Raw genomic sequence first — 57,671 nt, forward strand, 5'->3', positions numbered from 1 at the left:
CTAAACTATTTTATTAATAGAAGTACAAATGCTTCTGCAGAATCCTTTAATGCCAAAATTAAAGCTTTTAGAACGCAGTTCAGAGGCGTGAGAAACGTAAAATTCTTCCTCTATAGATTAACTACTATTTTTGCTTAATTCTAAAATCCCACAACTTTTGCTCTTGATCCTTTAGAGGGTATAAAAGGGAGCAAGTCTAAAAGTTGTGTGTGAATTAAAATAAGATTGCGATTTGCGACAAAAAAAGACATTTTGAACAACTATCTAGACCTCTTATAATTAATTCTCCCCGAATTTTTTAATTAGCCATCCTAACAAACCCCTTCAAAAGAAGCACAAGATGACTTTAATTCAATTTGCCAAAAATCTAATTCAACGCCATCAAAAAGACGTTTCTAACACCACCTCATTTTTAATCGATTTACAATCATTAAGCAAAAATTTAACTTCGGAAAACAAAAAACCATCCAATCTCTTTCAAGAAATAAATACTGAGTTTTCTAAAAATCTTGATTTAACTTTCGTTCTAGAAAACGAGACAGGAAACCTTTGCTATTCTAATAATACTGCCGAATTACAAGATAACTACAAACAAATCTTCACTGCAACCGACCTTCTAAATTATATTTACGCCATTTTATACAGCCCAGAATACAAGACACAAAAAACAAAGCTTTTAAAAACAGATGCTCCTAAATTCCCATACCCCAAAAGCGCTAACACATTTTGGGAGTTTGTTAAAATTGAAAAAGAAATTAGCAAAAAGCATACGTACAATAAGTAACATTCAACCAAAAGCAGGATCATTTATACTTAAAAACCAGATAACCCCATAAATTACGATACCTGTTTAGTTATTGTCTAGTCTAGTTTGTTTTGTATTTAAAATGAAGGGAGTAATATTAAACTCCAAATTATTTTAAACACATTATGAACAAAAAACAACTCTTAACTTACTTTTTATTACTTTCAATCTTTAACATTTTCGCACAAGATTGGGCTAATATCCCCGTTCCGGCTGATGCTGGCACCGACAAAAACTGGGAGCTTCAAACAACACTGTCAGACGACTTTAACTACACATTTAATCCAGCCACAACAAAATCAAATTTTGGCAACAATAAATGGTATAACTTTTACCACAATGCCTGGGATGGTCCAGGAACAACCTATTGGAAATACAACCATGTTTGGGTAGATGGATCGGATTTAATAATTACCTCATCACGATGGAATCAAACCGGTGAAGATATGCCAATTACCAATTCACCTAACAAAATGAATAAGCCTAATGACGGCATAAGCGCAGGCTGCATAACCTCCAACAACAAAGTGCTTTACCCTGTTTTTGTTGAAGCTAGCGTAAGCGTTGCCAACATCGCTTTAGCATCCGATGTTTGGTTATTAAGCCCAGACGACACTCAAGAAATTGATATTATAGAATGCTATGGTGGTGCCGACAGCAACAACGGTTTTTTCGCTAAAGACATTCATTTAAGTCATCATTCATTTGTTCGCCAACCTTTTCAAGATTATCAACCTAGAGGAAAAAACACTTGGTACACGCGTAGCGACATCACGACCTCTTGGGGAGATTATTGTTGGAATAACGGCGCAAGAAAATATGTAGAAATTGGCGTGAACTGGATAAGCCCTGTTCATTTTGAATACTACATAGACGGCGAACTGGTTCGCGTACTTTACGATAAAGCAAGCGCCACAAAAAAAGGCAGCACTTGGTATTACACCTACCCTAGTATGACTAATGGCACTCTAGATTTTGATTCTAATGGTTACCAAACCGAAAATCCATTTGCTACATCATCAAGCTATTCTTTTAGCACATTACAAAATGCTAGCAACACCTCATCAGTAAGTATAATAGACCCTTATAATTACCAAAACGGTCAAGGTTTTTCAAAAGAATTAGACATTATTATTAATGTAGAATCTCAAAACTGGCATGTTGCTGCAGGCAGAACACCTAACGATGCACTACTAAGTGACCCTAGCAAAAACACCATGAAGGTAGATTGGATACGTGTTTACAAACCAACTAGCAGCTTAAGCACAGAAACACCAACTCAATCTAATTCCATTCACATTTACCCAGTTCCAGCAAACCAAACATTACATATTAAAAGTGAACAAAAAATAGATGATATAAAAATATATAACACTTTAGGAGTCATAGTTTATCAGCAAACTACATCGGTAGAAACAATCCCTCTTGATCAATTAAATAATGGGGTTTATTTTATAAGCATAAACGCTAACAACAAAACAACCACCAAGCGTTTTGTTGTTCAACATTAAACGTATTTGATCAAAAAAGAATCGGCACCTCATCCTATTATAGGTGCCGATTTATAAAAAATATCAAACCCCTAAAACAGCATTAATTGAAGCTGCTGTTTTTTGTAATTGCTGAATAAAAAAGTCTCTAGATTTATTGTTTTCTGAAAGCGCTGTTAAACTAGAAACCGCTATTGAAGCATAAATCCCAGAGTGCACATTACCAATGGTAATTGCAATATCGGTAACTCCTAGAGTAAGCTCACTTTCTTTAAGATCGTAGCCCTGTTTTTCTATCTGTTGAAGTGTTTGTAATAATTCTGTTTGTTGTTTAACAGTTAATGCGTTAAAATCTTCCGATTTTTTTAAAATCGCATCACGTTCTTTCTCATCAATATTTGCAAGTAAAACACGCCCAGAAGTCGTTTTAATTAAAGGAAACAAACTCCCTTCTTCCACCGAAAGTGATACTGGTCCCGGACTTTTTGTTTGAGACACGACCATAAGTTTATCATACTGTATAATACTCATATGACAAGCTTGATGGGTCGCATTCGATAGATCTTCCATAAACGGTTTTGCCACACGCAGCAAACCATCAATAGGACTGTGAGTATGGGATAAATGATACAGCTTAAGTGTTAAACTGTATTTTCCAGAAGTACTCTTACTTATATATCCTCGATCTTCAAGACAGGCCAACATGCGATAAATCTCATTAGCTGTTTTGTCTAAACCTAAAGAAATTTCCATTTGAGACTGTGGTACAGACTTCTCGGATAAATATTCAATAATATCCAAGCCTTTTTCTAATGCGGGTGCTTTGTATTTACTCATAAAGCAAAAATAAACATTTATATATAAAAATTTACTTCATATTTAAAATTCAAATATAAATACATATATTTGTATATGAAAAATTAAAGTAATATCAACATGACTAAATTAAATCTCAAATTAATAGCCTTAACAGCCCTAGTGTTATCCGTAACATCTAGCGTGTTTGCTCAACCCAACACCACACTTGCACTTGAAGACTCAAACCAACAAGTTATTGATTTAAGCGGTATGCGTTGGCGTTTTAAAATGATGGCGCCAGGAGAAGGCGTTAAAAAAGGCCTGCATAAGTTACCTGCGGAAGACATTGAAACCTTAGTATGGAACAACGCCAAAGTACCTGGCGATGTGTACACCGATCTTTGGAAAGTAGGCATTATTGAAGACCCTCATTTTGGAAGAAACAGTGTAAAAGCACAATGGGTACAACAATACGAATGGTGGTACGCATTACAATTTAGCGTTACCGAAGATGTAGAAAACCAATTAGTAGACCTTGTTTTTGAAGGCGTAGATTATGCCTGCGAGGTATGGCTTAACGGTCATTATTTAGGAAAACATGAAGGGGTATTTTCTAAATTTTCTTTTGATGTTGCCAATTTTCTTCGCATCCATAAATACGATTTCCTTAAAGGCCGAAACATGCTCGTGGTTAAATTAGACACACCGCCGCAAGTAAACGCTTTTGTTGCCGGAAAAAAAACACCTTGGTTTGGCGATTATTGGAGAGACATCACCCCTATTGGTATTGTACGCCCTGTTAAATTAGTACGTACCGGAAAAATCCGCTTTAAAGATGTGTATGCTAACAATACCATTAATAAAGATGGATCGGCGGATGTAAATCTTGAAATCACCGTAGAAAACACCAATAAAGTTGCTAAAGAATTTTCATTTGAAGCGGCCCTTAACGGGAAAAACTTTAAGATGAAAGAGCAAAAAGTAAGCTTTAAGAAAACCATTCAACCGGGAACTCATAAAGTCATTCAGAAAATACATTTAAAAGAAGCTAAATTATGGTGGCCATGGGATTTAGGTGACCAAAACTTATACACAGCAAAAATTGCGGTTAAAGATGGTAAATTAAACCAAGATGTTAACGAAACCACATTTGGTATTCGCGAAGTCACTTCTAAATGGAATCCTGGTTTTGTTAAAGATGTCGATGTTACCTTCCCGAGATCTACTTATATAAACGGTAAGTTTCACTTCATCCGTTCGGCATGTTGGGGTGGTCCTCCAAATATTTTTGTAGGACGTACCGAAACAAGCGATTATAAAGAGTTAATTCGTTTGGCAAAAGAAATGAATATGAACAATATTAGAATCTTCGGATGGCACCCACCAGAAGTTCCAGAATTTTACCAGTACTGTGATGAAATGGGTATGACTGTTTGGCAAGACATGATTCCTTTAGGAACTGGAAATATTCCTTCAGACGAGAAAAACCTAGCTGAAATATTTAACGAAGGCGTTAAAGTAGTTGTAGAACGCAGAAATCATCCGTCGTTAATCATGATGGAAGGTGGTGAAGAAATGATGTTCCGTACCCGTGACCCTAAATTTGGTCGTGAATTCTTAGAGCGTTTAGGCGATTCACTTCAAGCTTATGTCGATTTACCATATGTTCCAGATTCTCCTATGACCGATCATGTTGGGCAACAAGCAGGTTTCAAACCGAAAGAAGCCGTTCATGCCTTACGTTACTTTTATGATATGGGTAAATGGTTGCACGAAGATTGGTACCAAACCAAAGCAGATGGCTACCCTATTGTTCCAGAATTTGCAATTACCTCAGTGCCTTCCGTAGAAAGTTTAAAGAAATTTATTCCTGAAGAAGAATTATGGACTCCTGGTTTAAGTTGGGGACACCATTGGGCAGATTTAACCCGTTTACGCATGCAAAACTGGGATGTTTTTGGTAGTGAAATGAAAGGTTCTTTAGAAGAATTTGTAAATGCTACCCAAGATGCACAAGGGATTATTTTCCAAAATGGTATTGAGCATTTCCGTCGTGATAAACCAAGTTTAAGTGGTATTGCGCTTTGTCATTACATCACTTACGGACCCGATATGAAATGGGCTATTGTTGATAATTACAGAAAACCTAAAAATTCATACTACTTTGTTCAAAAAGCGTATCAGCCGCTTTTAGTGAATTTTGAATTTAAAAAACGCCGTTGGGATACTAAGGAGCCTTTTGTTGGAAATATTTGGGTGATTAATGATTACTATAAATCATACGAAGATTGTACGGTGAAGTTTGAAATGAAAGACGACTCTGGAAAAGTGATTGCTAACAAAACCTTCTCCATTGACAAGATTGAAGAAAACAGTGCGAAATCATTCTTCCCAATTAATGAAAAGGTTTTAAAATCGGTGAAATCTAAGTTTTTTGTGAACCTAGAATTAACCGACAAAAGCGGAAAAGTAATCTCTAAAAACGATTATTTCTTCCTAATTGGCGATCAAAAAGAGGCCACAAAACATTTTAACGCTTGGAAAGAGGAACGTTTGAAAAACGAAAACGAAAATGGCGGATATGGTTCATACTACCACTTCTTCAAAGATTTTACAGGAGAAGACGGACAACGTTACGAGAGTCAAACCCAAATTCCAAGAGCATCAGGATTTTAACAACGACTAACTATTATTACTAATTGCAGAGACTGTCTAAAAACAACACCCAAATCGAAACAACTACTTAGAAACTACCAATAAATTGGGTTTTTAGATGGTCTCTTTTTTACTAGACTACGAATTATGTCAGAAAAACATATAAAATTAAAAGGAATAACCTGGGACCACAGTCGTGGTTTCACATCGGCCGTTGCTACAGCACAACGTTTCCATGAATTAAATCCGAATATAGAAATCACCTGGGAAAAACGCTCGTTACAAGCTTTTGCAGACGAACCGATTGATACCCTAGCAAAACGGTATGATTTACTAATCATAGATCATCCATGGGCAGGTTTTGCAGCTCGAACAGGGGTTATCATTCCGTTAAACGAACATTTACCGAAATCATTTTTAGACGATCAAGCCGCGAACTCGGTTGGGAAATCACACGAAAGTTATTGTTTCGACGGGTATCAAAGTGCTTTAGCCATCGATGCCGCAACGCCCGTGGCAGCAAGCAGACCAGATTTATTAAACAAATTAGGAAAAACGCTACCAAAAACTTGGGCCGATTTAATCGCCTTAGCAAAGGACGGTTTGGTTGCTATTCCTGGGATTCCTCAGGATACTCTAATGAGTTTTTATATGATTTGTTGCACGCATGGTGAAGATGTAGCCCTAACAAAAGACTATTTTGTTTCGGAAGACATCGGGCTACAAGCCTTAGATATTTTAAGAGATTTAGGACAATATATTGATGCTTCTTGCTACGACATGAACCCCATTAAGGTTTACGAAGCCATGACACGCAGCGATAAATTTGCCTACTCCCCTTTTGCTTACGGCTACACCAACTACTCAAAACGCGGCTATGCTACTCATGTTTTAAAATTCCATGACACCGTTACTCTAGAAGGTCAGCATTTAATTACCACTTTAGGTGGAACAGGTTTAGCCATTTCATCAAATTCAAAACATAAAGAAACCGCTTTAGCTTACGCCGAATATGTAGCATCTCCTAAAACCCAAAAAACCGTGTTCTTTGATTATGGCGGACAACCAGGACACAGAGAGGCTTGGTTAGATACCACAAATAATTTCAATGCTTTAGATTATTTTAAAGACACGCTACCCACTTTAGATAGAGCCTTTTTAAGACCACGTTACCACGGACACATGTATTTTCAGGATAATGCAGGCGCTCCAATTCGTGAGTTTATGAAAAACGGTGGCCATGCCAAATCGCTTTTAGATAGCTTGAATACATTGTATCTTAAATCATTAAAGAAAACAACCTAATCATTTATAAATGTTACCATTAGAAGGCATTACCGTATTAGAGTTTGCGCAATTCATGGCAGGGCCATCGGCTGGATTAAAAATGGCCGATTTAGGTGCGCGCGTGATTAAAATTGAACGTCCAGGATCTGGTGAAGCGGGCCGACAAATTGCCCTTAAAAATATTTTTATTGATGAAAGCTCTATGGTGTTTCATACGGCCAATCGAAATAAACAATCGTATGCAGCCAATTTAAAAGACCCAGACGATTTAGAAAAGGTAAAAAAACTCATTGCGCAAGCCGATGTAATGACCCATAATTTCCGACCAGGTGTTATGGAAAAAATTGGTTTAGATTATGAAACTGTAGCTGCTATAAATCCTAAAATGGTGTACGGTGTGGTTTCTGGATATGGTCCCGTTGGCCCTTGGGCTACCAAACCTGGCCAAGATTTACTTATTCAGTCCTTGTCGGGCTTTGTTAATTTATCGGGAAACGAAGCCGATGAACCCACAGCAACAGGACTAGCCACTTCTGATATTTTTACAGGAGTACATTTAGTTCAAGGTATTTTGGCTGCACTTATTGCCAGAAACCGCACTGGTAAAGGCTCTAAAGTTGAAGTGAGTTTATTGGAATCCACTTTAGACATCCAATTTGAACTGTTAACTACTTTCTTAAATGATGGCGAAATGCTACCAAAAAGAGCAAAAAAAGGCAATGCCCACGTGTATCTAGAGGCGCCTTATGGCATTTATCAAACCAAAGATGGTTACATCAGTATTGCGTTAACACCTTTAGATGCTCTGGCAAAAGCGATGAACTTGCATCTTCCTGATGCTTTTCAAAATCCGAAAGTATGGTATGAAAAACGCGATGACATTATGGCTTTTTTACAAGAACAACTCATTAAAGAAAGCTCAGCACATTGGTTATCTATTTTTGAAGCATTAGATTTTAGAGTTTCAGAAGTATTTGATTATAAAACATTATTGAATCATGAAGGCTACAAAATCCTTCAAATGGATCAAGAGGTTGAAACTTCCGATGGTATTTCAATGAAAACCACGCGCTGCCCCATCCGAATTGATGGTAACCGAATTTTCAATAAAAAATCGGCACCAAAAGTGGGTGAAAATAATGCCTTAATAGAAAAAGAATTTAATCTAAGTTAATCATGAAAAAACCATTAGAAGGCATCTTAGTTGTAGACTTTAGTCAGTATTTATCTGGCCCTTCAGCGAGTTTAAGATTGGCTGATTTAGGTGCTAGAGTCATTAAAATTGAAAAACCCGAAACGGGAGATTTAGGTCGTGGTTTGTATTTTTCAAATGTGGTGATGAACGGCGCTTCATCGATGTTTCATGCCATCAACAGAAATAAACAAAGTTATGCGGCCAATATGAAAGCGACCGATGAACGTGAAAAAGTCTATCAATTAATCAGCAAGGCCGATGTTTTAATTCATAATTTCAGACCAGGCGTTGTAGATAAACTAGGCATTGATTTCGAAACCATAAAATCTATTAATCCTAAAATCGTTTATGCTGAATTATCAGGTTATGGCAAAGAAGGCATTTGGAAAGATAAACCAGGACTGGATTTATTATTGCAATCGCTTTCAGGATTAACACAGCTAAATGGAAACGATGGCGCAGGCCCTATCCCTATTGGTTTGGCTGTAGTTGATATTTTATCTGGTGCCCATTTAGCACAAGGTATTTTAGCCTGTTTGTACAGAAAAGAAACCACGGGTGAAGGCGGTCACGTGGAAGTAAGCATGCTTGAATCGGCTTTAGAATACCAGTTTGAATCCATTACCTGTTATTTTAGAGACGGCGGGCAACCAACCATCCGACCAAAAAGCAATTCCGCACATGCCTATTTAGGCGCACCTTACGGGGTTTACGCGACTAAAAATGGCGCTATGGCGTTGGCCATGGGATCTATTCCTTTTATTGGCGGTTTAATAGGTTGTGAAGCTTTATCAAAATATGAAACGCCCGAAAGTTGGTTTAATCAAAGGGATGAGATTAAAGACATCCTTGCCAAACACCTAGCTACGAAAGACACGAAAACGTGGTTAGCCGTTTTAGAGCCTGCCGATATTTGGTGTGCCGAAATCATGGATTGGAAAACACTCATGGATCAAGACGCCTTTAAAATTTTAGAGATGATTCAGGAAGTTAACATGGCTGACGGCTACACCTACAAAACGACACGTTGCCCGATTCAAATTAATGGTGCCTGGTTAACCTCGGAAATTGGCAGTCCCGTTTTAGGCGAACACAATGAGAAAATCAATACAGAACTAACATCGTAATAACAGAATTTTATGAGTGATTTATCAACCAACATACTAGTCAAAAAAGCAGCAGGCGTTGCTACCATTAGCTTAAACAGGCCTAAAGCGAATAGTTATTACAAAGACTTTTTAGAATTAATTAGTCAAGCTGTAAAAGAAGCTAGCGCAGACGATGCTATCAAAGTTATTTTAATCAATAGCACTTCCGAAAAGTTTTTCTGCGCTGGAGCTGATATTAAAATCTTCAGTAGCAATACCACCGAGCAAAATGCCGAAATGGTAAAAGCGGCTCGCGAAGTTTCCGAAGCCATTACCTCAAGCAGTAAAATTGTTATTGCAGCCGTTAGCGGTCATGTTTTAGGCGGCGGATTAGAAATGATTATGGCTTGCGACATCCGTCTTGCTTCCGAAGGCAACTATTTAATTGGCTTACCCGAAGTGAAATTAGGCTTAATGCCTGGAAACGGCGGCACACCAAGACTCATCGATTTAATTGGAGCGAGCCGAGCCATGGAATTGTTGGTAACGGGAAATAACATATCACCACAAAAAGCTTATGATTATGGCCTATTTAATCAATTATTCCCTGCCGATGCCTTTGAATTAAGCGTAACGCATTATGTAAATGAATTAGCTCAAGGCGCAGGACAAGCCATGGCGGCCATTAAACATTATGTGCAAAAACATAAAGGCATGAACTTACAAGAATCGTTAGATTACGAAACCACATCGGTTAACGCCTTGTACGATACGCATGATGCCAAAGAAGGTTTTTTAGCCTTTGTAGAAAAGCGTACACCAAAATTTAATTAACTAATAAAACATACTAATAATGGCAAAAGAAATTAAACATTACCCCTGTTTCATCAATGGTGAGTGGTTAGATTCCTCAAAAAGAGCACTTATTGAAGTAGAAAACCCAGCAAACAATGACGTTTTTGCAACGGTTACCGCATGTACCAAAGAAGACGTGCAATATGCCTTAGAAACCTCAGAAAAAGCGCAATTTGGATGGCATTTAACACCTGCTCAAACGAGAGCCAATTACATTTATGCCATTTGTGATCGTTTGAAAGCAGAACGGGAACATTTCGCCAAATTATTAGTTATGGAGCAAGGAAAAACTTATGCTGAAGCACTTGGTGAAGTTGATGACACGATTCGATATATGACCTATTCCGCGGAAGCGGGACGACGTATTCAAGGGGCTATTTTTCCAACTGAAAATGCTAACGAGCGTTTGGAAATCCATAAAGTTCCTTATGGCGTTACCGTGGCGTTGTGTGCCTTTAATTATCCTTTAGCTTTAATCGGACGAAAATTGGGTCCGGCTTTGGTTACAGGAAATACCATTATTTTAAAACCACATGAGTTAACACCTGTTACCGCTTCAGAATTTTGCCGATTGGTAGAAGACGCAGGCCTTCCTAAAGGCGTTGTTAATATGGTAGCGACACAAAATGCACAAACCGCTTCTTTATTAGTTGAAAGTCCGATTACCAAATTAATCAGTTTAACCGGAAGCACCAATGCGGGACGCGCCATGTATCGCGCTGCTGCGGATAACATTACAGGTTTAATCTTAGAACTAGGTGGTAAAGCCCCATTTATTGTTTTAGATGATGCGGATATCGATAAGGCTGTTGAAGCTGCTGCCATTTCTAGATATGCCAACTGCGGACAAGTATGTATTTGCAATGAAATGGTGATGGTTGACGAAAAAATAGCTGATGAATTCACCGAAAAACTCATTAAACGTGTAGCACAAATTAAAACGGGTAACCCTTTTGATGCATCGGTAAATATGGGTCCCAATGTAAGCTCGCAAGGTTTAGCCCGTGTGCAAGATTTAGTAAATCAAGATATTGCCAATGGTGCCGAACTGGTTATGGGAGGCGGCCGACCAAATGGTGCTGAATTTGAAAAAGGCAATTGGTTTGCTCCAACCATTCTTACCAATGTTAAAAACGGCGATGCCACAACAAAACACGAATTATTCGCGCCTGTCCTGCCCATCATTAAAGTAAATGGTTTTGATGAAGCTATGGCTTATTCGAATGCCAGAGAAGAAGGTTTATCGGCATACTTATTTACCAATAACTATAAGATTCATCAAAAGGCCATTGATCAATTACAGGTGGGAACAATTTTCATCAACAAACAAATTGTTGGCTATATTCAAGGCTATCATTCGGGGCATAAAACCTCGGGAATTGGTGGCGAAGATGGTATTTATGGTATAGAACATCATTTACAAAAACGCACGGTTTATTTGGAGTATTAAAACCGTTTTCAATACCTCACGCTGAGAAATATAATTCAATAAAAAACCTTATAGCATTTGTTACTATAAGGTTTTTTTATTGACCTGCAAAAGTCACTCAAAACTTTTAGCAAGGCAAAAACATTAAAAACAAAAGCGCGTTTTTGCTCTGAAACTTTTATGGTTTAATATTTAAAGGATAAACCTGATCATTATACATGATGCCATCGCTGGATGTAAAGGTTGCACGCAACATATAGAATTGACCTTCTGGCAAATCTTTTGTTGGTGTTAAACCTTTAAGAGAAAAGGTTTTCACAGCTTTACCAGACACTTTGTTAAGTGCAGTTTCATCAACCAAAACCACGTCTTTAATAGGCACCCATTCATTTTTAAAATGACGCAACCATAAACGCACACCACCTTCATCGGCATTTATAACTTTTTGTCCAGACCCCGCGTAATATTCGGCTTCAACAGTAATGTTATCTCCGACATTAAAGCTGTTGAATTTTTCTTTATTCAAAAGCTTAATAAAAGGTTTCACAAAAGGCTCAACCTTTATCATAGTATGAGCACTAACTTTAGGGTTTTCAGCCGAAGCTACAGTAATTTTAGTTTTGCCTGCTTTTAGAGCCTTTACCTTTCCTAAGTCATCAACTGTAGCTACTTCAGGATGACTACTTTCCCAAACTAAATTTTGATTATCGGCGTATTTCGGATTTAATGTTGTTTCCAATTGCAAGGATTCATTCTCAAACAAAGTAACCTGCGCTTCAGATAAAACAATCGTTTCAATAGGCTGCGCATACCAATCGACAATACTTATTTCTTTTGAAGCCTTTAAACCATTAGCCACACTAGTTGCTGTAATTGTCGTTTTCTCACCGATGTTCCCAACGGCTTCAACTACGCCATCTGTACCAACTTTTAAAACCTCCGGATTACTAGAAGCCCATTGCACCTCTTGATCGGCGTTTTTAGGTGAAGCTTTTATTATTAATGGCATGGAAGTGCCTTTTCTTATTTCCGAAACGTCATCAGTTATAACCACCCCTTCTGGATCTAGTTTATTGGTATCGATTATGGCATTAGCCGCCTTATTATTGAACACAACCGTTTCGCCATTTCGCCATCTTACGGTTACGCTTTCTATTTTAGTTTCAGTCCCTAAACCAAAATGTACCATATTTAATAAACTTTGAGAAAACACTTCGCCTGCCGAGCCTACGCGTTTACGGTATTCGTGATTTGCAGTCTTTACAATAACCTCAGCAGAAATGGCATCGATATTCGATTTTGGCGCATAACCAACACGTACTAAAGCATAATTACCGCTACCCGGATTTTTATTCGCATACAAATACCACATACCGCCTTCACTACCATTTAGCAGGTCTAAACCACCATCTAAATCGAAGTCGAAAGCCTGTCCCATATCGCCATTTCCAGCATCACCAATAGCATTGGCGCCGTGCATGGTAACGGTTTCAAAAGCGCCATTCCCTGTGTTTAGCAACATATAATCGGAAGTTCTAGACCCAATAAAGCCCCAACGGTACACAAATATATCTTGGTAACTATCGTTGTTAAAATCTCCCACAGTAACCCCTAAAGAATTCCCTCCGGGCTGGATGTTATAAGCTTCAGAAACATCTGTAAACACCCCATTATCATTCCTAAGTAAAATATCCTGAACATTTCTATTTTGAGGTACAAATTCGGGCATTACAGCTTCTACACCAGACAAACTAAATCGATACGACCAGAATAAATCGCCATTTCTAACCAAAGCTGCTTTCCATTTGTTATCGCCTATGGCTCCAATATAAAAACCATCAGCCGAAATATCTTTTGGCCAACCTTGAGCCGTTTTGCTATCAATTTCGAAATCTTGACCCGAAGGTATTAGAGCTTCTTTTTTGTTTTCACCTAAAAAAATAGGATAGGTTTTTCCTCTATAATCGCCTTGCGCTAAGTAATAGTAGTTGTGAAGTTTAATTTTGTTGTCGCCAATAAACTCAAAAGCATCAACGCCTTTATAACCTCTGGTTTTAAGTGCCATTTCTTTATTTACAGGATCGCTGTCTAACGAGGGTGTTTCACCTTTTCCGCCTTCAAATTCTAGTCCGCGAGCTAAATACAAATCTAAATCGCCATCATTATCGATATCTACATCTGCAAGCGCCATAATTTGTTTGTATTCAGGAAGATCCTTTAGCATTTTAGCAGTAACCTCTGTAAAGGTGAAATCGCCATTACCTTTCCAAATAGACAATGGGCCGTATAAAATGATATCATCAATGTGATCGCCATTAATATCGGTTATTAAAGCGCGCGAAGGATGTGCATCTTGAATTCCAGGCACATCTTTAAACTTAAAAGTACCATCGCCTAAATTTTCATAATAGAAATGCTGTGGTTTTTCCTTTTTTAAGCCTTCTTCATTCACCAACATTAAATCTAAATCGCCATCCAAATCGTAATCTGACCAACGTGCACCTCTACCCCTAGCGCCACGGGTAATACCAACATCGCCTGTAAATCGAATAAAATTGGAATAATCATTTTTATAATAATTGGCAATGGAAGGATTTGCTCCATTCCCTCCACCTTGGGTAACGACTAAATCTAAATCGCCATCATTATCATAATCTCCAAGCGCAGTACCATGCAAATCGTGCATGTACCAACGGGCGAGATTTTGACTGTGTTTTGTTACTGTGCCATCGCCATTATTCCAATACAGTTTACTTGATTCTTGGTTGTGGTTGTTCACAATAAAATCGTAATAACCATCTTGGTTAATATCTGCTATGGAAGGTCCGCCATATTTTATAGAATTCACACGATCTAATCCTGCTGCTTCACTGATGTCTGTAAACTTAGGAATCTCAAGGTTTCCAGCATCCTCTACAGTTATTTTATGAATGGTCATTTCGGCATCTCTAACCGAAAGTTTGAAATTTACGTCTCCCAATTCTTTAAATCCGATTACAGCATTTACTTTTTGACGCCCAGTTTTTGAAACATCTAAATTGTCTAAAAGCAATGCCCCATCAGCAAATAAACTCAGGCTACCATAGGATTTATTATTAGTTAAATCGATAGTGATTTTTTTAACCTTACTCCCTTTAATTTCAGCATTAAAATTAAGTGGCTTTAAACTTTCTACAGGACTAGAATTACCGAGTATTTCATTAGTATTTGATTCCACCTTTACACAAGATTGAACCATTATAATGATATAAAGGCATAGGAATTTTAGAATTGTTTTACTTTTAGAATAATAAATTTTTTGTTGCATCATATTTAGAGTGTTTGGTAAAATCTATTCAAAAGAAGAAAAATATTGGAGTGGTATTTTTCTTGTGATTCAATAGTTTTTTTTCTGTTTAATTGAATTTATAAACTTGATGAAAAAACAGAAGCAAACAAGAAATCTTGACTAGACAATAACTATACAGGCCTTTAAAAACAGATATAAAATCCAATACGAAAAATAAAAACTGTTTAAAATAATGCGAAAGCGAACCAATATTTGCTCAAATAAAAAGCTTTAAACGATTAATTATAGCCTGACTTCTTTTAACAAAATCATCAATCTGCTAAAAGTTATGTATATTACTTAACCGTTTAAAATCTAAAACAATAGGAAAGTTAGATTCAATTCTATAATTTTAAATTGAGTTATTTTTTTTAAAATTACCTACTTATGAACTTATGAGAAGAACATTTATTTTTTGTTTTTTATTAATATCCTTCACTATTTGGTCGCAAGAGCCAAACCAAGAGTTCCATTTTTTTAACATAAAAGAAGGCATACCTAAAGTAGGCATTTCAAATATTATTCAAGATCATTATGGTTTTATATGGATAAGCACCACCGGAACGGGCCTCTATAAATTTGATGGCATTGACTATATAAACTACAAACACAAATTAAACGACTCAACCTCGTTAAGTAGTAGCCGAATACAGCACTCTTTTATTGATAGCAAAAACAGACTTTGGTTTGGCACCGAAAACGGATTAAACTTATACCATAGAGATTTAGACCAGTTTAACCGAATTGTTCTAGACAGCACAAATATTAATAATGAATTTATTTTAACTATTGAAGAAGACGAAACTGGCAACATTTTAATAGGAACAAATAACCTAGGAATGTTTAAAATTAATACAGAGACGTTAAAAGTTGATAAAATCTCAAACTCTACTTTTAGTGAAGATGGTACTCCATTAAATATTAACAGTATAAAGCATTCCAAGCAAGGAAAAACCTTTGTAGGCACAAATTTAGGACTGAAAGAGCTAGACTTAATTAATAACAAGCTTATTCATACCAGATTACTTTCAAACAATAAAAATACATTTAACACCTCTATTGAAAGGCTCTTCTTGGATAGCGAACGTAATTTATGGATTGGTTCTAAAACCAATGAAGGGGTTTACAAATGCAAACTAAGCAACGACAGCAACAACCATATTATTGATGTGACCCATTTTAATTTCACGTCCAAAAAAATTATGGATTTTGATGAGCTAGCGGATGGCACCATAATTATTGGAACCGAAAACGATGGCCTCTTTCACATTCAAGATAATGGACAAATCATAAAAAATTATCGCGCTAACAAATCCGAAGAAAATAGCATCCTTCACAATTCTATTTGGACGCTTTTTATTGATGACAGAGACCGACTCTGGTTAGGCTATTACAACAGTGGCGTAGCGGTAAGCGATAATCTTTATAACAAATTCATGAACATTAAAAGCCTGCCGAATAATGATAACTCATTAAAAATAGGCTCGGTTATGGGGATGATTAAAGAAAACACAAACAAACTCTGGGTTGCAACCGATGGTGGCGGCATTGATATTTACAATACTAAAACAGCAAAAATAACCCACATAAACAGTATTGATAACAAGATTTATTCGGGATTAACATCGGATTATATTGAAACCATTTTTAAGGATTCCCATCAAAACATCTGGGCAGGTAGCTGGGATAGCGGTTTATTTTTTCTAAAAAAAGGCGACAAAAAATTTAAAAACTACTCCATAGAAAACACTTCGGGAGCATTAGCCTCTAATACCATAATGAGTTTATCTGAAGATTCGAACGGCATCATCTGGATTGGCACTTATTTTCAAGGGCTTCATGCCTTCAACCCTAAAACAAAAGCTTTTAAACAATATAATACGGAAACACTTGCTAGATTAGACATTACTAAGGTTTTAGTCGATTCTGAAGATTACATTTGGATAGGTACACCCCATGGGTTATTCAAAGTAAAAAAACAAAAAGACGAAAGTATTAAAGTCACTTCGTTTACATACGAAATGACAAAAGCCTACAACAATCCATCAAATGCTAATTATATTCTATCCATTTATGAATCTACAAATAAAGACATTTGGATAGGTACAAGGGGCGCTGGTTTATGCAGATACAATAAAGCAACAAACACATTTACTTGGTTCAATAAATCTAACGGTTTAATGGAGGAAAATGTCGCTTCCATAATTGAAGACCATAGCAACCTATGGATAAGTGGTAATTCTGGGCTAACTAAATTTAATTTAGAAACCATGAAATTTACCAATTACACTTCTAATGATGGCTTAGTTTCGAACGATTATAATTTTGATTCGGTTCTAAAAGATGATGATGGTATTATCTATTTTGGAAACTTAAAAGGGGTCGATTTTTTTAACCCCAAGCATGTAAACACAAACACCAATCCGCCTTCCTTACGTTTAACAGAGTTAAAATTATTCAACAAAAAAGTAATCCCTGGAACTCATAATGCGCCTTTAAACAAAGTTATTTCAGAAACTGATCATATCACTTTAAACGATAACCAAACCGTATTTACAATAGAATACACAGGCATTAATTACACCAGACCCGAAAAAAACAATTATGCCTACTATCTGGAAGGTTATGAAAACACCTGGAATTATGTTGACCAACAACGCAGTGCCACCTATACTAATTTAGATCATGGCGATTACACATTCAAGCTCATGGCTTCTAATAATGATGGCGTTTGGAACCAAAAACCTTTAGAATTAAAAATATCTATATTACCACCTTGGTGGAAAACAAAATGGGCGCTTTTTTCATATTTAACGCTGTTTTTCGTTGGAATTTATATTTTAAATCGCTTAACACTAAACAGAATTAAAGAAAAGGAATTGCTTCGTGTGGAGCGTTTAAGTCAAAATCAAAATGATGAATTAAATCAAAAGAAAATTCAATTCTTCACAAACATTTCGCATGAATTTAGAACACCGCTAACATTAATTATAAATCCGCTTAAAGATATTATAAACGACAGCGACCTTAATTTACCTCAAAAAATAAAAAACAAACACGCTATTATTTATAAGAATACCGACAAGCTTTATAGGTTAATTAATGAATTAATGGACTTAAGAAAACTTGAAGTCAACAAAATGAATGTTAGAGCTCAAAAAATAAATTTAATTGATTTCACTAAAAATATTGCAGAATACTTTCAAGAAGAAGCTACAAGGAAAAACATTTATTTAAGCGTAGACGCCGATGTGCCCGATTTAAGCGTTTGGGCAGATGCCAAAATGCTTGATAAAATTCTTTTCAACTTATTATCAAACGCCATTAAAATAACCCCAGAAGGCGGTACCATAGCTATTGAATTATCCGCTACAGACCACCTACACATATTACCTTTAATTGATGAAAAAACACCTGTAGAAGCTGTAGAAATTACTATTTCAGATACTGGACCAGGCATGGAAAGAAATCAAGTTGAAAAAATATTTGAACGTTTTTATCAAATTGAAGATCAAAACAGATCCTATTTTGGAGGCACAGGAATTGGACTTGAAGTGGTACAAAGTTTTGTTAAGCTTCATAAAGGAAAAATAGAAGTAAAAAGTGAAATTGGAGAAGGTACTGTATTTAAAATATTATTACCTACTGGCCATGCGCATTACCAGGAAGATGACCTTATAACTAGTGAAGAAAGTTTATATATTAACAAAAAAGATTTTCTAACCCTCCCTAATATTGAAGTTGAAGAACACTTAAATGAAACACTTAAAATTCAAAAGAAAGATACCATTCTTATTGTAGAAGATAATGTAGAACTTAAGGATTATTTAAAAACCGAACTAAGTGAGCAATACAAAATACTACTAGCAAGCAACGGTACTGAAGGCGTTAAAATAGCACAAGAATCCTTTCCAGACCTAATTATTACAGATGTAATCATGCCCGAAATGAATGGTTTTGAGTTTTGCAAGATTATTAAATCTAATGCTTCAACAAGCCACATTCCTTTGCTAATGTTAACCGCCAAAGCCTCTATAGAAAACAGAATTGAAGGTATTGAAACCGGCGCCGATGCCTATATGGTAAAACCTTTTGATTTAAAACTATTAAAAATAAGATTGTCGCAATTAATAAAAAGCAGACAGCTTATTTTCGATAAATATTTTAGAGCGATTAGTGGCGCAGAAGAAAACCAAAATGCAAGTTCTATAGATAAAGAATTTATACAAAAACTACTCGGTTATATTAATAACAATATTAGCGACACGAATTTAAGCGTAGAGGTTTTAGCAGATCAATTAAACCTAAGTCGCAGCCAATTATACCGAAAAATTAAAGCCTTAACAGGACAAACTGTTAATGAGTTTATTAGAAAAATACGACTGGAAAGAGCAAAGCAAATCTTAGAAAACGGAAGCACTACCGTTAGTGAAGCGTGTTACAAAGTTGGGTTTGCATCGCCTTCATATTTTGCGAAATGTTTTAAAGCACACTTCGGGTTATTACCAACTGAGATTGAAACCAAAAAAGACTTTTAAAACACCGCTTAGCACCTTCAAAACAGCTTGTTTTATGATTTAAAAAGCTAAGTTTTAAGCTGTATAAAACGATTTTATATTGTATTCGTTTTCATCTTCAACATCCATAAAAAATCTTAAAGCTCTATAAAAAAGCTATTTAAAAAGTCAATTAAATTTGATTTGTCAGCTTGTCGAAACCGCTATTGTTTTGCAATCAGTTAAAAATATTTCGACAGGTTCATACATCATGCATACTTTTAAGACCTTGTTTTAAACTCAGACGGATTTTCAACATAAGATTATTGCATTTTTCAAGTCAATTAAACCACAACCACCTGACTTACAACACCTTTTTAACCCATCAATATTTTGCAGCATAACACAAATGTTGCATCAAATAGCACAAATGTATCATGAGGCATATAAATCTTACATAGCGCTTCATTTGTTTTACAGAATGTTAAAACTGTATTAATCTTCCTCTTAATTCTATGTTAAATTTGATTTATACCAATACCAATTAAGTGAGTTATAAAAAGTTTAATAAAAAAGTAATTTTAGAAGTATTAGTAATCCTTTTAATACTCCTAACGCTTACCATGCTTTTTTATAACATGTAATTCAATTATTAAAATGAACACGTAAACTAAATAACTAAATTTTTAACTAATTCAAATAAGTATGATGATAAAGTTTAAACTCGCGATTATTGCATGCCTAATGTTATGCATGCAAAATGCCTTTTCGCAAGAAAAGTCAATTACTGGGCTTGTAACCGATACTTCCGGATTACCCATCCCTGGCGTTGCCGTAATTGTAAAAGGCACCAGCAATGGAGCAAGCACCGATTTTGACGGGATTTACACGATTTCAAACGTAAGTCCTAACAACGAACTGATATTCTCCTATATAGGAATGGAATCTCAAACCGTATTAGTAGCAAACCAAACTAGAATTAACGTAACGCTAAACGAATCTGTAGAGGCTTTAGATGAAATTGTGGTTGTTGGATACGGCACACAAAAAAAGGCCTTAGTAACAGGCGCTAGTGTTAATGTTAAAGGTGAAGATATTGCTGCCCTAAATACGGGAACAGCTATGGAAGCACTACAAGGTATTGCTGCTGGTGTAAATGTTACCAGAAACACCGGACAACCAGGTGCTGGTACTAAAGTAACCATTCGTGGACTAGGTACCATAGGTAATTCAAACCCGCTGTATATTGTAGACGGCGTTCCTGTTGGAGATATTGATTATTTGAATGCTTCAGACATTGAAAGTATCGATGTTTTAAAAGATGCTGCTTCTTCAGCCATTTATGGTTCTAGAGCTGCAAACGGGGTGGTTTTAGTTACCACCATCCAAGGGCATAAAAACTCGGCAGCTAGAATTAGCTACGATACTTATTATGGTTTTCAAAACATCTACAAAAACCTGGATCCTTTAAATGCGCAAGAGTACATGTATATTATGGATGAAGGTCGAGTTAATGATGGTTTAGCACCAAATAACTGGGAAGCCATACTTAAAAACAATAACTGGCTAGAAACGAACTATCCTGGTTTAGGCACTCAATTAGGAGAAGACATTTGGGCAAGGCTTCAAAATGGTTGGGAAGGCACCAATTGGATTGATGAGATGACCACAAACAATGCAACCATTCAAAATCACGCCTTAAATATTTCTGGAGGTAGCGAAGACATTACGTATTCTGGAGGTGTTTCTTATTTTGAACAAGAAGGTATTATAGGAGGCAATTTAATTGATGCTGGATACAAAAGATTAACAGCTAGATTAAACACCACCATGGTATTGAAAAAAAATAGTACGCATGATATTCTTACCATTGGAGAAAACTTCACCTATACAAACACCGAAAATAGAAGCGTAGCCACTGGCAACATTTATTATAATGATTTACATAACGCTCTTGTTCAAAATCCTTTGCAACCTGCATATTGGCAACCAGCAATTGATAATAACATAGACCCTTTTGGGTTTACTCCGTCTCTTGATGGGTTAGCCAACGATCAAACCAATCCTTTGGCTGTTATGAATTACCGTAGTAATTATAGTTATGGTAAAGGAAATAAAATTGTAGGTAATGTATTTGCTGAACTTCAACCCATACAAGATTTAAAATTTAGAGCGTATTATGGTATAGATTCTTGGTTTGGACATAGCAGATCTATGAACCCGACCTATAGTTTAGGCTTATTATATGTGGATAATATAGACGGTGCTACACAAGAACAGTACTTTGGAAGCAACCAAACATTTTCTGCAACAGCGTCTTATGAACACCTATTTGGAGAACACGAAATTGAAGCTTTAATTGGTACCGAAACTATTAAAAATCAAATAAACACAAATGTAGGTGGTTCTAGAAATAACTTATTATTCCCAGACGACCCACGCTATGCATACCTTCAAAACACCGAAAGCCCTGAAAGCGTTAACGATGTTAATACTTGGGGTGCCGATTATGCCGCTGGCGGCGGTGGTTTACTATCTTACTTTTCTAGATTACAATATAATTATAAAGAAAAGTATCTGTTTTCAGCGATCATGAGAGCCGATGCCTCTTCAAACTTTGCAAAAGATTATAGATGGGGTTACTTTCCTTCATTTTCAGCAGGTTGGGTGCTATCCAAAGAAGAGTTCATGGGGGATACTGGCGTAGTAAATTTCGCAAAACTTAGAGGTAGCTGGGGACAAAACGGTAACCAATCCATTCCACCATTTATTTATTCCGCTCAAATTGCATACGTATTTCCTGGGTACTTCTTTGGAGATACAAAACCAATCTCTGGGGTAACCTCGTACCCAGAACGAGTTACTAACCCTGAGGTGCAATGGGAAACCTCAGAACAACTCGATCTTGGTTTCGATTTAAGACTATTTAACTCCAAATTTGCAGCCACTTTCGATTGGTATAAAAAAACAACAAAAGACTGGTTAGTATTAGCTGGAATTGGTGGTACAGCAGGTGCAGCACCTCCATATATTAATGGTGGTGATATAGAAAATACAGGAGTCGAATTAGTGTTAAGCTGGAATGATGATATTGGTGATTTTAAATACGGCATCACACTAAGCGGCGCCCATAACAAAAATGAAGTTACCAAAATTGATAATGCAGATGGCATTATTCAAGGTGCTAGCCACGTCCTTTCTCAAGGAACTACATCTATATCAAGAGTTGAGGTAGGCAAACCTATAGGCTTCTTTTACGGTTTTCAAACCGATGGGATTTTACAAAATCAAGATGAGGTTGATGCCTACGTAAAACCTACCGATGGCACACCATATTTTGCCGATCAACGCCCTGGAGATGTTCGTTTTGTAGATCAAAATCAAGATGGTGTTATCGACGAATCCGACAAAGTAATGTTAGGAAACCCGAATCCTGATTTTGAATTGGGAATTCAATTAAATTTTGAATACAAAGGCTTCTACGCAAACACAACTCTTACAGGAAAATACGGTATGCAAGTCATGCAATCTTACCGTTCTTTTGCAGATAGATTTGACCAAAACTATACTTCTCAAATCTTTCAACGCTGGCATGGTGAAGGGACATCGAATAGATATCCGCGTTTAACATCTGGATCAAACAGAAATACAAACTTTATTTCAGACATCTTTATGCATGATGCCGATTATTTAAGAATAAACAACTTAACTATTGGATACAATTTTGGAAGAGCGCTTCAAAACATCAATGCGATAAACAACCTTAAAGTGTATGCCTCGGTAACAAATCTTTACACATTTACAAAATATGATGGGATGGATCCCGATGTTAGATTTTCGGGTAATGACGATAGTCAAAATGGTAATGAAAACGGAGGAACCTCTTGGGCTTCTGGTGTAGATCTTGGTTTATACCCGCAACCTAGAACCGTAATGTTTGGATTAAGTGTAGACTTTTAATTAAAAAAATGAGACAAATGAAAAAAATAAAATATATAATTGCCTTTTCAGCACTAGTTACAGTATGGGGGTGCAGTCAAGATTTTTTAGATCAAGACAACCTTTATGGTAAAAGTTTAGAAACCTACTATAAAACACCAACAGATATCGAAGAGGCCATGGCCGGTGTATACAATGCGATTTACACAACTAATGTTCACAGTAACGAAACTGTAGCCGCAAACCTATTATCAGATATGATGTTAGGTGGCGGAGGCCCAGATGATGTAACTGCAAAATGGGTTGATGGTTTTGAAGACCCTAATGAAGATACCTATCGCGATTTATGGATTCAATCCTATAACGGTATTGCTAGATGTAATGCCATTATTGAGAAAACCGCTGAAGCAGATTTTTCGAAATTCTTTGATAATGCGCAACAAGGTTTAGAGTTTAAAGACCAAACCATTGGTGAAGCCTTGTTCATGAGAGCCTTTTATTATTTCAGATTAGCTAAGTTTTTTGGAGGTGTACCAGTAATTATTTCTGTGGATCAACCAAAAGACGGTCCAAGAAATACCTACACCGAAACCTTTGCACAAATAGCATCCGATTTAAAATTAGCTATTGAAATGATGCCTAATACGCCATTTACAAGCATTCCTACAAACAGATACGGACATGCTAATAAATGGGTAGCTCAAGGGTATTTAGCACGTGTGTTTTTACATTACACAGGGTATATGACGAATATTGAAGGCCAAGCTACAAGCGATTTACCTTTAGCTGATGGAAACACTTTAAGTGCTACAGATGTTGCTGGATATTTAAATGATTGTATTGCTAATAGTGGCTATGCACTTGTTTCCGATTTTAGAAACTTATGGCCGTACTCTTATGTTAACCAAAGTGCAAACGCTGTGGTATTACCATGGGCAGATGCCGAAGGTTTGTCATGGGTAGGTCAAGACGGGAAAACGCCAACTTTTGGTACAGGAAACAATGAAACCATGTTTGTTCAACGTTTTTCTTTTGGTGACTGGGAATGGACTAATGGAAACATTTACACCAATAGATTTTGCTTATTTGCAGGAATACGCGATAACTCCATGGTGCCTTTTGGTCAAGGCTGGGGATGGTGTACCATTAACCCTAATCTGTGGAACTCTTGGGATGATGTAGACCCAAGAAAAGCAGGTTCTATTCTTCCTATGGGCGATAGCGAACAAGGCACAGGAAGCTACCAAGCCGATAAAGGTGATCATGAAACTGGATTTTTCAACAAAAAATACATCGCCATTCAACATGATGATGGCTCAGGATCTAATGTAGGTATGTTTGTTCAATTATACGATTGGAGCAATACCGATATGCAATTAATGCATGCCCAAGATTTTATATTTATGCGTTTTGCTGACATCTTACTAATGCATTCTGAAATAACTCAAACTGCAGACGGTATGAATGCTGTAAGAGCAAGAGCAGGAAATTTACCTCCAGTAGGATATACCTTAGAAGCTTTAAAAGAAGAACGCATGCATGAGTTTGCTTTTGAAGGCTTACGTTGGTTCGACTTAGTGCGCTGGGGCGATGTAGACAGTGCTTTTAGTGGAACTATACCGGTAAGAAACTCAGGAATCGATGCCACTTACAGTGTAAACTACAGGTCAGAAACCAAAGGATTAGTTCCTATTCCAGAAACGGAAATCCGCTTGTCAAATGGGGTATATGAGCAAAACCCAGGCTGGTAATATTATATAAAACTTAAACTTGAAAAATATGAAAATTCAAAAAATATTAAATCTATTAATGGTTTTTATAGTGTTGATTTTTGCTGCATGCGAACCTATTGTAGATGAAGAATCATTGAAAAACACGACCGATGTAGATGGTGTTGAACTGGTTGCTACGCAAAGTACTCCTGGAGGCAACGGCATTACTCTAGAGATGGTAACCCCAGGAGTAACGGGTTACTGGGACTATAATATAGGAAGAGCTTATAGCGATAAAGCAGCGTTTACTTATCCAATTCCTGGTAACAACACGTTCACATTTATAGGAACCTTGGGCGCAGAGTTTTTTACTAAAACTATCGAAGTACAAGTCGATCAATTGGACCAACCTTTAGACCAAGATTGGTATGATCTTGTAAGTGATGATACTTCTGCTGGAAAAACCTGGGTATTTGATAAATCTGGCCCCTATTGGTATATGTGCGCTCCAAACGATATTAATGCGTGGGAAGGCGTATGGTGGGATGCTGGTCCATGTTGTATTAATGATGGAAACGGCGATGGAAGCATGACATTTAACCTAGATGGCGCCGCTAACTACATTCGAGTGGCAACAACTGGTGCGGCACCACAAACGGCGAGTTTTGCACTAGATGTGCCTAATCAAAAATTAGCTTTTACAGGTGAATTAAATATTCTTGGTGACGATCCGTCTAGATCTAATCCTGCTGGTGTTTATGAAATTATCCGGTTAACAGAAACAGAATTAATTCTGTATTTACCATTAACTCCTGCAGGCGATTCTGCTTGGGTTTGGAAATTTATAGCCCAATGATATAAATTAGTTTAGTTTGTTTCAATTTGTTTGTTTAGAGGGTTTTTATGTGGTAATAAAAACCCTCTTTTTTTCACATTTGAAATATAACCTTTTTAGTCAACTGAATATGCCAAGCATAGAAAAACCTTCAATTAAATCCTTCACACATTTCAAAATGACATGTTCACTTTGTATCTATCTGATGCTATTATTTTGCTGCGGAAGCCATCCAGATCCTATTGAAGCTGATACACCTAAAGAAGATATGGAAATCATTCCAACAAACCTTGATTTTAAAGTCACTATAGTTAATGCCGATACAAATAATCCTAATGGAGATGGCAACGGAAAAATAACCATAACAGCATCGGCAACTAACGCTACAAAATATAAATTCACATTTGGAGCTGGTAACCACATTGAAAACACAAGTGGAAATACCGAATTTACATATACTGAAATAGGAACCCACACCTATACTGTTTCGGTATTTGCTTATTCAGCAACAAACAATTCCATTTCAGCCTTTAAAAGCGTTACCATTTTTGTAAAAGAGCCAGAACTCACTTTAGTTTGGTCTGATGAATTTGATATAGACGGCGCAGTACTGGCGACAAACTGGACTGCAGAAACCACTCCTGCCAATAACGCCAACCTAAGTTGGTTTAATGGCGAAAAACAACATTACACAGACCGATTGGATAATGCTTATGTATCTAATGGTACTTTAAAAATTATTGCTAAAAAAGAATCTTTCACCTATACAGAACCTGGAAGCGGAAGAACAAGCACCAAAGCCTATACCTCAGCGCGATTAATTACCCAAGGCAAACAAGAATTTACCTATGGCCGAATTGATGTAAGAGCAAAATTACCACAAGGTGATGGTACCTGGCCTGCTATTTGGACTTTAGGCGCAAACATGAACACCGTAGGCTGGCCAGCTTGTGGAGAAATTGATATTATGGAACATTGGGGCTATAATCCTGGCATTGTTTCTAGCGCCACACATACAACAGCCTGTTCTGGAGGCTGCAAAAATGTGACCGTTGGCGAAACCTTATTAACCGATTTTTCATCAGAATTTCATGTCTACTCTGTGGTTTGGACTTCAGAAGAACTACGGTTTTTAATTGACGGTGAATTTAAATACAGATACAAACCTTCAACCAAAACCAATGAAAATTGGCCCTATACAGCAAATCAATTTATAATACTAAATGTAGCCATGGGAGGCGATTGGTTTACTATCGGCCCTAATTTCACAACAGCAACCATGGAAGTCGATTATGTAAGAGTTTATCAATAATAGAAAAGCCTATTAAATTAAAAATAATATAAGATGAAGATTAACATCCTAACAACGTATTGTGCTCTAGTAATGCTACTTTTTATGGGTTGCAATACAAAGCAAAAACATAAAATGAATACACAAACAGATCATATTGGACAAAAAGTAGATTCTTTGTTACGCATTATGACGCTTGAAGAAAAGATTGGACAAATGAACCAATACAATGGGTTTTGGAATGTAACCGGCCCAAGCCCCGAAGGTGGCGATGCCGCATTAAAATACAAACATTTAGAAGCTGGCTTAGTTGGTTCGATGCTTAATGTAAGAGGCGCAGCAGAAGTAAGAGCTGTTCAGGAAATTGCTGTTGAAAAAACACGATTAGGCATCCCTTTAATTATTGGTTTTGATGTGATACACGGTTACAAAACCCTAACCCCTATTCCACTTGCCGAATCGGCTAGTTGGGATTTAGAAGCTATTAAAACATCAGCAAAAAATGCCGCCATTGAAGCCTCGGCAGAAGGTATTAACTGGACCTTCGCACCGATGGTAGATATTTCAAGAGATGCCCGCTGGGGGCGTGTTATGGAAGGGGCTGGCGAGGATCCGTTTTTAGGAAGCCGTATTGCAGAAGCGCGTGTGAAAGGTTTTCAGGGTGATGATTTATCTCAATACAACACCATTGCAGCCTGTGCCAAACACTTTGCGGGTTACGGATTTTCAGAAGCCGGTCGAGATTATAATACCGTAGATGTAGGCACCTCAACCCTACACAATATTATTTTTCCACCGTTTAAAGCTGCCACCGATGCAGGCGTTCGAACATTTATGAATTCATTCAACGAATTGAATGGTATTCCAGCAACAGGAAACACTTTTTTACAACGCGAAATCTTAAAAAAAGATTGGGGTTTTAATGGTTTTATTGTGTCTGATTGGGGTTCCATGAGAGAAATGATTGCCCATGGTCATGCCGTAGATAATGAACATGCCGCGGAACTCTCCCTAAAAGCCGGTTCGGATATGGACATGGAATCTTATGCCTATATCAGGCATTTAGTAAAACTTGTAAAAGACGGCAAGATTGATGAAGCATTAATTAACGACGCCGCTGGTCGCATTTTACGCGTGAAATATGAATTAGGCCTGTTTGATGATCCTTATAAATATTGCGATTTAGACAGAGAAAAAGACATTGTAGGCAACAAAGATTTGCATGATGGCGCCCTAGATATGGCTAAAAAATCCATCGTATTATTAAAAAACGAAAATCAACTCCTGCCGCTTAAAAAACAAGGACTTAACATTGCCGTTATAGGGGATTTAGCAAACGACAAAACCAGTCCCTTAGGAAGTTGGCGAATTGCTGCTGAAGACGGTACAGCCATATCCGTACTTGAAGGTCTTGGAAACTATCCTAACAATAATATCACTTATGCTTCTGGCCCTAAATTATATAAAGGGATTCCCGATTTTACTACAGAAGTTGATATCAATACCACCGACAAATCTGGATTTAACGAAGCTGTGAATGCCGCCAAAAACAAAGATGTGGTGCTTATGGTTTTAGGCGAACACGGCTTTCAGTCGGGCGAAGGGCGTAGCAGAACAAACTTAGAATTACCTGGTTTTCAACAAGAATTATTGGAGGCCGTTTATAAAGTAAATAAAAATGTAGTTTTAGTCCTGATGAACGGTCGCCCCTTAGCAATTAATTGGGCAGACCAAAATATTCCTTCTATAGTTGAAGCTTGGCAATTGGGCACACAAAGTGGCCATGCCATTGCTCAAGTTTTATATGGCGACTATAATCCTTCTGGAAAATTACCAATGACATTTCCAAAAAACATCGGACAAATTCCTATTTATTATAATTATAAAAACACAGGAAGACCCTCGCCATCCGATCATGATGCGAACACTGTTTTTTGGTCGCATTATGGCGATGTAGGCAACGAACCTTTATATGAATTTGGATACGGATTAAGTTATACAACTTTTAAGTATGAAAATATGAAATTGAGTTCAAATGCTTTTAAGCCAGATGGTACTTTGGAAGTATCCTTCACCTTAACCAATACAGGAAACTATGAAGGTAAAGAAGTTGTTCAAATGTATATTCGCGATTTATTTGCAAGTTCAACCCGCCCTGTAAAGGAATTAAAAGGCTTCGAATTGGTAAACTTAAAACCTGGAGCTTCAAAAACAGTGTCGTTTACTATAGACTCCAAAACCCTTGAATTTTATTCAGCAAATAACAAATGGGAAGCAGAACCTGGAGATTTTAAAGTCTTTATTGGCGGAAGTTCAAACACCGTTTTAGAAGCAGATTTTTCACTTTCAAGCAACTAACATAACTTATAGAATTAGTGTTGATTTGAGTCCACTCATAAAAATTTATCAAGATTTTTGTGAGTGGACTTTCTATTTTCGAGAAATGTATACGAATACCATATTACGATAAACAAGGTATATTCAATAAAAATATACTTCCTTTTTGATGGTCCTCTAAGGAGAATTATTAATCGTTAATTCAAGTTCATAAAAAAAGTATACTAGTAGTTTAAATACTGTATTAGTTCTTCAGATTCTTGGTTAGAAATATCCCCTAGAGGGGAAACTCTAACGCAACAGTTTCCCTCCTAATAAGGAGGGATTAAGGGAGGTGTTCTACAATACCTGTAATTTTAATACAGCACAAAACACATAAACCTTATTAAAGTATTCAATAAAAAGATATTATAGGTAACTCATGAACTTAGAATTGTGAGTTATTGTATACTTCTCGACTCCGCAAACAATCATTTAAATTGAAAAGTTCAAACACTATTTCTAATCAATCTAAATCATCAACTATTAATCGATAGTCACTTTAATTTTCTTAAAAATAGCGTTTGAAGCATTACCAACATAAATTTCATAGCTACCACTTTCAAAATTCCAATCTGAAATAGACGGGTCGTAATATTTTAATTTATCGATAGGCACTTCAACCAAAACAGTTTTAGCAGATCCCTTATCTAGTTTTACTTTAGAAAACCCTTTTAATTCTTTTAAAGGTCTATCAATTTTCGATTTTGGTTTCCCAACATAAACCTGAACCACTTCTGCTCCTTCAAAATCACCAACATTTTTCACATCGCAACTAATGGTAATGGTATCGTTTTTAGCATAAGATTTTTTATCTGTTGATATATTAGAAAGTTCAAAATTGGTGTACGACATGCCATAACCAAAGGCGTATAAAGGCTTTATCTTTTTAGTGTCATGCCAACGGTAGCCCACCAAAATATCTTCTTTATAATATTGATTAACGCCATCGCCAGGATAAGAGCGTTCACCAAAAGCATGAGCGCCATTATCATTAAGCTTTACAGGGAACGAAAAAGGTAATTTCCCAGACGGATTTACATCGCCACTTACAACATCGGCAATGGCCTGCCCTGCCATACTCCCTAAGTACCAAGTTTGTAAAATGGCTTTAACCTCATTTAACCAAGGCATATCAATAGCATTTCCAGAAACCAAAATAAAACCAACATTTTTATTAACCTTAGAAATGTCATTAATAAGTGCCTCCTGCCCAAAAGGCAATCCGTATTGTTGCCTATCATCACCTTCACAATCTTGCAAATGACTTTTATTAAGACCGCCCACAAACAAAACGATATCTGCTTTTTTAGCTAATTGTATAGCGGCATGTTTTAATGAATCGGCATCTAAATTTGAAGGATGCACGCGATTGTATTCCGAAGGCCCAGAATGGTATCCCATCGTATGTAAAATGCTTGCATTTTTATAACGAGCTTTTAAGCCTTCTAAAGGCGATATTTCAAATTTAGGTTTTAACTCTGATGAACCACCGCCGGCAGTCATTGATCGGGTGGCATTTTCACCAATTACAGCAATACTTAGATTTTTATCATCGCGAATAGGAAAGAAATTATCTTCATTTTTTAACAGCACCATGCCTTCCGTAGCCACTTTTCTAGCCACATCATGGTGTTCTTTGTTATTCATGCGCCCTAAAGGTTTATTCGGATTTAGATTGGTTCTATACATGAGACGCAAAATTCTACGTACTTTATCATCTACAACAGCTTCAGGAATTTCTCCACTCTTCAGTTTTTTAAGAAAAGGCGAGGCCAAATAGTAATGATCGTAGTGGTTTTCTGTGGTGTATCCCAATCCGTCGGTGCCAGTACCCATTTCCAGATCTAAACCATTTATAGCAGCTTCATCGGTATTATGCGCCGAACTCCAATCGCTAATCACTACACCATCAAACTTCCAATCTTGTTTTAATATTTTCTTGGTAAGAAGCTCATGATGGGTTGTATATTGTCCGCGAAATTGATTGTAAGCCCCCATTATAGCCCAAACACCAGCCTCTTGAACGGCTGCTTTAAAAGCTGGTAAATAAATTTCATGTAAGGCCCGATCGCTCACCTCAACATTAATTACATCACGCCAATGCTCTTGGTTATTTAAGGCAAAATGTTTCACACAGGCAGCTACACCATTTTTTTGAACACCTTTTATATAAGGCACCACCATGGTTGATGCTAAGAAGGGATCTTCACCCATATATTCAAAATTTCTACCATTTAGCGGTGTTCTGTAAATATTTACCCCTGGTCCTAAAAGCACATCTTTTTTACGGTATCTGGCTTCCTCACCAAGACTGAATCCAAATTGACTAGACAAATCTGGATTAAACGTTGCAGCCAAACAAGTAAGGGCAGGAAAGGCTGTTATGGAATCGTTGGTCCAACCAGCATAAGCCCAATCGTCCCAACTTATTTCTGCACGCACACCATGAGGGCCATCAGACATCCATATTTCTGGAATTCCCAATCTCGCGACGCCTTTTGTACTAAACTTAGATTGAGCATGACATAAAGCTACTTTTTCTTCTAAAGTTAACTGCTTTAAAATACTTTCAATATCGCTTTCATGGTTTGCGGGTTTTGCCTCTTGAGAAAACCCTATTTGAAAGGTTAAGAAGCATAAAAAAAAGATGCCTGTTAACTGAACCTGGTTAAAAAAAATCTTCATAAATCTAAATTTAATTGTGATGTGTTTTTTGATTTGATTGAAACATAAAACCTTAAAAACAACGGTTATATTCCGGATGATAAAACTAGTTGATACCACGAAAAAACAGTAAAACGAATTCAGCGAAGACTGAAACATTTGTTGCAATTAAGCTTGAAACCCCTTGTTACCGCTAAGAATAAGACGATTCATCAAAAAAACAAGCCTTTTAAATTTTGACTTTTATAAAAGAAGACTAATCAATAATTAAAATATTAGAGTGCTCGTTTTTTCTCAACACATAGATCCCCGACTCCAATGAATTAGGAATTACTAAGGTTGTTGTTCCGTTGGAACCGTTGTAATTTATATTTGAAATGCTAATCGCATGGCCTAAAACATCAAAAAGCATAAATTGATCGGTTAATGTCGTGTGTGTTATATGAATTTCTCTACCGTGCACAGGATTCGGATAAACCACAGACTCGGCTTCAGGAGCATTTGTTTGAGAGTCTTTAAAATATGCAGAAGCATAGTGATAAGCCGATTTACCAATACGTGCCCCGATAAGTCGTCCCGGAATATCGTCGGCTGGCGGATGAATACCACCCCAAATTCTAGATAAACTGGTTTGATCGGAAGCATCTCTATAGGTTGCCCATTGTAACTTTACATCGACAGAAGGGCCTTTTTCAAAAACTAAAAAAGCATCTTTTTTTGCTACAAATTCGCCCATGCCACCCGGAAAAAACGCATCGCCTGTAAATAACGTTAATACTTCAGCAGCAGCGCGAGAAAAAGTAGAATGCCCAGAAATATAACCTGCAAACGGTGGTGTTACAAACGACGGCCGTTGGTAAGGCCACCAATCTTCTGCCAAAATCCAATCTACACCAGCCACATCGGTTTGTGCGTTTTTAATATGCTCATGCCCTTTCCATGATAAAACTTTTATTTTGCCCAAATGTTCATTGTTTTCGCCGCTTAAAACATCGCCAGCTTCAACAAGTTCTATAAACCCCGCTTTTAAAGGCATGCCTCCCACGTGATAATTTGGTAAATTTTCATCGGTACTTTGTCCTAACTCACTCATATACCGTATTGCAGAAATAGGTCGAATATAATCATACCACCCCTTAATTCCCCAAGCCGCTATTGCAGCATCGTGCATGGCGCCTGCTAGTGTAAAATACGATTTCACGTCCCACTCTAACGGACTCAACTCATCGCCTTCGCCATTCATTTTTTTAACCAATAAAGGATGATCACTTACGTAATTTAAAATTGTAAACCAATGTCCTGGAGGCGTTTCAGAGTCGGGGCCGTCTGCCCAAAATTCGGCTAAAACCCTTGCATAATCTGCTCTTGGCACCATTTGAGGTTGATAAGCTTGTCCTGTAACAGGATTTAAGTCATGCCCTTTACTGATATCGCCGCCTTCGATAGCATTATAATAATTGGGTAAATCTGAAAAATTGGTTGTAAATAGATTAATATCAATATTACCAATAGAACGTGGTGAAATATCCCAGAGCACGCCATCGCTTGGATCGAGATGTGAGCTCCAAAGCGATACTAAAGCGAAATTCCATTGGTAATCTGCTCCCGATTGGGTTTTAGCGTTAATATCTAGTTGTGGTGGGCGTCCGGGATCATGAAAAACGTTGAAACTCTGCCCATCTCTACGGTGTACCGATTTTTCATTTTCGGTTAGTGCAAAAGGTTTTACTTGCCCCCATTCTGGGCCTAGAAATTTAGGCGTTGAGCCATTAATTAAATTCCCACTTTGATCTATAAAAGTATTAAACGTTAGGGGTTGCCAACGGTTGCAATTAACGAGTCCGCTACCAATTCCTGAAACTGCCAAATCTAGGGGCTCATTAACTGGTTGGTAATAGACATATTCATAATTAAAAGATTCTCGCGAACCATCATTCAAACCATAATTAATAATAGTTTGCCCAATAAAATTACCCAAAGCAGCTGCATCTCCCGATTGATAATCGATGGATGTGTTACTAACAACATATCCCAACTGACTCATAATAAGATTAAATCTATTGCTACTTTCCTCCCAACCTGGAGAATTTTTAAAACGATGCATTAGCAAACGATAGGCTGCAAAACTCATGGCTTTTTCAGAAGAAATTATAGCGCTTTCATTGGGCGTAAATGGCTCTAATTTACTCTCAAAATTATTTACGGAATTGCCCATTAAATAAGGCTTGCCTCCTTGATTATATATTGCCCACGCATCGAATAAAGCGATGGCCATATGAAATAAATTTCGAGCATGTACATTAGGTCGCGCAAAATCCTTCCTAATAGCTTCTAAAAGGGCTTCGTTCCAGATTCTAGCTACCGAAATATCTTTTGACAAGCGACTTAAGTGTAGTTGCACATTTAAAGTATTGGTGTTACTTACACAAGTATTGTTTTTTTGATAAACACTGAGTTTCCCAGCGGCATGAAATCCCCATTTTACTTTGATGGTTGAAGTGCCTTGACCTTCAATTATTTCGCCACCTTCAACCGTCCATATAACTTCTGAATTTGCATTTAGATTCACCGAATAAGTTTCAATAGTATTAAAAGCAGACTGCTTGGATCCAGATATATTTCCTAAATCAAAATACACACAAGAACCATCATCTTCGGTAGCATCTGGATTATAAGTACAAGAATTTGGATTGGTGCATCCAAAAACCACATCATTAAACGGTATGTTTAAAATCTCGAAACCCTGCCCCTCTTTCGCTTTGATATAAGTATTGGGTTGAAGATTTTTATGGGTTTCCTCTAAACCAGAAGGCCATTTAATTTTTAATTCGCTTATAAGTGTTGCATTTTTTAATCCGAAATGAACTGGCAGAATACTTTGAGACAAAAATCCAATGCCTGTATAATACCTATGAAACGTCCCAACATCGGTAACTACCGAAACCACGGTACCAACAGCATTTTTATTAGACTGCACACCTTCTAGAGATACTTTAAACCATTTTAAAACATCTTGATTACGGTTTGAAATACTAGTGTTTTTATAAAAGAAAGACGGGCTGTCGCTATTGGTTGTGTACAAATCTAAATCGCCGTCGTTATCAAAATCGAAAGGTGTAGCTCCAACACCATAGTTTAAGGCTTTTAAATTTGCTTCATCGGTTTTATTAATAAACCCTAATTGGCCTTCACTAAGCGTGTTTTCAAAATAAAAATTGTATTGGGCTTTAGGAATATTAAAACCATTTACAACAAACAAATCTTCATCGCCGTCTAAATCAAAATCAGCAAAAACAACATCCCATGCCCAACCGGTATCTTTAACACCTAAGTTGGAAGCAATATCTATAAAAGTATTATCGCCATTATTTTTATAGAAGGTATTATCATTAATATCAGTAATAAAAATATCGAAAAAGCCATCGTTATTATAATCATGAAAAGCGATGCCCATATCATGACCTGTATGATCTACGCCATAATTAATTGCTTCTTCTGATACAGAAATTCCATTTTGATTGATATACAAGTCGTTTTTTAAACTATTATCGTTAGACAGATACAAATCGAACCAGCCATCGGAATTAAAATCGAAAGGAACGCTTGCATACGATCTGTTGTTAGGTGTTGTTTGGGCAAAAAGTGCCGATTGGTTTGTAAAAGTACCATCGCCATTGTTTAAATAGAAAGTATTGAAACTGCAATTTTCCCACTCTGAGATATACAAATCTAAGTAACCATCGTTATTAAAATCGAACCAAGTAGCTCCTGTATACCAACATGTATTTTGTGGTGTAATTCCTGAGTTCTTTGTAACATCTACAAATGTACCATTGCCCTGATTCCTGAAAAGTTGTAGTTTATACTGATTTGTTAAAAACAAATCGGGAAACCCATCATTATCATAATCGCCCCAAGATGCGCCATATTTATAACCTTGTAAGGCAGGGTTTGGGGAATCGACTCCAGTTTTTGGAAATAAATTTGAAAGCCCTGCTATTTCTGTAACATCGGTGAATGTATTATTGCTATTATTTCGAAACAATCTGCTATGTGTAATTTCGATATTGTCTACGTCTTTAGCTTTGGCAACTATAAAAATATCTAGGTCTAAATCGCCATCGTAATCTGCAACAGCAACACCGCTATTTTCTTCCATAATCCCTAAGCCAGAAATATGCTCGAAACGCTCGAAAATTTGAGCAGACAAGATATTAACACAGAAAAACAGAAATATTAAAACTATACCTTTTTTAAATTTAATCGTCATAAATAGTTAAGCTCTGAATAAGAACTAAACTACATGATTTAAAAAATAAAATCTGTTACAAATTCGGCGAAATATGAAACATTTGTCGCATGAGGCATGCTACATAGTGTGTTTCGATACATTAATGTGAAGAATAAGCGTTGGATGAACGGCTGCTATTATAACTACCTGTTAGAAAAACATAGCTTAATGTAATTTGTTGACCGACTGAAATAGTTTTGCGTTCATTAAATTCAAAATAATTTTAATGAGATAGTTCTAATTGTTTCGCTCTATTTTCTATCACTGCTATTAAAGCACTTTTGTTTTCATTATTTAAAAAACTACTATTAATTAATTCTTGCCATTCTTTCATGCCTTTTTCTATTCGTTTCCACAGGTTATCAATCGCTTTAGCAGGAATTTGCGATTTGGTCATGGCTTCGTTAAAATCTTTACGCTTTATTTTACGCTTTTTACCGTTGAGGTTTAATGCTAACTCTTCTGGATCTTCTGGGATTAATAACGTCACTGCTACCATATCATAGGCTGGTGACAAGGCATAGTTTTTACTGTCCTTTGCAAGGAGTGAAAAGTTTTTTAAATGCATATCGTTATTTCCAATAAGGAAAGACACAATAACTTGCTCGTAAAACTTTACTGCATCCAATAATGGGTTTTGTGCATAGGTAATAATACCTCTTGCTATTTGCTCGTAAGACCCACGGTATTTATGTTCGGTAAGACGCTCTGTAAATTGGCATGCATCTTCCATCGGATGCTTTTCGTTATTGGCCGTGCGATCAATCCGCTTTGTTAAATAGGCTAAAGCACCATCTTTTAATGGGATTAACAAAAAAGGCACTGTTGCTATCCCACAAGCTTTTGCTAATAACATCGATAAGGCTTCAATTTCAGGCATTTGTGGGTACATATGAAATGGTGGTTTTAAAATATACTTACCATCTAATGCACCTACAATGGTTAACCTATTTTGAGCATTCTCTTGTGTAAAACCTAATGATAGTTTTGGTTGCACCCCAGTTACAATAATGCGTTGTGCCACGTTTTCTTTTGCTAAAGCTTCGATTTGAGTCGTCTCATACTCTAATTTTAATACAGGTGTATCTTCTTTCCAAAACGCTGCTAGGCAGCTTTGATGGTAGTTTATATCACCATCTTCTAGTTTTTTATGACATGATAAACAGTAGCTCATACTTTCTCTATAATACTAATATTGCCAATACAATCTCTACACGTGGTTAACAACAACCCCATGCGGTCTCTTGGATTTATTTTCCAATTTTTATGTACGATGTCTAACAACCACCCTTCTGGAATTAGACCGTCGAAGAATGGGAATAGGTATTCAGCGCTAAAGGGTTCTTTCTGTAATGGTAATGAAAGACTTACTGCTAATGCGTTTTCATTTTCTAGGTATGTGTTTTCATACTTGAATTGATAGCCGTTATCGTCCTCGGTTAATATACCAGCTAAGGTTTTATTTACCCAGATTTCTCCTTGCCTCATCGCTTATAGGTTTTGGTGTTAGTGTGTGCCCAAAAAATAATAGCACCTGATTTACTTTATCGGCCATTACATTTGGTTTTCCTTGTTCGAGTTCACGTAAAAAACGCAAGCCTACTCCTGTAAAGTCTGACAACTCTACTTGTGTTAAATTTGCTTGTTTTCGTCTAGCCCTTATAAATTGAGCTATTGTATTTTCTCTATCCCACTCCATTACATTATACCTTTATGGGTGCAATATAGTAAAACATTTTAAAATTATACCCTTATGGGTACAAAATTTTCAAAACCATAATATTTACACCTTTTAGGGTATAAAATAAAACCTATTACAAATACGTAGAAACATGAAACATTTGTCGCATGAGGCATGCTACATAGTGTGTTGCGATACCTTAATGTAAAGCATTAGGGAGCACTTTTTAGCTCACTGTTTATTATTTTAGATTAATTAGAGAAGCAAAACAAATTCTTGAGTTTACAAAAAAAACACCTACTGTTCGGGAGTTGAAAATCTTTATACCTTTATTGCTTTTAAACCTCCTAATTTCGAGTAAATCGAAATTTTCCTCCCTTCAAAAAACCAAGGGAGGAGCACGTTTTATTGATGTTCTTAGGGGAAGTTTAAATAATCCATTTTTTTTGATTTTTGACTTTTTAACGCTTATGTTTTGAAAACCTGTAGACTCTGTGAACACGACACTTTCGGAAAAATATCGAACATAAAAAGAATAAAAACGCACCAAAATTTAAGCCTGCATGCCTTGTATAAACACTTCTACATAATGCTTCATTTTATCTAGTATACGTTCGCCTATGCTTCTGGCTTTTAAAATACTTGGTCGGCTATCTAAACATTTAAAAACATCGTCTCTTATGGGTTGTTTTCCGCTGTAGATATAAGCATCTATCAAGGCTTTAAATTGGGCTTTATCTAAATTTTCTTCTTCACAAATTTTACCTAGCGCCAATACTTTTTGTTCTTTCCAATAATTATTAAAGGCTTCCCCAACGGTATTAGAATCTGAAATATGTGGTAAGTTTTCCTCTATAAATTTTTCGACAAGTTCGCGCTTACTTCTTAGCTTGATATCGCCTCCTAATAAGTCTAGAATGGCTTTTTTCTTAGCTGCAGCTCCTGTTGTTTTGTCTTCTTTAAGATTAGCGAGTAATTGAATGATATAAGCGACGTTAATTTTATCTTGATGAATTAACTCCAATTCAAAATCGATATCATCAAGTATAGAGACTTTCTCTTTTTCTGCATTACGCTTTACTTTTTCGTGCAAATCCAGATACTTGCCTTTATAATCTTCAAATTCTTGTGAGTCTAGAGGCATATCCTTCCAGTCAAAATCGGTGTACGATTGTAGCACATTTAAATTACGCATCAGTCTTCTAAAGGCTTGTACAAAAGCAGCTTCTTCATTTTCATCAATTAAATCGTCTACACTTTGATAGGTTGGCGTAATCGCTTTTAAACCATCAAAAGCTTCATCGAATTTCTTGGCGATATCTTCAAACTCGGGCATAACAACCACTTCAATAGCATCTTTGTTAGAAAACAATGTAATGGCATCATCGGTAGCTTTTTTAAGATTTCGAAAACATAAAATATTTCCTTGAGATTTCTGGTCGCCCAATATTCTATTGGTACGTGAAAAGGCTTGAATTAAACCGTGTTGTTTTAAATTTTTATCGACATATAAGGTGTTTACCTTTTTCGCATCGAAACCGGTAAGCATCATATTTACTACAATAACGAGATCTAAACGGTCTTTCTCATCGTTAAATGATTTTTTCTCACGTTCTTTTAAACGCTTGCTAATATCTTTAAAATAGCCTTCAAACAACTTCCCATCTTTAGTGGTGTAATTGGTGCCGTACATGTGGTTGTAATCGGCTATAAAACTCTCTAATTTATCCCTAGTGTGGCTAGATTGATAGACGGCTTCAGGTTCTGCAGCATCAGGAAGTTCATAATCTGGAATATAATCTTGCGCATCGTTATCATCTTCGTTTGCGCCAAAGGTAAAAATGGTGGCTATGCGTAAATCGTGTTCGCCTGCCGCTTTCTTTTTCTGAAACACCTCGTAGTACTTTATCGCGGCATCAATACTGCTTACTGCAAATAATGCTGAATAATCTTTAGAAAATGTTTTACGGTCGTGATGGGCAATAATATAATCGGCAATAGATGCTATGTATTTTGAATCTTCGAATACTTCTGTTTTATCGATGTCTTCGACCATGAGGTCGAACTGATGTTTGTTTTTATGCTTAAATACACTGTAATATTCTATGCCGAAACGCAGTACATTCTCATCGCGAATGGCATCGGTAATGACATATTTATGTAAACAGTCGCCAAACAAATCTTTAGTGGTGCGTTTTCCTAAATCGTTTTTAGAAGCGTTATCTGCAAAAATTGGCGTTCCTGTAAACCCGAACAGCTGACTTTGGGAAAAGAACTCTGTAATCCTTCCGTGTGTCTCTCCAAACTGACTGCGGTGACATTCGTCGAATATAAAAACAAAGCGTTCGTTTTTTAAATGTTCTAACTGCGAACGGTAATGCCCCGAAATGGCATTGTTTAACTTTTGTATGGTGGTTATTATTAAATCTGAATCTTTAGCATGACCCTTTTTGTCTTTAAAAGTACCTAGAAACTGATCGACTAAACTGGTGGTATTGGCTGTAGAATCTACACTACCTTCTTTAAAGGCATTAAACTCCTTCATGGTCTGGTAATCTAAATCTTTACGATCTACCACAAAAACCACTTTATACACTTCGGGTAAATCCATTAAAATTTGACTACTCTTAAACGAGGTTAGTGTTTTTCCAGAACCTGTAGTATGCCATATATACGCATTATCGGTACTGGTTTTTACGCGATTAATAAGTGCTTCTGTAGCATAATATTGATACGGTCTAAGTACCATTAATATTTTATGCGTTTCGTTAATTACAATGTAATGCGCTATCATTTTACCCAAATGGTCTGGGTTTAAAAACGATGCTGAAAATGCTGTTAACTCGGTAATGTTTTTATTGTTGGCATCTGCCCAAAAGAAGGTTTGTTTTACAGATTGCATGGCGTTATTAGCTAGGTATTTCGTGTTTCCGCCATTACTAATTATAAATAGTTGCACATATTGAAACAGCCCATGGTTGCTCCAAAACGAATGTTTTTGGTAACGGTTTATTTGATTAAAAGCTTCCTTCATCTCTAAACCCCTACGCTTTAATTCTATTTGCACCAAAGGCAAACCATTTACCAATAGAGTAACATCGTATCGGTTTTTAAAGGTACCGTCTTGGGTGATTTGATTGGTGACTTGAAACTGGTTATTGTGCCAATTTTCCGAATCGAAAAACCGGACATAAACCGCTTCTTCGTTTTCGTTAGTAAAACTAAAGCGATCCCGTAGTGTTTTTGCCTTATCGAACACATTGCCTTTAGCGAGGTGGTTTAAGATGCCATCGAATTCTTTATTGGTGTAAGACGCTTTATTAAAAGTTTCTAACTGTGTTTTTAAATTAGAAACTAAAGCGTCGCCATCTGGTATTGCAACAGATTGATAGCCCAAACCAATGAGTTGGGTGATTAGGTTATTTTCTAATGTTAATTCTGACTGACGACTCATAATTCTATTGTTTCCATAAGGGTTCGTTTTGCCAATTGGGTTTCATACCTAAGGCATCGGGATCTACATTGGGGTATTTTACAAATAAGTGATCTAATTTTTCAGTAAACTCATTGGTAGGTAAAATGGTGTTTAATATGTACTTCATTAAACACATATGAACATACAATTTGCTAAACTCGTGCTGCTTAGGAATGTTTTTGGAATCTAATATCCACGGATTTGGAGGTTTTGATAATAATTTTACCGTACCAGGTAAATTTCTATTCCACAAACGCGAATGATGCGCACAAAAGTTGCGTATTTGCGCTATAGATTGTAGCCAACTTGGTAAATACGTATGATTAACTGCACCAAAGTCTTTAGCAATTTGATCTTTAGCCGTAATATCATTTTTCAAGTTTCCATACAGTTTAGAAAGCGCTCCAAAACTAGTTTGTTCTAGTGATTTCCATGCAGGCGGAAATCTGCCGTCATCTTTATGTTTTTTACTGTGGTTTTTTATTGAAACATCTTTTGTTCTATTTATTTCTTCTTCAAGACTTGCTAATGTTTTTACTAAGGCTTTACTATCGCTAAACAATTCGAAGTTTTGAAACCACCATGGGTCAATTTCATGTGACAGGTAATAGACCAGTTTTGTGCGTAAACTAATTTCTATTTTCTCGATAACATCGAAAAGCAATAAGCGTAATTCGGCATCGAAATTATAAAGAGCAATAACATCTTCAAACCTGCTATTGGGTTTAAATAGGTGATTTATTTTATCATGTTGCATTACATACCAATATTCGCCCAATCGGTAATAGCTAATATTTATAAGGTATTTCTCGGCAACAAGTGGTCTTTTTATAATTAACCCGCGGTCTTGTAATTGCTTGACTTGTTTGGAAAGTGTTAATGGAGGCTTATTAAACATACGGCAAAATAGATGTTTTATGTACCGTATTAAAAGCAAAAGACACACCCTGGGACGCTGATCTAACGGGTAGCGTGGTGTGTACTGTTACTGCAAAAGTACAATATAATTTATATATATGATATGCTTTTTTCATATTTCTCATTCTTAATACTACGACCCTACATAAACATTTGCTAAAACAGCCTCTTTGTATTAGGTTTCTAACTGCGTTTTTAAATTAGAAACTAAAGCGTCGCCATCTGGTATAGTAACCGACTGATAGCCCAAACCATTGAGTTGGGTGATTAGGTTATTTTCTAATGTTAATTCTGACTGACGACTCATAATTCTATTGTTTCCACAAGGGTTCGTTTTGCCAATTGGGTTTCATACTGTCATTGCGAGTTAGTCATTGCGAGCGTAGCGCGGCCCCAACCGTCATTGCGAGCAAAGCGCGGCAATCTTATGTGTTATGAGACTGCTTCGTGCCTCGCAGTGACGTTCCTACACAAACATTTGCTGCAGCAACCCCTTTTTAAAGACTTGGTTTTAAACTACTTGAGTATTTACATTCGTTTTATAAGAATTCTAGATATTTAAATATAGCTGAAAAATAGGTGTTTTTTATGAAAATCAGGTATTTGAGTTTAAAATTTGAGAATTACGGGTTATTTGTGGGTTCCATAAAATGGTGTGCCTTCCTACTGTCATTGCGAGGCACGAAGCAATCTTTCGATCCGTGTTCCTAGTCATGAGATTACCACGCTACGCTCGTAATGACGTCTCCGTTTCAAAAGACTGCCACGGTCGATCCTCCCTCGCAGTAACGGTTACATCGCCTCATCATACAAATCCAACCACTCCGGATTCTCCTCCTCAATTAAGGCTACTTTTTTAGCCCGGTTTCCCGCCTTTAGTTGTTTCTCTCTGCCTATGGCATCGCCTATCATTTGAAAGGTTTCAAAATACACCAACTTACTTAAATTATACCGCGCACTAAACGATTTTTTATCATGCTTTTCTTTATGTTCCTGTATACGCCTTATTAAATTATTAGTCACACCAATATATAAAGTGGTGTTATTTTTATTCGTAATTATGTATACATATCCTGGTTTCATACGCGTCATTCATTACTGTCATTGCGAAGACCCAACTGCCATTGCGAGCCCAGCGCGGCCCCAACCGTCATTGCGAGCACAGCGCGGCAATCTCATGATCCGTGTTCCTAGCCATGAGACTGCTTCGTGCCTCGCAGTGACGTTCCTACACAAACATTTGCTGCAACAGCCCCTTTTTAAAGCTTTGCGTTTGCGTTATTTGATGGTTTACAGTTTCTATTTTGGTGTCGATAGCTGATAAATAGGTTGCTATTTTTTGTTGTTCTTGAATTGAAGGCAATTTTATATCAATTTCAAAAAAATCATTTACTCCAATATTTAACAACCCGTGATTACGAGCTCCTTCTTGTGCTACTTTTTCAATTTCCTTATTTTGTAAACCTCTTTCAAAATATTGCTCCATAAAATTTAGAGAAACGTCATTGTTAAATCTAAAACAGATATATAATGTTGAAACAACACCCAAGTCATATCTTTTCAACCTTTTAATTGCTCCCATTGGATAACCATTTGAGTAACTTTTATTATAAGCAAAATCATTTTTTTCTAATAAATAATAACTCATTAAGTTCTTTGCTGAAACTGATTTATTGAAATATTCTAACTGACTAACTAACCCTAATTGAGCTGAAATTGTTAACACATTTTGATTATCTATTTTGTTTTTAGTCTTGATGCGTTCTGCAACTTCCCCCAACCGTTTCTTCTCCCAATCAGGATACGGATTTCCATTTTCGTCTTTGAAGCGTAGTTTGCCTGAAAACAGTTGTTGCATCACACCTTTTTTGTATTGCTCGAGCAAGTCCTTCTTTTTGTTGAGCTGCTGTATTTTTTCATCTACCGCAGATAAAAAGGAGGCTATTTTTTGTTGTTCGGGGAGGGAGGGGAATATTACGCCAACACTTTCCAGATTTTTAACAGATAAACCTGGTTGAGCTAAACCAGTAGAATACTGATTCAAATTAGATTTGTACAACAAGTAAAAAATCCAATCTGTATCATATTTATTACTCAATGATACAACAACAGCATGTTCAGTAGCATAAAACTTACCTTTAGCAAGTTTTACATTTCCACAATGAGCGCCTTGTCGTCCTATTAAAGTGAATTTTCCTTCTTGATTAAAAACTTTCGTAAACCCCCTTAAACCATTCCCTCCATAACATGGAAACATTCCTTCTAATTCTTCATCATAAATTTCTGATGCTTTTACATAAGTACCTGCCTTCATACTGCAGATATTACCTATCGTACTATTTATCCAATCATAATCAAATTCCTTAAATCGTAATTTAGGAATACGTTGGGCAGATTGCTTGAGATTGCTTCGTTCCTCGCTATGACTGCGCAATGACGTTTTGTGTTGTTCTGCAGTATCCCTCATTAAAACGGCGTATTTATCCCTAATTGTTTACAGAAATCGACTATAGTTGCATCTACGCTTGCCATGTCTTGGTCTAGTTGCTTTAATTCGGCAGACACAGCAATTAGGTCTACAGGTTCTTCTTCTTCAAAGGTGTCCACATAACGTGGTATGTTTAGGTTATAGTCGTTTTCTTTTATTTCGGTTAAAGTGGCCACGTAGCTGTATTTATCGATAGCTGGGTGAGGTTCTTCGCTTTGCTCAGGATGACAGGTGTAGGCTGTATAAGTATCTGCTATTTTATCAATGTCTGCTTCGCGTAAAACATTTTGTGTTTTTACTTTTTCGAAATGTGCACTAGCATCTATAAACAATACCTTGTCTTTGTTTTTGCGTTCTTTTTTAAATACTAAAATACAGGTCGGGATGCTGGTACCATAAAAAATATTGGCAGGCAAACCAATTACTGCATCTAGATAGTTACGGTCTTTTATTAAATATTTACGAATGTGGCCTTCGGCAGCACCTCTAAACAATACACCATGTGGTAATACGATGGCCATGGTGCCGTTATCGGCCAATTGATGAATCATGTGTTGTACAAAAGCGAAATCGGCTTTAGAGCTTGGTGCTAGTTTTCCGTAAGCAGAAAAACGTTCGTCACTCATAAATAAGGGGCTTGCACTCCATTTTGCCGAGAATGGCGGATTAGCAACGATCGCCTCGAAACGTAAATCTTCGTGCTGTGGTTTCTCTAGGGTGTCATCGTTTTTAATGTCGAATTTATTGTAATGCACATCGTGCATGATCATATTCATGCGGCATAAGTTGTAGGTGGTTGGGTTCATTTCTTGACCGTAAAACCCAGATACATGTTCCACCTCGCTAGCCACACGCAATAACAACGAGCCTGAACCACAGGTTGGATCGTACACCGATTTTAATTGGTTTTTACCAACGGTTACCAACTTAGATAATACTTTAGAGACTTGCTGTGGTGTATAAAACTCTCCTGCTTTCTTACCTGCGCCAGCAGCAAATTGCCCAATAAGATATTCGTAGGCATCCCCTAGCACATCGCTATCGGTATTTTGTAAATCGAAATCGATTTGGTCTAAATGCGCTAGTACTTTTACGATGAGTTCGTTTTTATCGTTTTCAGATTTCCCAAGCTTAGAACTTGTTAAATCGATATCTTCAAAGAGGTTTCCAAAATCGTCTTCACTCTCCGATCCCATGGTACTTTGCTCGATATGCGTAAGTACTTTAGATAAATCACCTAATATAAATTGGTTTTTACCGCCTGCATTACCACGGCGTGCCAACTCCGAAAACAGTTCCGATGGGGCTAAAAAGTAACCCAGCTTATCTAAAGCCGCATCTTTTAAAGCCTCCATTAATTCGGCTTCTTGCTCGTGTCCTTCTACATCGGCAAAGGTAATACCGTCTGCTTCTAGCATTTCGTTAGCGTAGAGTTCCATTTTTTTACTGAGGTATTTGTAAAAAATAAAACCTAGTATATAATCTCTAAAAGTATCGGCATCCATTTTCCCTCGTAGGGTGTTGGCAATGTTCCAGAGTTGTTGTTCTAATTGTTGTTTTTGATCTGTCATAAATCGAGTACTCCTGTATTAAAATATAAAAAGTATGAATCTCTAAAAATACGAATTACTCCTGAAATAGATTTACTGAAACTTGTTAAAGTGTAGTGGGTTTTGGTTTTGCTTCTCGACTCCGAAGACCTACTCCGATTGAAGACCCGATATAACATAAAACGAGACTTGTAAATTTGGGGTTTTGTTCTTGGTTGTGGTATGGGAAAGATATCTATTATAAACACACCCCTTAGTCCCCGCTTTTTAGAGAAAAAAACGCTAACTCAACAGTTTCCCTCCTAATAAGGAGGGATTAAGGGAGGTGTTATGCTTTTAATAACTGATTTTGTTTATAATGCTGATTTGCTTCTCGACTCCGATTGAAGACCCTACTCCGATTGAAGATCCGATATAACATAAAACGAAACTTGGAAAATTGGGCTTTTATTCTTGCTTGTGGTATTGGAGCGTTACCCCATTAAAAACACACCCCTTAGTCCCCGCTTTTTAGAGAAAAAAACGCTAACTCAACAGTTTCCCTCCTAATAAGGAGGGATTAAGAGAGGTGTTATGCTTTTAATAACTGATTTTGTTTATAATGCTGATTTGCTTCTCGACTCCGCTCGAAGACCCTACTAATAAGAAAAAAAGAATTAAATTAATTAAAGTAGCAAGTTTTATTGATGTTTTTAGGAAAAATTTGATAAAGGGATTAAATATCCCTCAACACTCCGTGTTGAAAATAAAAAAGCTTCACTTACAAATTCAAGTAAACTTGATTTGACAAAGGGATTGCATATCCCTCAACACTCCGTGTTGAAAATAAAAAAGCCTCACTTACAAATTCAAGTAAACTTGATTTGACGTGAAGCTTTTTTATTTATCCGTGACCGCGAAGGGATTGTACCCCTTGTTGTAAGCCCTTTATAGCGCTAGGTTTATTTTTATACTAATAAAAAGGTAACCGAATAGCACACATATACTTTGTAATAGTTTAGAAGTATTTTGAACTTCAATACTCAATAAAGATACGAAACAAAAGGCACTAGAATCATACAAACTGTATTAAAGTTGTTATAAATACTCTTTAACTATCTCTTTAGTTATGCCCGTGTAGTCTGCGAATTCTTCAACGGTAATGAATTGATGTTGGTCTTTGCCCAGGTAAATTTTTATGTCGTTTAATAACTTGCGTCCGTAGCGTTCACTTCTGCCAGTGATACGCTGAATGTCCTTTGGATATATGCAAGCTCTAATTATCTTCATTTGTACTTTATCTATGCTTTATCCGTACTGTTAGGTTGAGGAATCCATATTCTTATTCGGAAGAAGTATTCACTAACGGCATGGATGACTTCACTTTTTTGATTTGTTCTATAAATCTACTGTGTTTTGTTGAGAATTTAAAATATTAAATATTATGGCAAAACAAACAGGTATTATTAAATTAAAGGGAACTATCGGAGATATTTCCTTTTACAAAAGTGCAGATGGGCATTTAGCTCGTGCTAAAGGCGGTGTTGATGCAAGTAGAATTGCTACTGACCCCGCATTTCAAAGAACTCGTGAAAACGGTTCGGAATTTGGTCGCGCGGGAAAAGGCGGCAAGGTTATAAGAAATGCGATTCGTATTCTTTTACAGAATGCTAAGGACAAACAAGTGGTTAGTCGTTTGACAAAAAACCTATTGGCTGTTGTTAAAACAGACCCAACTAATCCACGTGGTGCACGTACCATTCAAGATGGTAACATGGCTGTTTTAGAGGGGTTCAATTTTAACACCAATGCCAAACTTGGTGCTACTCTTTTTGCTCCGTTTGTTACGGCTTTTGATCGTGTATCTGGTACTGCTACCACCGATTTAGCACCCTTCGCTCCTACTATTCGAATTGCTGCTCCTAATGGCACTACGCATTTTAAAGTGGTTTCTGGTGCTGCTGAATTAGATTTCGTAAATGAAACCTCAACTTTTGAAAGTGATGAAACGGCTATTTTACCGTATGATGGCGCTGACACAGCAGCTATTAATTTAAGCGCAGATGTTTCAGCTAACTCTGTTTTACCTGTTTTACAGGTTGTGGGGATTGAGTTTTTTCAGGAAGTGAACGGACAAATGTACCCACTAAAAAACGGTTCGTATAATGCCCTTATGGTGGCTACTATTGATACAGTATAGGTTATGTTAATCTTACACAGAACCTATTTTGAAGAGGGCACCAACGGTGCACTCTTCTTTAATAACACATTTCTAGGATTTACTATTGAGTTGCCATGGCATGATAACGAAAGAAACATATCGTGCATAAAGGAAGGCACTTACACGGTTAAAAAAAGGTATTCTTCCAAGTTTAAACATCACTTACAACTTATTGATGTTTCAAATAGAAAACTCATTTTAATTCATCCTGGTAATGATGCTAAAAAAGACCTTCGGGGTTGTATCGCTCCGGTTACGCACTTATCTGGTATCGGCAAGGGTGCTTTATCAAAAGCTTTACACTCCAAATTGATATCGTTATGTTACCAGCATCTCGATGGCAACGACACATTAACAATCACTATAAAATCATAAGACCATGACGATTATTCAAAGATTAACAGGACCTACACCGAAATTTTTTAAAGTACTACGAAATATTGGCCTCGGTTTAGCTGCTGCAGGTGGAGCCATTCTATCTGCGCCAATTTCATTACCCGCCTTAGTGGTTACAATTGCCACCTATCTAACAGTTGCAGGAACGGTTGCCACGGCTGTTAGTCAGACTGCGGTTACAGATACTACCAACACAGATACGGGAGCTCAAAACATGGATTCCCCAAAATAGAATTCACTTAATTATTATTAACAGTAAAGATGTCCTATTTCGATTTACATGCTAAACACACTATTATTGGTGGAACGGTTTTTTCGGCATTGCCCAATATTGGATCCGATCAATTTGTAACCACATTTATCATGGCTGTGTTTGGTGCTATGGTGAGTTTTATGGCATCTTTAGTATTGAAAAAAGTGTACCAGATTATTCAGATTAGATTGAAAAGAAAAACAAAAAAAGAGACTCCTTAAAAGTCTCTTTTTTTTTGCTATTATATTACTTTTTTAAAAACACCCCTTATATAAGCCAGTTTAAGTTGCTGGATTTTTTGATGCATAAAAAGATACTCTGCTTCTTTTTGATTTAATATTTGCATGGTTTTAAGTTGTTTTTCTAGTGCCACATTATTCATTTTAAAGGCTTTGTTTATTGTTTTTAAACAATCTTTTATGGTTATAAAAGGTATCACACTTCCCTTTAGATAATATGTAAAATATTGCCCTAATTGAAGCATCATAGTTAAATGATAGAGACTGTTTTTAACTTCTTCTGAAGTTGTAATAATCACAAAACAATTTGGGCATGGCTGCTCTAACGGTTTTCCACTGTTTTGACCTTTATTCAAAATAAAAAAATGTGGGTTTGAGTAGGTTCTTCCGATTTGGTGCGTCTTGATTTCAAAACTTGACATAGCTATACAATTTAAAATTAATTGCTACGCTTCGCGCCAATATTTTTTTGAAAAAGAAAAAAGATAGCCTCCACTATTGAGGCGTGGCTAAGGCTGTCAAGGTTTTTGAGTCAAAGTTTTTTTGAGTAAAAATGTTTAATGAAATAGAAGAAATACTGTGAAAAAAGTTTTATTCAAAACCCGTAGGGCTTGACCTTTATAGCCTTGTGCGGTGGCTGATGGTAGCCACATATATTTGCTACCTTTTTTATTTTATATCTCTAAATAATTATAATTTACTTTGCCGTTGTATAGCCAATAAAACATCAAACTTTTCTGGGGAATTAACTCTTAAAAAAATAGGTTTATTACAATGGATTTAGGGTTGGGTGGTGCGTGTGTATGGGTAGCTTAATTGTATTGTTAGGCCTTAGCCTAGCTTATAATTAAGGTACTTATACCGGACAACTTTAAAATGGCTTATTACTTTTTTAACCTTACTATTTACATATAAAATTGTTGGTTAAAAAAGTAATGTGCCATAGTAAACGTGAGCTTCTTAAACCTATTTTTTTAAAACCGCTGACTTGGGTGGTGGGGAAAAGTGGCTTTTAATATTTGTTAGCGACATGAAACAAACAAAGACTTGAGATAACGAATACTTGCCTACTTCGACTGGGCTCAGCACAGGCTTAGCGATGGTTTTGTGCAGCTTGAATGAGATAACGAATATTAATTTCAAATAACGTAATCCTTAAAACTTACTGATGTTTAATGTTAGTTCAAAATGTGATTTAATGTTCGTAAGTGAGCGTTGGCTGTGTGGATATTTTACATAATACCAGTTATAGCTACAAAATGCATTAACACTGCGATAGCAAACCTTTGAAAAGTGCCGTTTGCTACTATAACTACCCGTTATGTAAATATAGCTTGGGGTTGTTTTTATGGCGCTGTATTTGTTTTGGTTTTTGGCAATAGCTTATTGCTTTTTTTAGCTCGACCTGGCGGCTCGAGACAGGTCGAGCTAAAAAAAGTAATGTGCTATTTGCGCGGTGGCTACAAATACCGTGATATAAAAACAACATTGCGGTGGCGCGGGGAACAACACAAAAGACAGAGGTGTTTTGCTTTTCGCAAAATGCTGGGTTTTGTGTTGTGGGGAATAAAAAAAGAGCCTTCCGAAAAAGACTCTTAAAATATAAAATTAATGATCGTGATTTGAATGCCCTTCTTCCTTTTTATCTCCAGATTGATTCATCATCATTTCATGATCGTATTGACAACAACCTGGCAATTCCTTATAGGCTTCTTCACTACCTGCAACTTTTTCGGTGTCGTAACCTGAAGCTGCTATGGCCTTATGAATTGCCATGGCATCCGTTTTGCTTTCATCAAAAGAAACGTCAATTTTTTTCTTATCAACATCCCAGTTAGCACTTGCAACACCTTCTACACTATTGACCGCCTTTTCAATGGTATTTTTACACATACCACAATTACCTCTAACACCAAAGGATATGTCTGTATATGCCATTTCCTTTGACATTTCAGTAGTTGGAGTATCTATTTCTTTTTTGGTTTCGTCTTTACAACTTGTTAAACCTAATGCTGCTATTACCGCTACGCTTAAAATTACTTTCATTGTTTTAAAATTTAATTATTACTACTTAATTTATTATTCTATGACTTGTTTTACTTCACCGCAAGTTATCATGGCACTACCAAAATATGGGTTAACTACTTTTTTTTCTCTACTCAACCAATATGCACCATTATTGTTATCTGCCATCGGACAAAATTCCACATAAACTTTCTCATTAACCCCAAACAGCTGTACTGCAGTTATTAGTTGTGTTGTGAGGTGTTTGAAATGGTTTCTTTGCTCATTTATATCTGAGGTTTTAGAAATGGACGTTGCAGAGGGTTTTATTTCTTTCATTAGTGACATCCAATGATTATGCGCCTCACCTTTAAGCAATTTCATATCTACCCGACTTAAACTAGATAATAATGAGGATGCTGTTTTGGAACTTCCTTCTGAGTCATCTTTTACTAACGCATCTTTTAATTTGATATAGTCGTTAAACACAGCTTTTAATTGTTCTTGAAATTTCTCTGAAACAGTTACACGTTTATTTATACCAGAACGCTCATTTTCGGTACTGGAATTATTTTTTTCCATTCCTGAATGTCCTTCATGACCTGTCATTGTTTTACCACCATGCTTATTCATCATAGATTTTTTACCTTGTAATTGTGCTGCTGCATCAACTGTAAATGTGCCATTGGTTACTATTTCATCACCACTACTCAACCCTTCTAGCACCTCATAATTAGCACCTATTTTACTACCTAAAGTCACTTCTTTCAATTCAAAAACAGGTTCATTAGGTGATGTTTTGATGTATACAACAGAGCGTTCGCCTGTCCAAAGCACTGCTGAAGCTGGAATGGTTATGGTTTCATTGGAATTGGCTTTACCACTTTTAATTTCTGCGGTTACAAACATACCTGGCTTAAAAAGGGCTTCCTTGTTATTTAAAACTACTCGTAAATCTATAGTACGTGTATTAGTATTTAAAACAGGATCAATAAAGTCAACTTTTCCTTTAAAATCTTTATTAGGGTAAGCGTTTGAAATCACATTAATTTCTTGACCTTTTTTAAATTGTTCAATTTGATTTTCATACACATCAAAGTTTGCCCAAACCGTATTTAGGTTTGTTATATTAAACAAAGCTTGCCCTTGTTTAATATAATCTCCCTGTTCTACCAATTTTTTGGTAACTGTACCTGAAACCGTGGCGTGTACAGGGAAATTTTCAATGACTTTACCTGACGTTTCTATTTGGTTGATTTGGTTTTCAGAAAGTTTCCAAAGTTTTAATTTATTACGTACCGCTTTGTACAAGGTAGGTTGTGACTCTTTTAAGGAAGCTGCAGTAATCAATTCTTGTTGTGCTGCATACAGTTCTGGCGAATAAATAGAAGCCAACAATTGTCCTTTACGCACTTTTTCACCTGTAAAACTAATATTTAAGCGTTCTATTCTACCAGAAAAGTAACTGACCTGAACAACATTGGTTTCTTCGTTTTCTACTATTTTACCTGATAGTTTAACGATTCCATCAGCTGTTAAATCTTTACCTACAACTGTAGTTTGAATATTAGCCAATGCCATCGCATTTTCAGTAAGTTTAAATTGATCTGCAAGTAAACCATCTGCTCCAGCTTCGGCAGGAATTAAATCCATACCACAAATAGGGCAATCGCCCGGTTCAGGTTGCATAATTTGTGGATGCATTGAGCAGGTCCACATTTGATTGGTTTCTGCAACCTCATCGTGATTATGAACTTTTTCTTGTTTAGACGAACCACTAAAAAGCAACCATCCCAACAATAGACCAGTGGCAACTAAGCCTATGTATATCACTATTTTATTATTTTTCATTTTCTAATCGTTTTATCATTCCTTTCATTTCTTCTATTTCTTTACGCTGTGCTTTAATGATATCTTCAGCCAATTTTTTAACTTCTGGGTCTTTTATATCTGCCATTTCACTTGTTAAAATGGCTATAGAATGATGTGGAATCATGGCTTTCATCCAGAGTACATCACCAATTATTGGAGCTTGCGTTCTTACTAAACCTAATGCGCTTACAAACAGGATAAAACTTCCTGCAAGTATTGCTATATTCTTTTTTTTATCATTATACATTTTTCGCATAAAAAACCACATAATGACTGCCATTGTAGAAATCCCTAAACAGGTCATATAGAAACGTGTTAAGCTAAACCAAACATGATCTATTGCATACGTATTTAAATACATCGTTATATACATTGCTACAAAAGAGCAAGCCAACATTAAAAAGAAAGTTTTATAACTTCCCTTTTTATGATTATCCTTTGAATTTTCCATAATTATTTGATTTTATAGTTAAATTTTAATTGTTCTTAATCTTAAAGCATTTGCTATTACTGAAACCGAGCTGAAACTCATGGCTAATGCTGCAATCATTGGAGACAATAAAATGCCAAAAAATGGAAATAACACTCCCGCTGCAATAGGCACTCCTAAAGTGTTATAAATGAGGGCAAAAAATAAATTCTTTTTAATATTTCTCATAACAGCATGACTCAAGTTTTTTGCTTTCACAATACCATGTAAGTCACCTTTAACCAATGTTATCATGGCACTTTCAATAGCTACAGATGTACCCGTTCCCATGGCAATACCAATGTCACTTTTAGCCAAAGCTGGTGCATCATTAATACCATCACCTGCCATGGCAACTACTTTTCCTTTTTCTTGAAGTTTTTCTACTTCTTTAAGTTTATTTTCTGGAAGCATACTGGCTTTAAAATCTGCCAAATTAAGTTCTGCTGCTACAGCTTGTGCTGTATCGTAATTATCGCCTGTTAACATGATGACTTCAATACCGTTACTTTGAAGTTCTTTAATGGCTTTTGCACTAGTTTCTTTAATTTTATCACCTATAACAACATATCCAATAACAGTTTCTCCCAATGATAAATATGACACTGTTTTACCTTCCTTTTGATAAGATTTAGCTTTGGCTTCCATTTTAGATGTGATGTCTGCCTTCGCATATTCCATCATTTTAGGGTTTCCTAATGCTACTTTTTTATCATTAATTATAGCTTCAACACCTTTTCCTGTGATAGCACTAAAATTATCTGATTTTAGTATTTCTACCTGATGCTCCTTTCCGTATTTCACAGTGGCTTCAGCTAAAGGATGTTCGCTATTCGTATTCAATGAAACCATGTATTGAAGTACTTCTTTCTCATTGAAATCCGCTCCAAAAGCACCTATAGTCTCTACTGTTGGTTTACCTTCTGTGATCGTACCTGTTTTATCGACAATTAAAGTATCTACCTTATCCATTTTCTCAAGTGCTTCGGCGTTTTTAATTAACACACCATTTTGAGCCCCTTTGCCTACACCAACCATTACAGACATTGGTGTTGCTAACCCTAAAGCACAAGGGCATGCAATAATTAGAACTGCTATGGCATTGACAAACGCATATACATACACCGGCTCTGGCCCCCAAATGGCCCAAACAATACATGTAATTACAGAAATGAGTACGACCACTGGCACAAAAAATCCAGATACTTTATCAGCTAAATTTTGAATTGGAGCGCGACTTCTGCTCGCATCGTTAACCATATGAATGATTTGTGAAAGCAACGTATCGCTTCCTACCTTTTCAGCTTTCATCAAAAAGGATTGATTGCCATTAATGGTTCCGCTACTAACTTTATCATCTTGTGATTTGTTCACAGGAATAGGTTCCCCTGTTATCATAGATTCATCAATGGTTGTTTCGCCTTCGGTAATCACACCATCAACAGGTATTTTATCACCAGGTTTTACTTTGAGAATATCATTTAATGCGATCTTATCAATACTGACTTCAATCTCTTCACCATCTATTATTTTTACAGCTTTATTGGGCGCTAACTTTAATAGTTCCTTAACTGCAGAATTGGTTTTACTATGAGCACGCGCTTCTAGAAGCTGACCTAAAAGCACCAAGGTTAGAATTACTGTTGCTGCTTCAAAATAAACATGCACTGCACCCGATTCTGTTTTAAACTGTGTAGGAAATACATTTGGAAAAAACATGCCAAAAACACTAAACAACCAAGCTACACCGGCTCCCATTCCAATAAGTGTAAACATATTTAGATTCCATGTTTTTATACTTTTGTAGGCACGCTCAAAAAACATCCATGTTGCATAAAACACTACAGGAATGGAAAGAGCAAATTGAATCCAATTCCAATATTTTTGCTCCATAATGTCATACAATGGATTATTGGTAAGCATCTCACTCATTGCTATTAAGAAAATTGGCAAAGTAAAAGCAATGGCTATTTTAAACTTCTTCAATAACTTTTTGTAGGCTTTCTCTTCTGCTGAACTATCGGCTTCCAAGGGCACCAAATCCATTCCACACTTAGGACAAGCACCTGCTTCATCTTTTATAATTTCTGGATGCATAGGGCAGGTCCATTGTTCTGAATTTAAAGTTGAAAGGTTTTGTTCTTCAACCAAATCCATTCCGCAAACAGGACAGTCTCCTGGTTGGTTATAAGTTTTATCGCCTTCGCAATGCATTGGACAATAAAATGTGCCTGTACCCTTACCTTTTGGCTTTGGCGCTTTTTCCTCTTTGGTATGTTGGTGTTCTCCTTGGTTATGAATACTGTAATTGCCGCCATCTTCCTCTAACGCTTTTTGAAACGTTTCTAAAGGAATATGAGAATCCATTTCGATGGTTGCTTCAGCCTTTTCTAAATTAACAGACGCCTTTGACACACCTGAAACTTCAGACAGTGTTTTTTCAACGTGACTGCGACAGCCGTTGCATGTCATGCCGTGTATGTGATATGTATGTTTCATTTGTTGTTATATATTTTCTCAATGGTCAGATGTCATTAATTGTTTTAAAAAACCTTTAATAGGTTCATATTAATACAACCGCTCATTTCATTATTACTGAATTAAATAATTAACTATAGTGCTTTGTACATAGTAACTTTTGATAGACTCTATTTGGTTCATTTGAAACTTGAGTTGTAGTTCTTGAATATCTAAAACATCATTAAAATCTATGGTTCCTGTTTCGTAACTTTTAATTAAAATATCCTCTGCGTCTTTAGCTTGTTTTAAATTCTTGGTTTGCGTTTCAAAACTTATTCTAGCAGAAATACGATCGTTAATCGCTTTGCTTAAAAGTGTTTCCAAGATGTTTAAACGTTCTTGCTTTTGAGTTTTTAATTCTTGTTGCGCTAACACATTTTGTTTCGTTTGAGACTTATATTTTTTATTAAAAATTGGAATTGAAAGTGTAACCATAGGCATTACAATATCTTTACCGTTATCGGAGAAATTCATGTCTGGTCTTGGCTCTACATTTATATAGTCCAAACCAAAACCAATCATTGGGCTACTTTCTTTTTGATTTAGTAACTCTGAGTGTTCTATGGATTGATATAGTTTATCATACTTCAACAATTCTGGGTGCAACTCTAGATTATTTGTACTCATTTCAAAGTCTTCTGAAGGCAACATTAAATTATCTACTACCACTACAGCGACATCACTTTTCCTATTCAAAAGCTTATTAAATTTAGTTTGTTCAGCTAAAAATTGTTGATGCAATACATCTTTTAATTGTTTCATTTCATTTTGACGCATTTGCAATCGCAATACATCTACAGCAGATGCTTTACCAACCTCAACAGCTGTTAATGCTAATGTTTCATAAGTTTCTAACAACTTGATATTTTCCTGTAACACTTCTTGCTTTGCTTTATTAGCATATAAATTATAATAAGATTGTGATACAGAAGCCATTAATTTTCGCTTAGCAATAACAATATCTTCAAATTTTGCATCAGCTAAAGCATTAACGTAATTTTCTCGTGAGGTAATTGAACCAAACCAGGGTATCATTTGTTTGGCCGACAATTTAAATCGCTGCGCCCCA

At 36.4% G+C, this 57,671-nt stretch carries 38 protein-coding genes (1 of these 38 running past the window's edge); 19 read left to right on the forward strand and 19 right to left on the reverse strand.

The window, feature by feature from the left end; translation table 11 throughout:
* The 3 genes from H6X70_RS12760 to H6X70_RS12770 all read left to right on the forward strand — a co-directional run.
* On the forward strand, window positions 1-138 hold a 138-nt coding region (locus H6X70_RS12760; RefSeq protein WP_194765898.1), incomplete at its 5' end, for a transposase.
* Window positions 139-340: 202 nt separating this feature from the next.
* The gene (locus H6X70_RS12765; protein ID WP_194768085.1) at window positions 341-784 is read left to right on the forward strand and encodes a type ISP restriction/modification enzyme; all 444 of its coding nucleotides are present in this window, start codon (window positions 341-343) and stop codon (window positions 782-784) included.
* Between the two features lie 146 nt (window positions 785-930).
* Window positions 931-2,316, forward strand: a complete 1,386-nt coding sequence (locus H6X70_RS12770) for a T9SS type A sorting domain-containing protein (protein WP_194768086.1) — start codon at window positions 931-933, stop codon at window positions 2,314-2,316.
* A gap of 63 nt (window positions 2,317-2,379) precedes the next feature.
* Here H6X70_RS12770 and H6X70_RS12775 read toward each other — a convergent pair whose 3' ends face one another.
* The gene (locus H6X70_RS12775) at window positions 2,380-3,132 is read right to left on the reverse strand and encodes an IclR family transcriptional regulator (protein ID WP_194768087.1); all 753 of its coding nucleotides are present in this window, start codon (window positions 3,130-3,132) and stop codon (window positions 2,380-2,382) included.
* Window positions 3,133-3,231: 99 nt separating this feature from the next.
* Between H6X70_RS12775 and H6X70_RS12780 the strand changes: the two genes are divergently transcribed.
* The 6 genes from H6X70_RS12780 (at window position 3,232) to H6X70_RS12805 (ending at window position 11,623) form a co-directional block, all read left to right on the forward strand.
* Complete coding sequence (locus H6X70_RS12780) at window positions 3,232-5,769, forward strand: glycoside hydrolase family 2 protein (protein ID WP_194768088.1); 2,538 nt, start codon at window positions 3,232-3,234, stop codon at window positions 5,767-5,769.
* A gap of 126 nt (window positions 5,770-5,895) precedes the next feature.
* Window positions 5,896-7,053, forward strand: coding sequence for an extracellular solute-binding protein (locus H6X70_RS12785; protein ID WP_194768089.1), 1,158 nt, complete (start codon window positions 5,896-5,898; stop codon window positions 7,051-7,053).
* 10 nt (window positions 7,054-7,063) lie between these two features.
* Window positions 7,064-8,209, forward strand: a complete 1,146-nt coding sequence (locus tag H6X70_RS12790; protein WP_194768090.1) for a CaiB/BaiF CoA transferase family protein — start codon at window positions 7,064-7,066, stop codon at window positions 8,207-8,209.
* A gap of 2 nt (window positions 8,210-8,211) precedes the next feature.
* Window positions 8,212-9,357, forward strand: coding sequence for a CaiB/BaiF CoA transferase family protein (locus H6X70_RS12795; protein WP_194768091.1), 1,146 nt, complete (start codon window positions 8,212-8,214; stop codon window positions 9,355-9,357).
* Window positions 9,358-9,369: 12 nt separating this feature from the next.
* The gene (locus H6X70_RS12800) at window positions 9,370-10,152 is read left to right on the forward strand and encodes an enoyl-CoA hydratase/isomerase family protein (protein WP_194768092.1); all 783 of its coding nucleotides are present in this window, start codon (window positions 9,370-9,372) and stop codon (window positions 10,150-10,152) included.
* Between the two features lie 19 nt (window positions 10,153-10,171).
* Window positions 10,172-11,623: an aldehyde dehydrogenase family protein gene (locus H6X70_RS12805; RefSeq protein ID WP_194768093.1), complete on the forward strand. Its 1,452-nt coding sequence runs from the start codon at window positions 10,172-10,174 to the stop codon at window positions 11,621-11,623.
* A gap of 157 nt (window positions 11,624-11,780) precedes the next feature.
* Here the strand turns inward: H6X70_RS12805 and H6X70_RS12810 are convergent, their stop codons facing one another.
* Window positions 11,781-14,819 carry an FG-GAP-like repeat-containing protein gene (locus H6X70_RS12810; RefSeq protein WP_194768094.1) on the reverse strand — a complete coding sequence of 1,013 codons (3,039 nt, stop codon included), beginning with the start codon at window positions 14,817-14,819 and terminating at the stop codon, window positions 11,781-11,783.
* 506 nt (window positions 14,820-15,325) lie between these two features.
* Between H6X70_RS12810 and H6X70_RS12815 the strand changes: the two genes are divergently transcribed.
* From H6X70_RS12815 to bglX, 6 genes are all read left to right on the forward strand, one after another.
* Window positions 15,326-19,468, forward strand: a complete 4,143-nt coding sequence (locus H6X70_RS12815) for a two-component regulator propeller domain-containing protein (RefSeq protein WP_194768095.1) — start codon at window positions 15,326-15,328, stop codon at window positions 19,466-19,468.
* A gap of 663 nt (window positions 19,469-20,131) precedes the next feature.
* Window positions 20,132-23,386: a SusC/RagA family TonB-linked outer membrane protein gene (locus H6X70_RS12820; RefSeq protein ID WP_194768096.1), complete on the forward strand. Its 3,255-nt coding sequence runs from the start codon at window positions 20,132-20,134 to the stop codon at window positions 23,384-23,386.
* Window positions 23,387-23,403: 17 nt separating this feature from the next.
* Window positions 23,404-25,116 (forward strand): RagB/SusD family nutrient uptake outer membrane protein, encoded by a 1,713-nt coding sequence (locus H6X70_RS12825; protein ID WP_194768097.1) that lies wholly within the window; start codon window positions 23,404-23,406, stop codon window positions 25,114-25,116.
* A 28-nt stretch (window positions 25,117-25,144) separates the two neighbouring features.
* Window positions 25,145-25,933 (forward strand): hypothetical protein, encoded by a 789-nt coding sequence (locus tag H6X70_RS12830; protein ID WP_194768098.1) that lies wholly within the window; start codon window positions 25,145-25,147, stop codon window positions 25,931-25,933.
* Window positions 25,934-26,090: 157 nt separating this feature from the next.
* Window positions 26,091-27,224, forward strand: a complete 1,134-nt coding sequence (locus tag H6X70_RS12835; protein WP_228530364.1) for a family 16 glycosylhydrolase — start codon at window positions 26,091-26,093, stop codon at window positions 27,222-27,224.
* A 33-nt stretch (window positions 27,225-27,257) separates the two neighbouring features.
* Complete coding sequence (gene bglX / locus H6X70_RS12840; RefSeq protein WP_194768100.1) at window positions 27,258-29,561, forward strand: beta-glucosidase BglX; 2,304 nt, start codon at window positions 27,258-27,260, stop codon at window positions 29,559-29,561.
* 504 nt (window positions 29,562-30,065) lie between these two features.
* On the opposite strand, the gene H6X70_RS12845 is transcribed toward bglX, so the two are convergent.
* The 11 genes from H6X70_RS12845 to H6X70_RS12890 all read right to left on the reverse strand — a co-directional run bounded on the left by H6X70_RS12845 (window position 30,066) and on the right by H6X70_RS12890 (window position 46,670).
* Complete coding sequence (locus tag H6X70_RS12845; RefSeq protein WP_194768101.1) at window positions 30,066-32,267, reverse strand: beta-glucosidase family protein; 2,202 nt, start codon at window positions 32,265-32,267, stop codon at window positions 30,066-30,068.
* A 235-nt stretch (window positions 32,268-32,502) separates the two neighbouring features.
* A complete protein-coding gene (locus H6X70_RS12850; RefSeq protein WP_194768102.1) occupies window positions 32,503-36,516 on the reverse strand; it encodes an FG-GAP-like repeat-containing protein in 4,014 nt (1,337 codons plus the stop codon).
* A 244-nt stretch (window positions 36,517-36,760) separates the two neighbouring features.
* A complete protein-coding gene (locus tag H6X70_RS12855) occupies window positions 36,761-37,711 on the reverse strand; it encodes a HipA domain-containing protein (RefSeq protein WP_194768103.1) in 951 nt (316 codons plus the stop codon).
* Complete coding sequence (locus H6X70_RS12860) at window positions 37,708-38,025, reverse strand: HipA N-terminal domain-containing protein (RefSeq protein WP_194768104.1); 318 nt, start codon at window positions 38,023-38,025, stop codon at window positions 37,708-37,710. Before H6X70_RS12860 ends, H6X70_RS12855 begins: the two co-directional genes overlap by 4 nt.
* Entirely contained in the window at window positions 37,997-38,236 is a 240-nt protein-coding gene (locus tag H6X70_RS12865) for a helix-turn-helix domain-containing protein (RefSeq protein WP_194768105.1), read from the reverse strand. The genes H6X70_RS12860 and H6X70_RS12865 overlap by 29 nt, the downstream gene beginning before the upstream one ends.
* 535 nt (window positions 38,237-38,771) lie before the next feature.
* Window positions 38,772-41,672, reverse strand: coding sequence for a type I restriction endonuclease subunit R (locus H6X70_RS12870; RefSeq protein ID WP_194768106.1), 2,901 nt, complete (start codon window positions 41,670-41,672; stop codon window positions 38,772-38,774).
* A gap of 4 nt (window positions 41,673-41,676) precedes the next feature.
* On the reverse strand, window positions 41,677-42,591 hold the full coding sequence (locus H6X70_RS12875) for an Abi family protein (RefSeq protein WP_194768107.1): 915 nt from the start codon (window positions 42,589-42,591) through the stop codon (window positions 41,677-41,679).
* A 195-nt stretch (window positions 42,592-42,786) separates the two neighbouring features.
* Window positions 42,787-42,918: a hypothetical protein gene (locus tag H6X70_RS16980; RefSeq protein WP_262893309.1), complete on the reverse strand. Its 132-nt coding sequence runs from the start codon at window positions 42,916-42,918 to the stop codon at window positions 42,787-42,789.
* A 485-nt stretch (window positions 42,919-43,403) separates the two neighbouring features.
* Window positions 43,404-43,694: a GIY-YIG nuclease family protein gene (locus H6X70_RS12880; protein ID WP_194768170.1), complete on the reverse strand. Its 291-nt coding sequence runs from the start codon at window positions 43,692-43,694 to the stop codon at window positions 43,404-43,406.
* A 145-nt stretch (window positions 43,695-43,839) separates the two neighbouring features.
* Window positions 43,840-45,078 (reverse strand): restriction endonuclease subunit S, encoded by a 1,239-nt coding sequence (locus H6X70_RS12885; protein WP_194768108.1) that lies wholly within the window; start codon window positions 45,076-45,078, stop codon window positions 43,840-43,842.
* Window positions 45,078-46,670: a type I restriction-modification system subunit M gene (locus H6X70_RS12890; protein ID WP_194768109.1), complete on the reverse strand. Its 1,593-nt coding sequence runs from the start codon at window positions 46,668-46,670 to the stop codon at window positions 45,078-45,080. The genes H6X70_RS12885 and H6X70_RS12890 overlap by 1 nt, the downstream gene beginning before the upstream one ends.
* Before the next feature lie 1,402 nt (window positions 46,671-48,072).
* Here H6X70_RS12890 and H6X70_RS12895 point away from each other — a divergent pair.
* Genes H6X70_RS12895 through H6X70_RS12910 form a run of 4 tightly spaced genes read left to right on the forward strand, consistent with a single transcriptional unit; the run spans window position 48,073 to window position 49,719 of the window.
* A complete protein-coding gene (locus H6X70_RS12895; RefSeq protein WP_194768110.1) occupies window positions 48,073-48,828 on the forward strand; it encodes a hypothetical protein in 756 nt (251 codons plus the stop codon).
* Between the two features lie 3 nt (window positions 48,829-48,831).
* Entirely contained in the window at window positions 48,832-49,224 is a 393-nt protein-coding gene (locus H6X70_RS12900) for a DUF5675 family protein (RefSeq protein ID WP_194768111.1), read from the forward strand.
* Window positions 49,225-49,228: 4 nt separating this feature from the next.
* Window positions 49,229-49,477 (forward strand): hypothetical protein, encoded by a 249-nt coding sequence (locus H6X70_RS12905; protein WP_194768112.1) that lies wholly within the window; start codon window positions 49,229-49,231, stop codon window positions 49,475-49,477.
* 29 nt (window positions 49,478-49,506) lie between these two features.
* Window positions 49,507-49,719, forward strand: a complete 213-nt coding sequence (locus H6X70_RS12910; RefSeq protein ID WP_194768113.1) for a hypothetical protein — start codon at window positions 49,507-49,509, stop codon at window positions 49,717-49,719.
* Between the two features lie 20 nt (window positions 49,720-49,739).
* On the opposite strand, the gene H6X70_RS12915 is transcribed toward H6X70_RS12910, so the two are convergent.
* The 6 genes from H6X70_RS12915 to H6X70_RS12940 all read right to left on the reverse strand — a co-directional run.
* Window positions 49,740-50,159 carry a DUF6943 family protein gene (locus tag H6X70_RS12915; protein WP_194768114.1) on the reverse strand — a complete coding sequence of 140 codons (420 nt, stop codon included), beginning with the start codon at window positions 50,157-50,159 and terminating at the stop codon, window positions 49,740-49,742.
* Between the two features lie 1,186 nt (window positions 50,160-51,345).
* Entirely contained in the window at window positions 51,346-51,783 is a 438-nt protein-coding gene (locus H6X70_RS12920; protein WP_194768115.1) for a heavy-metal-associated domain-containing protein, read from the reverse strand.
* Window positions 51,784-51,816: 33 nt separating this feature from the next.
* A complete protein-coding gene (locus H6X70_RS12925) occupies window positions 51,817-53,592 on the reverse strand; it encodes an efflux RND transporter periplasmic adaptor subunit (RefSeq protein WP_194768116.1) in 1,776 nt (591 codons plus the stop codon).
* Window positions 53,582-54,064 (reverse strand): DUF305 domain-containing protein, encoded by a 483-nt coding sequence (locus H6X70_RS12930; protein WP_194768117.1) that lies wholly within the window; start codon window positions 54,062-54,064, stop codon window positions 53,582-53,584. Before H6X70_RS12930 ends, H6X70_RS12925 begins: the two co-directional genes overlap by 11 nt.
* 18 nt (window positions 54,065-54,082) lie before the next feature.
* Complete coding sequence (locus H6X70_RS12935) at window positions 54,083-56,581, reverse strand: heavy metal translocating P-type ATPase (protein ID WP_194768118.1); 2,499 nt, start codon at window positions 56,579-56,581, stop codon at window positions 54,083-54,085.
* A 93-nt stretch (window positions 56,582-56,674) separates the two neighbouring features.
* Window positions 56,675-57,671: the 3' portion of a TolC family protein gene (locus H6X70_RS12940; protein ID WP_068603881.1), read on the reverse strand. The gene runs 221 nt beyond the window's last position; the window shows 997 of its 1,218 coding nt (coding positions 222-1,218); its start codon lies off the right edge, out of view; the stop codon is at window positions 56,675-56,677.

Origin of the sequence: Tamlana sp. I1, assembly GCF_015355625.1 — a bacterium.
GTDB lineage: Bacteria > Bacteroidota > Bacteroidia > Flavobacteriales > Flavobacteriaceae > Pseudotamlana.

Excerpts from the sequence above, each read along its gene's own strand:
- H6X70_RS12765 (WP_194768085.1), top strand. The coding sequence starts at position 341 with ATGACTTTAATTCAATTTGCCAAAAATCTAATTCAACGCCATCAAAAA.
- H6X70_RS12770 (WP_194768086.1), top strand. The coding sequence starts at position 931 with ATGAACAAAAAACAACTCTTAACTTACTTTTTATTACTTTCAATCTTT.
- H6X70_RS12775 (WP_194768087.1), bottom strand. The coding sequence starts at position 3,132 with ATGAGTAAATACAAAGCACCCGCATTAGAAAAAGGCTTGGATATTATT.
- H6X70_RS12780 (WP_194768088.1), top strand. The coding sequence starts at position 3,232 with ATGACTAAATTAAATCTCAAATTAATAGCCTTAACAGCCCTAGTGTTA.
- H6X70_RS12785 (WP_194768089.1), top strand. The coding sequence starts at position 5,896 with ATGTCAGAAAAACATATAAAATTAAAAGGAATAACCTGGGACCACAGT.
- H6X70_RS12790 (WP_194768090.1), top strand. The coding sequence starts at position 7,064 with ATGTTACCATTAGAAGGCATTACCGTATTAGAGTTTGCGCAATTCATG.
- H6X70_RS12795 (WP_194768091.1), top strand. The coding sequence starts at position 8,212 with ATGAAAAAACCATTAGAAGGCATCTTAGTTGTAGACTTTAGTCAGTAT.
- H6X70_RS12800 (WP_194768092.1), top strand. The coding sequence starts at position 9,370 with ATGAGTGATTTATCAACCAACATACTAGTCAAAAAAGCAGCAGGCGTT.
- H6X70_RS12805 (WP_194768093.1), top strand. The coding sequence starts at position 10,172 with ATGGCAAAAGAAATTAAACATTACCCCTGTTTCATCAATGGTGAGTGG.
- H6X70_RS12815 (WP_194768095.1), top strand. The coding sequence starts at position 15,326 with ATGAGAAGAACATTTATTTTTTGTTTTTTATTAATATCCTTCACTATT.
- H6X70_RS12820 (WP_194768096.1), top strand. The coding sequence starts at position 20,132 with ATGATGATAAAGTTTAAACTCGCGATTATTGCATGCCTAATGTTATGC.
- H6X70_RS12825 (WP_194768097.1), top strand. The coding sequence starts at position 23,404 with ATGAAAAAAATAAAATATATAATTGCCTTTTCAGCACTAGTTACAGTA.
- H6X70_RS12830 (WP_194768098.1), top strand. The coding sequence starts at position 25,145 with ATGAAAATTCAAAAAATATTAAATCTATTAATGGTTTTTATAGTGTTG.
- H6X70_RS12835 (WP_228530364.1), top strand. The coding sequence starts at position 26,091 with ATGACATGTTCACTTTGTATCTATCTGATGCTATTATTTTGCTGCGGA.
- bglX (WP_194768100.1), top strand. The coding sequence starts at position 27,258 with ATGAAGATTAACATCCTAACAACGTATTGTGCTCTAGTAATGCTACTT.
- H6X70_RS12845 (WP_194768101.1), bottom strand. The coding sequence starts at position 32,267 with ATGAAGATTTTTTTTAACCAGGTTCAGTTAACAGGCATCTTTTTTTTA.
- H6X70_RS12850 (WP_194768102.1), bottom strand. The coding sequence starts at position 36,516 with ATGACGATTAAATTTAAAAAAGGTATAGTTTTAATATTTCTGTTTTTC.
- H6X70_RS12855 (WP_194768103.1), bottom strand. The coding sequence starts at position 37,711 with ATGAGCTACTGTTTATCATGTCATAAAAAACTAGAAGATGGTGATATA.
- H6X70_RS12860 (WP_194768104.1), bottom strand. The coding sequence starts at position 38,025 with ATGAGGCAAGGAGAAATCTGGGTAAATAAAACCTTAGCTGGTATATTA.
- H6X70_RS12865 (WP_194768105.1), bottom strand. The coding sequence starts at position 38,236 with ATGGAGTGGGATAGAGAAAATACAATAGCTCAATTTATAAGGGCTAGA.
- H6X70_RS12870 (WP_194768106.1), bottom strand. The coding sequence starts at position 41,672 with ATGAGTCGTCAGTCAGAATTAACATTAGAAAATAACCTAATCACCCAA.
- H6X70_RS12875 (WP_194768107.1), bottom strand. The coding sequence starts at position 42,591 with ATGTTTAATAAGCCTCCATTAACACTTTCCAAACAAGTCAAGCAATTA.
- H6X70_RS16980 (WP_262893309.1), bottom strand. The coding sequence starts at position 42,918 with ATGAGTCGTCAGTCAGAATTAACATTAGAAAATAACCTAATCACCCAA.
- H6X70_RS12880 (WP_194768170.1), bottom strand. The coding sequence starts at position 43,694 with ATGAAACCAGGATATGTATACATAATTACGAATAAAAATAACACCACT.
- H6X70_RS12885 (WP_194768108.1), bottom strand. The coding sequence starts at position 45,078 with ATGAGGGATACTGCAGAACAACACAAAACGTCATTGCGCAGTCATAGC.
- H6X70_RS12890 (WP_194768109.1), bottom strand. The coding sequence starts at position 46,670 with ATGACAGATCAAAAACAACAATTAGAACAACAACTCTGGAACATTGCC.
- H6X70_RS12895 (WP_194768110.1), top strand. The coding sequence starts at position 48,073 with ATGGCAAAACAAACAGGTATTATTAAATTAAAGGGAACTATCGGAGAT.
- H6X70_RS12900 (WP_194768111.1), top strand. The coding sequence starts at position 48,832 with ATGTTAATCTTACACAGAACCTATTTTGAAGAGGGCACCAACGGTGCA.
- H6X70_RS12905 (WP_194768112.1), top strand. The coding sequence starts at position 49,229 with ATGACGATTATTCAAAGATTAACAGGACCTACACCGAAATTTTTTAAA.
- H6X70_RS12910 (WP_194768113.1), top strand. The coding sequence starts at position 49,507 with ATGTCCTATTTCGATTTACATGCTAAACACACTATTATTGGTGGAACG.
- H6X70_RS12915 (WP_194768114.1), bottom strand. The coding sequence starts at position 50,159 with ATGTCAAGTTTTGAAATCAAGACGCACCAAATCGGAAGAACCTACTCA.
- H6X70_RS12920 (WP_194768115.1), bottom strand. The coding sequence starts at position 51,783 with ATGAAAGTAATTTTAAGCGTAGCGGTAATAGCAGCATTAGGTTTAACA.
- H6X70_RS12925 (WP_194768116.1), bottom strand. The coding sequence starts at position 53,592 with ATGAAAAATAATAAAATAGTGATATACATAGGCTTAGTTGCCACTGGT.
- H6X70_RS12930 (WP_194768117.1), bottom strand. The coding sequence starts at position 54,064 with ATGGAAAATTCAAAGGATAATCATAAAAAGGGAAGTTATAAAACTTTC.
- H6X70_RS12935 (WP_194768118.1), bottom strand. The coding sequence starts at position 56,581 with ATGAAACATACATATCACATACACGGCATGACATGCAACGGCTGTCGC.